Annotated in this window: 49 protein-coding genes and 1 riboswitch (2 of these 50 running past the window's edge); of the genes, 19 read left to right on the top strand and 30 right to left on the bottom strand. The window is 71.8% G+C overall.

Translation table 11 applies throughout. The features are described 5' to 3' along the window. The 4 genes from BJ993_RS04000 to BJ993_RS04015 form a co-directional block, all read left to right on the top strand. Nucleotides 1-720: the 3' portion of a BMP family lipoprotein gene (locus tag BJ993_RS04000; RefSeq protein WP_036541798.1), read on the top strand. The gene continues 378 nt to the left of window position 1, outside the view; the window shows 720 of its 1,098 coding nt (coding positions 379-1,098); its start codon lies off the left edge, out of view; it ends in the stop codon at nt 718-720. 113 nt (nt 721-833) lie between these two features. Further along, entirely contained in the window at nt 834-2,348 is a 1,515-nt protein-coding gene (locus tag BJ993_RS04005; RefSeq protein ID WP_036541800.1) for an ABC transporter ATP-binding protein, read from the top strand. Further along, on the top strand, nt 2,345-3,568 hold the full coding sequence (locus BJ993_RS04010) for an ABC transporter permease (protein ID WP_308645467.1): 1,224 nt from the start codon (nt 2,345-2,347) through the stop codon (nt 3,566-3,568). The genes BJ993_RS04005 and BJ993_RS04010 overlap by 4 nt, the downstream gene beginning before the upstream one ends. Continuing rightward, complete coding sequence (locus BJ993_RS04015) at nt 3,565-4,854, top strand: ABC transporter permease (protein ID WP_242530311.1); 1,290 nt, start codon at nt 3,565-3,567, stop codon at nt 4,852-4,854. Before BJ993_RS04010 ends, BJ993_RS04015 begins: the two co-directional genes overlap by 4 nt. A gap of 8 nt (nt 4,855-4,862) precedes the next feature. On the opposite strand, the gene BJ993_RS04020 is transcribed toward BJ993_RS04015, so the two are convergent. From BJ993_RS04020 to BJ993_RS04035, 4 genes are read right to left on the bottom strand one after another with little or no spacing between them, the layout of a single operon-like run. Beyond that, nucleotides 4,863-6,059, bottom strand: coding sequence for an amidohydrolase (locus BJ993_RS04020; protein ID WP_308645468.1), 1,197 nt, complete (start codon nt 6,057-6,059; stop codon nt 4,863-4,865). Between the two features lie 19 nt (nt 6,060-6,078). Beyond that, entirely contained in the window at nt 6,079-7,059 is a 981-nt protein-coding gene (gene meaB / locus BJ993_RS04025; RefSeq protein ID WP_179647821.1) for a methylmalonyl Co-A mutase-associated GTPase MeaB, read from the bottom strand. A gap of 9 nt (nt 7,060-7,068) precedes the next feature. Next, on the bottom strand, nt 7,069-9,216 hold the full coding sequence (scpA, locus tag BJ993_RS04030) for a methylmalonyl-CoA mutase (protein WP_179647822.1): 2,148 nt from the start codon (nt 9,214-9,216) through the stop codon (nt 7,069-7,071). Next, complete coding sequence (locus tag BJ993_RS04035; RefSeq protein ID WP_308645469.1) at nt 9,213-10,943, bottom strand: methylmalonyl-CoA mutase family protein; 1,731 nt, start codon at nt 10,941-10,943, stop codon at nt 9,213-9,215. The genes scpA and BJ993_RS04035 overlap by 4 nt, the downstream gene beginning before the upstream one ends. A 183-nt stretch (nt 10,944-11,126) precedes the next feature. Between BJ993_RS04035 and BJ993_RS04040 the strand changes: the two genes are divergently transcribed. Continuing rightward, nucleotides 11,127-12,173 carry a glycosyltransferase gene (locus BJ993_RS04040; RefSeq protein ID WP_179647824.1) on the top strand — a complete coding sequence of 349 codons (1,047 nt, stop codon included), beginning with the start codon at nt 11,127-11,129 and terminating at the stop codon, nt 12,171-12,173. A gap of 27 nt (nt 12,174-12,200) precedes the next feature. Here the strand turns inward: BJ993_RS04040 and BJ993_RS04045 are convergent, their stop codons facing one another. Next, nucleotides 12,201-12,848, bottom strand: coding sequence for a DUF1345 domain-containing protein (locus BJ993_RS04045; RefSeq protein ID WP_308645470.1), 648 nt, complete (start codon nt 12,846-12,848; stop codon nt 12,201-12,203). A gap of 41 nt (nt 12,849-12,889) precedes the next feature. Between BJ993_RS04045 and BJ993_RS04050 the strand changes: the two genes are divergently transcribed. Beyond that, nucleotides 12,890-13,831 carry a LysR family transcriptional regulator gene (locus BJ993_RS04050; protein ID WP_179651958.1) on the top strand — a complete coding sequence of 314 codons (942 nt, stop codon included), beginning with the start codon at nt 12,890-12,892 and terminating at the stop codon, nt 13,829-13,831. On the opposite strand, the gene fdhD is transcribed toward BJ993_RS04050, so the two are convergent. The 3 genes from fdhD to BJ993_RS04065 are packed head-to-tail and all read right to left on the bottom strand — an operon-like array spanning nt 13,795 to nt 17,901. Further along, a complete protein-coding gene (fdhD, locus tag BJ993_RS04055) occupies nt 13,795-14,625 on the bottom strand; it encodes a formate dehydrogenase accessory sulfurtransferase FdhD (RefSeq protein WP_179647825.1) in 831 nt (276 codons plus the stop codon). The two genes, BJ993_RS04050 and fdhD, sit on opposite strands and share 37 nt — an antisense overlap. After that, nucleotides 14,613-15,632 (bottom strand): FUSC family protein, encoded by a 1,020-nt coding sequence (locus tag BJ993_RS04060; RefSeq protein ID WP_179647826.1) that lies wholly within the window; start codon nt 15,630-15,632, stop codon nt 14,613-14,615. The genes fdhD and BJ993_RS04060 overlap by 13 nt, the downstream gene beginning before the upstream one ends. After that, nucleotides 15,616-17,901, bottom strand: a complete 2,286-nt coding sequence (locus tag BJ993_RS04065; RefSeq protein ID WP_036541815.1) for an FdhF/YdeP family oxidoreductase — start codon at nt 17,899-17,901, stop codon at nt 15,616-15,618. The genes BJ993_RS04060 and BJ993_RS04065 overlap by 17 nt, the downstream gene beginning before the upstream one ends. 163 nt (nt 17,902-18,064) lie before the next feature. Here BJ993_RS04065 and BJ993_RS04070 point away from each other — a divergent pair, with 163 nt between their 5' ends. The 5 genes from BJ993_RS04070 (at nt 18,065) to BJ993_RS26480 (ending at nt 24,444) form a co-directional block, all read left to right on the top strand. Beyond that, nucleotides 18,065-19,447, top strand: a complete 1,383-nt coding sequence (locus BJ993_RS04070) for an FAD-binding oxidoreductase (protein WP_179647827.1) — start codon at nt 18,065-18,067, stop codon at nt 19,445-19,447. 94 nt (nt 19,448-19,541) lie between these two features. Beyond that, complete coding sequence (locus BJ993_RS04075; protein WP_036541819.1) at nt 19,542-20,258, top strand: succinate dehydrogenase cytochrome b subunit; 717 nt, start codon at nt 19,542-19,544, stop codon at nt 20,256-20,258. 13 nt (nt 20,259-20,271) lie between these two features. After that, a complete protein-coding gene (locus BJ993_RS04080) occupies nt 20,272-22,335 on the top strand; it encodes a fumarate reductase/succinate dehydrogenase flavoprotein subunit (RefSeq protein WP_036541821.1) in 2,064 nt (687 codons plus the stop codon). After that, on the top strand, nt 22,332-23,075 hold the full coding sequence (locus tag BJ993_RS04085) for a succinate dehydrogenase/fumarate reductase iron-sulfur subunit (protein ID WP_036541823.1): 744 nt from the start codon (nt 22,332-22,334) through the stop codon (nt 23,073-23,075). The genes BJ993_RS04080 and BJ993_RS04085 overlap by 4 nt, the downstream gene beginning before the upstream one ends. Nucleotides 23,076-23,160: 85 nt before the next feature. Continuing rightward, nucleotides 23,161-24,444, top strand: coding sequence for an adenylate/guanylate cyclase domain-containing protein (locus tag BJ993_RS26480; protein WP_179647829.1), 1,284 nt, complete (start codon nt 23,161-23,163; stop codon nt 24,442-24,444). Nucleotides 24,445-24,448: 4 nt separating this feature from the next. On the opposite strand, the gene BJ993_RS04095 is transcribed toward BJ993_RS26480, so the two are convergent. The 11 genes from BJ993_RS04095 to BJ993_RS04145 all read right to left on the bottom strand — a co-directional run bounded on the left by BJ993_RS04095 (nt 24,449) and on the right by BJ993_RS04145 (nt 34,311). Next, complete coding sequence (locus BJ993_RS04095; protein ID WP_179647830.1) at nt 24,449-25,099, bottom strand: hypothetical protein; 651 nt, start codon at nt 25,097-25,099, stop codon at nt 24,449-24,451. Nucleotides 25,100-25,155: 56 nt separating this feature from the next. Next, complete coding sequence (locus BJ993_RS04100; RefSeq protein WP_179647831.1) at nt 25,156-25,374, bottom strand: hypothetical protein; 219 nt, start codon at nt 25,372-25,374, stop codon at nt 25,156-25,158. Nucleotides 25,375-25,530: 156 nt separating this feature from the next. Next, a complete protein-coding gene (locus BJ993_RS04105; protein WP_179647832.1) occupies nt 25,531-25,986 on the bottom strand; it encodes a hypothetical protein in 456 nt (151 codons plus the stop codon). Between the two features lie 21 nt (nt 25,987-26,007). Continuing rightward, nucleotides 26,008-27,315, bottom strand: a complete 1,308-nt coding sequence (locus BJ993_RS04110; protein ID WP_179647833.1) for an HNH endonuclease signature motif containing protein — start codon at nt 27,313-27,315, stop codon at nt 26,008-26,010. 578 nt (nt 27,316-27,893) lie between these two features. Continuing rightward, nucleotides 27,894-28,130, bottom strand: coding sequence for an SCO4848 family membrane protein (locus tag BJ993_RS04115; RefSeq protein ID WP_179647834.1), 237 nt, complete (start codon nt 28,128-28,130; stop codon nt 27,894-27,896). Further along, nucleotides 28,127-29,191 carry a YihY/virulence factor BrkB family protein gene (locus BJ993_RS04120; RefSeq protein ID WP_218864597.1) on the bottom strand — a complete coding sequence of 355 codons (1,065 nt, stop codon included), beginning with the start codon at nt 29,189-29,191 and terminating at the stop codon, nt 28,127-28,129. The genes BJ993_RS04115 and BJ993_RS04120 overlap by 4 nt, the downstream gene beginning before the upstream one ends. Before the next feature lie 6 nt (nt 29,192-29,197). Beyond that, nucleotides 29,198-29,713, bottom strand: a complete 516-nt coding sequence (locus BJ993_RS04125; RefSeq protein ID WP_179647835.1) for a 2'-5' RNA ligase family protein — start codon at nt 29,711-29,713, stop codon at nt 29,198-29,200. Continuing rightward, a complete protein-coding gene (gene trpS / locus BJ993_RS04130) occupies nt 29,713-30,801 on the bottom strand; it encodes a tryptophan--tRNA ligase (protein WP_179647836.1) in 1,089 nt (362 codons plus the stop codon). The genes BJ993_RS04125 and trpS overlap by 1 nt, the downstream gene beginning before the upstream one ends. Before the next feature lie 33 nt (nt 30,802-30,834). Then, nucleotides 30,835-32,067, bottom strand: coding sequence for an MFS transporter (locus BJ993_RS04135; RefSeq protein WP_308645471.1), 1,233 nt, complete (start codon nt 32,065-32,067; stop codon nt 30,835-30,837). A 29-nt stretch (nt 32,068-32,096) separates the two neighbouring features. Next, on the bottom strand, nt 32,097-32,945 hold the full coding sequence (locus tag BJ993_RS04140; protein WP_179647837.1) for an SDR family oxidoreductase: 849 nt from the start codon (nt 32,943-32,945) through the stop codon (nt 32,097-32,099). Between the two features lie 25 nt (nt 32,946-32,970). Continuing rightward, the gene (locus BJ993_RS04145) at nt 32,971-34,311 is read right to left on the bottom strand and encodes a cytochrome P450 (protein ID WP_179647838.1); all 1,341 of its coding nucleotides are present in this window, start codon (nt 34,309-34,311) and stop codon (nt 32,971-32,973) included. Between the two features lie 73 nt (nt 34,312-34,384). Here BJ993_RS04145 and BJ993_RS04150 point away from each other — a divergent pair, with 73 nt between their 5' ends. After that, a complete protein-coding gene (locus BJ993_RS04150; RefSeq protein ID WP_036541832.1) occupies nt 34,385-34,987 on the top strand; it encodes a TetR/AcrR family transcriptional regulator in 603 nt (200 codons plus the stop codon). A gap of 3 nt (nt 34,988-34,990) precedes the next feature. Here BJ993_RS04150 and BJ993_RS04155 read toward each other — a convergent pair whose 3' ends face one another. The 3 genes from BJ993_RS04155 to BJ993_RS04165 are packed head-to-tail and all read right to left on the bottom strand — an operon-like array spanning nt 34,991 to nt 41,427. After that, the gene (locus BJ993_RS04155) at nt 34,991-38,497 is read right to left on the bottom strand and encodes an ATP-binding cassette domain-containing protein (protein WP_308645472.1); all 3,507 of its coding nucleotides are present in this window, start codon (nt 38,495-38,497) and stop codon (nt 34,991-34,993) included. Between the two features lie 58 nt (nt 38,498-38,555). Continuing rightward, entirely contained in the window at nt 38,556-39,218 is a 663-nt protein-coding gene (locus BJ993_RS04160; protein ID WP_179647839.1) for a DNA alkylation repair protein, read from the bottom strand. Nucleotides 39,219-39,237: 19 nt separating this feature from the next. Beyond that, complete coding sequence (locus tag BJ993_RS04165) at nt 39,238-41,427, bottom strand: NADP-dependent isocitrate dehydrogenase (protein ID WP_036551412.1); 2,190 nt, start codon at nt 41,425-41,427, stop codon at nt 39,238-39,240. 155 nt (nt 41,428-41,582) lie between these two features. On the opposite strand from BJ993_RS04165, the gene BJ993_RS04170 reads away from it, so the two are divergent. Then, nucleotides 41,583-42,596: an aquaporin gene (locus tag BJ993_RS04170; RefSeq protein WP_218864598.1), complete on the top strand. Its 1,014-nt coding sequence runs from the start codon at nt 41,583-41,585 to the stop codon at nt 42,594-42,596. Between the two features lie 107 nt (nt 42,597-42,703). On the opposite strand, the gene BJ993_RS04175 is transcribed toward BJ993_RS04170, so the two are convergent. Beyond that, complete coding sequence (locus tag BJ993_RS04175) at nt 42,704-43,435, bottom strand: hypothetical protein (protein ID WP_179647840.1); 732 nt, start codon at nt 43,433-43,435, stop codon at nt 42,704-42,706. 100 nt (nt 43,436-43,535) lie between these two features. Between BJ993_RS04175 and BJ993_RS04180 the strand changes: the two genes are divergently transcribed. Next, complete coding sequence (locus tag BJ993_RS04180; protein WP_036551407.1) at nt 43,536-44,522, top strand: malate dehydrogenase; 987 nt, start codon at nt 43,536-43,538, stop codon at nt 44,520-44,522. Nucleotides 44,523-44,586: 64 nt separating this feature from the next. On the opposite strand, the gene BJ993_RS04185 is transcribed toward BJ993_RS04180, so the two are convergent. The 5 genes from BJ993_RS04185 to BJ993_RS04205 all read right to left on the bottom strand — a co-directional run bounded on the left by BJ993_RS04185 (nt 44,587) and on the right by BJ993_RS04205 (nt 49,597). After that, complete coding sequence (locus BJ993_RS04185) at nt 44,587-44,820, bottom strand: DUF3017 domain-containing protein (protein WP_308645473.1); 234 nt, start codon at nt 44,818-44,820, stop codon at nt 44,587-44,589. A gap of 98 nt (nt 44,821-44,918) precedes the next feature. Next, nucleotides 44,919-45,773: a bifunctional methylenetetrahydrofolate dehydrogenase/methenyltetrahydrofolate cyclohydrolase gene (locus BJ993_RS04190; protein ID WP_179647841.1), complete on the bottom strand. Its 855-nt coding sequence runs from the start codon at nt 45,771-45,773 to the stop codon at nt 44,919-44,921. 141 nt (nt 45,774-45,914) lie between these two features. Beyond that, nucleotides 45,915-47,519 (bottom strand): bifunctional phosphoribosylaminoimidazolecarboxamide formyltransferase/IMP cyclohydrolase, encoded by a 1,605-nt coding sequence (gene purH, locus BJ993_RS04195; RefSeq protein WP_179647842.1) that lies wholly within the window; start codon nt 47,517-47,519, stop codon nt 45,915-45,917. 31 nt (nt 47,520-47,550) lie between these two features. Then, nucleotides 47,551-47,626: riboswitch (ZMP/ZTP riboswitch) on the bottom strand. A 12-nt stretch (nt 47,627-47,638) separates the two neighbouring features. Beyond that, a complete protein-coding gene (gene purN / locus BJ993_RS04200) occupies nt 47,639-48,247 on the bottom strand; it encodes a phosphoribosylglycinamide formyltransferase (protein ID WP_036551403.1) in 609 nt (202 codons plus the stop codon). Between the two features lie 30 nt (nt 48,248-48,277). Beyond that, nucleotides 48,278-49,597 (bottom strand): cell division protein PerM, encoded by a 1,320-nt coding sequence (locus tag BJ993_RS04205; protein ID WP_179647843.1) that lies wholly within the window; start codon nt 49,595-49,597, stop codon nt 48,278-48,280. A gap of 150 nt (nt 49,598-49,747) precedes the next feature. Between BJ993_RS04205 and BJ993_RS04210 the strand changes: the two genes are divergently transcribed. From BJ993_RS04210 to BJ993_RS04225, 4 genes are all read left to right on the top strand, one after another. Continuing rightward, on the top strand, nt 49,748-51,688 hold the full coding sequence (locus tag BJ993_RS04210; RefSeq protein WP_179647844.1) for a SigE family RNA polymerase sigma factor: 1,941 nt from the start codon (nt 49,748-49,750) through the stop codon (nt 51,686-51,688). A gap of 100 nt (nt 51,689-51,788) precedes the next feature. Continuing rightward, complete coding sequence (locus BJ993_RS04215) at nt 51,789-52,298, top strand: RNA polymerase sigma factor (RefSeq protein WP_036551399.1); 510 nt, start codon at nt 51,789-51,791, stop codon at nt 52,296-52,298. Then, nucleotides 52,291-53,826: a hypothetical protein gene (locus tag BJ993_RS04220; RefSeq protein ID WP_179647845.1), complete on the top strand. Its 1,536-nt coding sequence runs from the start codon at nt 52,291-52,293 to the stop codon at nt 53,824-53,826. The genes BJ993_RS04215 and BJ993_RS04220 overlap by 8 nt, the downstream gene beginning before the upstream one ends. Before the next feature lie 155 nt (nt 53,827-53,981). Then, the gene (locus tag BJ993_RS04225; RefSeq protein ID WP_179647846.1) at nt 53,982-54,716 is read left to right on the top strand and encodes a hypothetical protein; all 735 of its coding nucleotides are present in this window, start codon (nt 53,982-53,984) and stop codon (nt 54,714-54,716) included. 106 nt (nt 54,717-54,822) lie between these two features. Here BJ993_RS04225 and sucD read toward each other — a convergent pair whose 3' ends face one another. Beyond that, nucleotides 54,823-55,719: a succinate--CoA ligase subunit alpha gene (sucD, locus tag BJ993_RS04230; RefSeq protein WP_179647847.1), complete on the bottom strand. Its 897-nt coding sequence runs from the start codon at nt 55,717-55,719 to the stop codon at nt 54,823-54,825. A gap of 17 nt (nt 55,720-55,736) precedes the next feature. Continuing rightward, on the bottom strand, nt 55,737-56,903 hold the full coding sequence (gene sucC / locus BJ993_RS04235; protein ID WP_179647848.1) for an ADP-forming succinate--CoA ligase subunit beta: 1,167 nt from the start codon (nt 56,901-56,903) through the stop codon (nt 55,737-55,739). Nucleotides 56,904-57,235: 332 nt separating this feature from the next. On the opposite strand from sucC, the gene BJ993_RS25315 reads away from it, so the two are divergent. Further along, nucleotides 57,236-57,671 carry the 5' portion of a M23 family metallopeptidase gene (locus tag BJ993_RS25315; protein ID WP_218864601.1) on the top strand. 641 nt of this gene lie beyond the right edge of the window, so only the first 436 of its 1,077 coding nucleotides appear in the window; it begins with the start codon at nt 57,236-57,238; its stop codon lies beyond the right edge, outside the window.

The following is a 57,671-nucleotide window of genomic DNA, read 5'->3' on the forward strand; positions in this document are numbered from 1 at the left end:
GACGCGGCCGACGGCGGCGACGACGGCAAGACCTTCGACGGCAAGGCCGACGAGGCCAACATCAAGCCGATCCTCTACGACACCGCACAGGCCGCCTTCCTCGCCGGCTACGCCGCCGCGGACTACACGAAGACCAAGGTCGTCGGCACCTACGGCGGCCAGCCGTTCCCGACCGTCACGATCTTCATGGACGGCTTCAAGCAGGGTGTCGACTACTACAACAAGGAGAAGGGCACCAAGGTCAAGCTCGTCGGCTGGGAGGGCAACGACAAGGGCGTCTTCACCGGTGGCTTCGACGCCAACGAGAAGGCGACCAACACCGCCAAGCAGATCCTCGACCAGAACGCCGACGTGATCCTGCCGGTCGGTGGCCCGATCTACCAGGGCGCGCTCACCGCGATCAAGGACTCCGGCAAGGACGTCGCGCTGGTCGGTGTGGACGCCGACTTCTTCGAGACCGACCCGAACACGCAGGCGATCGTGTTCACGTCGATCCTCAAGAACATGAAGACGTCGACCTACGAGGCCATCCTCGCCGCCGGTGAGGACAAGCTCGACATGGCGCCGTACGTCGGCACCCTCGAGAACGACGGCGTCGGCCTTGCTCCGTTCCACAACTTCGAGAGCAAGATCTCCGACACCCTCGTGTCCGAGCTCGACACGGTGAAGGCCGGCATCATCGACGGCTCGATCCCGGTCACCTCGTACCTCAACCAGTAACACCTCCGGTTCCGGGGGAGGTCGGTCTGCGCCGGCCTCCCCCGGACTGTGTTTCACCCCTGTTCCACCCCCGGGGATGGCATCCATCCCGTCACTCGGAGAGGATCGCCTCCATGACGCTCGAACTCAGGGGCATCACCAAGCGCTTCGGAGCGCTGGTCGCCAACGACCGCATCTCGCTGACCGTCAACGAGGGCGAGATCCACGCGCTCCTCGGTGAGAACGGTGCCGGGAAGTCGACGCTGATGAACGTCCTCTACGGCCTCTACCAGGCCGACGAGGGCGAGATCCTCCTCGATGGTGCCGAGCTGAAGATGTCGGGCCCCGGCGACGCCATGGCGGCCGGCATCGGGATGGTCCACCAGCACTTCATGCTGATCCCCGTGTTCACGGTCGCCGAGAACGTCATGCTCGGCAACGAGGCGACCGGGTTCGCCGGCACCCTCGACATCGACGCCGCGCGGCAGCGGGTGCGCGAGATCTCCGAGCGGTTCGGGTTCGACGTCGACCCTGACGCCCTCGTCGAGACCCTGCCCGTCGGCGTCCAGCAGCGCGTCGAGATCATCAAGGCCCTCTCCCGCGACGCCCGCGTCCTCGTCTTCGACGAGCCGACCGCGGTGCTGACCCCGCAGGAGACCGACGAGCTCATGGAGATCATGCGCCAGCTCCGCGAGTCGGGAACGGCGATCGTCTTCATCAGCCACAAGCTGCGCGAGGTGCGCGCGATCGCCGACCGGATCACGGTCATCCGCCGCGGCGCCGTCGTCGGCGAGGCGAGCCCCACCGCGACCAACGCCGAGCTGGCCGCCCTCATGGTGGGCCGGCCGGTCGAGCTGACCGTGCACAAGGACCCCGCCAAGCCGGGGGCCGACGCGCTCGTCGTCCGCGACCTGCGGGTCAGCGACGACACCGGCCACGTGCACCTCGACGGCATCAGCTTCTCGATCGCGGCCGGCGAGGTCCTCGGCGTCGCCGGCGTCCAGGGCAACGGCCAGACCGAGCTCACCGAGGCCGTGCTCGGCCTCCAGGCGCACGTGAAGGGCTCGATCGAGCTCGACGGCCACCAGCTCGTCGGCAAGTCCGTGCGCAAGGTGCTCGACTCCGGCGTCGGCTTCGTGCCCGAGGACCGCCAGGTCGACGGCCTGGTCAGCAACTTCACCATCGCCGAGAACCTCATGCTCAACCGCTCCCATGGCGGCCCGTTCGTCGGGCTCGGCACCGTCCGCACCAAGGTGCTGGAGGAGTTCGCCGAGCAGAAGCTCGTCGAGTACGACGTCCGAGCGTCCGGCATCCAGGCGACCGCCGGGCAGCTCTCCGGCGGCAACCAGCAGAAGGTCGTCGTGGCCCGCGAGCTGTCCCGCGACCTGCGGCTGCTCGTGGCCGCGCAGCCGACCCGCGGCGTCGACGTCGGCTCGATCGAGTTCATCCACAAGCAGATCGTCGCGACCCGCGACAGCGGCGTACCCGTGCTCCTGGTGTCCACCGAGCTCGACGAGATCGTCGCGCTCTCGGACCGGATCATGGTGCTCTACCGCGGACAGGTGGTCGGCATCGTCCCGGCCGACACACCGAGGGAGACGCTCGGCCTGATGATGGCCGGCGAGCGGCCGGAAGGAGTCGTCGCGTGAACAACGAGCCCGGAGCCGTCCAGACCCCCGAGGTCGAGGAGAAGCCCGCCGGCCAGAGCCCGTGGCGCGGCGTCGCCCGCGAGATCGTCGGCGGCAACGCGATGGTCTCGCTGCTGTCGGTGCTGCTCGCCTTCCTCGTCGGCTCGCTGATGATCCTGCTGACCGACGAGAACGTCCGCTCCGCAGCCGGCTACATCGGCGCCCGCCCGAGCGACTTCTTCAGCGCGGTCGGTGACGCGATCACGGGCGCCTACTCGGCGCTCTTCCGCGGCGCGATCTACAACAGCGAGGTCGACGCCTTCGAGACCCGGATCCGGCCGCTGACGGAGACCCTCAAGTTCTCCGGACCGCTGATCCTGGCCGGCCTCGGCGTCGGCCTCGCGTTCCGCGCCGGGCTCTTCAACATCGGTGGCCGCGGGCAGATGCTGCTCGCCGGCGCCGCGGCCGGCTGGGTCGGCGTCTCGCTCGACCTGCCCACGATCGTGCACCTGCCGCTGGCCATCCTGGCCGGCGCCGTGGCGGGAGCCCTCTGGGCCGGGATCGCCGGGCTCCTCAAGGCGCGCACCGGCGCGCACGAGGTGATCGTGACGATCATGCTGAACTACGTCGGCTACTACCTCGTCTTCTACGCCCTCTCCCGCCAGGGCTGGCTGCAGGCGCCGGGATCGGGCAACCCGAAGTCCGAGGCGATGCCGGAGTCGGTGATCCTGCCGAAGCTGCTCGGCGACAAGTTCAACCTCCACTTCGGCTTCATCCTCGCGCTGCTGGCCGTCGGCTTCGTGTGGTGGCTGCTCAACAAGTCCGCGATGGGCTTCCGCTTCCGCGCCGTCGGCGAGAACCCCGACGCCGCCCGCGCCTCCGGCATCGACGTCGGCCGCACCTATGTCGTCGTGATGCTGATCGCGGGCGGCCTGGTCGGCCTCGCGGGCGTCAACCAGATCCTCGGTACGACGACCAGCGGCGTCACCGTCGACCTCGACGCCGGCATCGGCTTCGACGCCATCACGGTCGCCCTGCTCGGGCGGTCGCGCCCGCTCGGCATCCTCGCGGCCGGCCTGCTGTTCGGCGCGTTGAAGGCCGGCGGCTTCGCGATGTCCGCGTCCGAGGGCATCCCGATCGAGATCGTCCTCGTCGTGCAGTCCCTGATCGTGCTCTTCATCGCCGCACCACCACTCGTGCGTGCGATCTTCCGCCTGCCCAGCAAGGAGGTGACGGCGTGACCACCACCGCCAAGACCCCGATGCCCGTCGTCCCCGACGAGACGCCGGTCGTCGCCACGCGCGGCGCCCTCAAGGCGCCGATCGTGCTCGGGATCGTGACCTTCCTGCTGGCCCTGCTGCTCGGGTTCAAGGGCGCCGAGGGCGACACCACCTTCCGGCTCGCGACCGACACCGACTTCTTCGAGCTGCCCGAGGTCGTCGTCCCGTCGAGCGCCGCCTTCGCGACCATGGTGGTGCTGCTGGCGATCATCACCGCGGCGTCCGCGCTGCTGGTGAGCCGCGGGCGTCGTACCCCCCTCTGGCTGGTGGCGGTCTTCGCCGTGCTGGCCATGACCGGCTTCCTGTGCTGGGCCGCGGCCGGCGAGACGCTGCCGGTCATCGGCCTGCTGGGCGGCTCCATCGCCCTCGCCGTGCCGCTCGTGTTCGGCGCGCTGGGCGGCGTCCTGGGCGAGCGTGCCGGCGTCGTCAACATCGCCATCGACGGCCAGCTGCTGTTCGGCGCCTTCGCGGCCGCCATGTTCGGCACGATCACCGGATCGCCGTGGGGCGGCCTCGTCGCGGCCATGCTGGCCGGCGCCCTCGTGGCGCTGGTGCTCGGCTTCTTCGCGATCACCTACTTCGTCGACCAGGTCATCGTCGGTGTCGTCCTCAACGTGCTCGTCATCGGCATCACCAGCTTCCTCTACGGCCAGGTGATGACGGAGAACCCCGAGGGCCTCAACGCGCCGGCGCAGTTCGAGCGGATCGCGATCCCCGGCCTCGGCGACATCCCCGTCATCGGCCCGGTGCTCTTCCGCCAGACGATCCTCGTCTACCTGATGTACGCCGCCGTCGCGCTCGTCGCCTGGGCCCTCTACCGCACCCGCTGGGGCCTGCGCGTCCGCGCGGTCGGCGAGCACCCGAAGGCCGCCGACACGGTGGGCATCAAGGTCAACCGCACCCGCTACACGACGCTCCTCATCGCCGGCCTGGTCGCCGGCATCGGCGGGGCGACGTACACCCTGGTCTCGGTGCCGCAGTTCGGCGAGGAGATGACCGACGGCGCGGGCTATATCGCCCTCGCGGCCGTCATCTTCGGGCGCTGGGACCCGGTCCGGGCCACCCTGGCGGCGCTGCTCTTCGGCTTCGCGACCAACCTGTCGGGCGTGCTGTCGGTGCTCGGCTCGGCCGTGCCCAGCCAGTTCATGCTGATGCTGCCGTACGTCGTCACCATCATCGCCGTCGCCGGACTGGTCGGGGCCTCGCGGGCGCCGGCGGCCGACGGGGTGCCGTACCGGAAGGGCTAGCGGACGCCTCAGCCGGCGGCGAGGGCGACCACGGCGACACCGGCGAGCATCTTGGCGCCGTAGCCGATCGCCTGCTCGTCGACCTCGAAGTCGCCCTGGTGCAGGTCGAAGCGCGCTCCCCCGGGGGTGCGCGTGCCGAGCCGGAACATCGAGCCGGGGACGTCCTCGAGGTACCACCCGAAGTCCTCGCCGCCGAGGCTCTGCTCGACCTCGGTACGGTGGTGCGGGCCGAGCAGCTCGTCGGCCGCGGTGGTGACCATGGCGGTGCAGACGCCGTCGTTGACGACCGGCGGGACGCCCTGGAGGTAGTCGACGGTCGCGGTGATGCCGTAGGGCCGGACGATGTCGAGCACCGCCTCGCGCACCACCGGCTCGCACGCAGCCCAGGCGCCCGCCTCGAGGATCCGGACCGTGCCACTCGCGATGCCGCGGTCGGGGATCACGTTGGGGGCCGAGCCCGCGCGGAGCATGCCCCACACGACGCTGACGCCGGCGCGGGGATCCATCCGCCGGCTCAGCACGGCCGGCAGCTCGCTGGTGATCTTCGCCAGCGCGAAGGTCAAGTCGCCGGTCAGGTGGGGGCGCGAGGTGTGCCCGCCGTTGCCCTCGAGGCGTACGTCGATGCGGTCGGCCGCGCTCGTGATCGGACCGGTGCGCACTCCGATCGCCCCCACGTCGACCGAGGGGTCGCAGTGCAGCGCGAAGATCCGCTGCACGCCCTCGAGCGCGCCGTGGCTGATCAGGTGCTTCGCGCCGCCGGGCATGACCTCCTCGGCGGGCTGGAAGAGCAGGCGCACCCGTCCCGCGAGCTGCCCCTGCTGGTGCAGCTCGGCCAGCGCGTGGGCAGCGCCGACGAGCGAGGCGACGTGCACGTCGTGGCCGCACGCGTGCGCGACGCCCTCGTTCGTGCTGCGCCACGGGTCGGTGGTCAGGTCGTCGACGGGCAGCGCGTCGAGGTCCGCCCGGAGCGCGACGATCGGGCCGCTGTCGCCGAGGTCGGCGACCAGCCCGCTGCGGGGCGTGCGGGTGAGCCGCCAGCCGGTGCCGTCGAGGCGCTCGGCGACGCGGTCGACGCTCCGCCGCTCCGCCCAGGACAGCTCGGGGTGCTGGTGGAGGTCCCGGCGGAACGCGACCAGCTCGTCGTCGTACTTGTCGACGACGGCGGCGACGAGCGCCAGCAGGTCGGAGGTCTCACGCAGGTCCACCAAGCCAGCCTATCCGGGGTCAGGCGTCGTAGGCGGCGAGGATCCGGTCGGCGGCCAGCGGCGCGCTCAGGTCGCCCGAGAGCACGGCGGCGCGAACCTCGTCCTGGACGGCGCGCACGCCGGCGTGGTGGCGCAGCCGCTGGTCCAGCTCGTCGCGGACCAGCGCCCACGTGAAGTCGAGCTGCTGCTCGGCGCGCTTGCGGGCGAGACCGTCGGCGCCGAGGCGCTCGCGATGGCGCAGCACCTCGCCCCAGACGATGTCGAGGTCCTTGTTGTACAGGCCCGAGTAGGTGACGACCGGCGGCGCGGCGGCCGAGCCGCGCACCAGCTTGAGCGCCCCGAAGAGCTCCCGGGCAGCCACCCGCGCAGCCATCTCCTGCTCCCCGTCATCGGCCTTGTTCACCGCGATCACGTCGGTGATCTCGAGGATGCCCTTCTTGATGCCCTGGAGCTGGTCGCCGGTGCGGGCGATCGTCAGGAACAGGAAGGTGTCGACCATCCCCGCGACCGTGACCTCGGACTGGCCGACGCCGACGGTCTCGACCAGCACGACGTCGTACCCGGCGGCCTCGACGATGGTCATCGCCTGCGCGGTCGCGCGTGCGACACCGCCGAGCGTGCCCTCGCTGGGGCTGGGCCGGATGTAGGCGTTCGGGTCGACCGAGAGCCGCGCCATCCGGGTCTTGTCGCCGAGGACCGATCCCCCCGTGCGGACCGAGCTCGGGTCCACCGCGAGGACCGCGACCTTGTGCCCCTCGGCGGTCAGGTTGGTGCCCAGCGCCTCGATCGTCGTCGACTTCCCGACGCCGGGCACGCCGGAGATGCCGACCCGGATCGCGTTGCCGGCATGGGGCGCCAGCTGGGCGAGCAGGTCGCGGGCGAGCTCGCGGTGGGCGGGCTTGCGGGACTCGACGAGCGTGATCGCCCGCGAGACCTGGGCGCGCTTGCCCGCGAGCACTCCCTCGACGAGTGCCGCCACCTGCTCCGCTCCACTGACCACGGCGCGAGCTCAGTGACCGAGCTGCTGCGAGAGGTCCTCGAGGAGCTCCAGCGCGGACTCGGCGATGACCGTGCCCGGCAGGAACACCGCAGCCGCGCCCATCTCCTTGAGCGTCGGCACGTCGTCGGGCGGGATCACGCCGCCGATGACGATCATGATGTCGCCGCGGCCCTGCTCCTCCAGCGCCTTCCTCAGCGCCGGGAGGAGGGTCAGGTGGCCGGCCGCCAGCGACGAGACGCCGACGATGTGGACGTCCGCGTCGACGGCCTGCTGGGCGACCTCCTCCGGCGTGGAGAACAGCGGCCCCACGTCGACGTTGAAGCCGAGGTCGGCGAAGGCCGAGACGACGACCTTCTGGCCGCGGTCGTGACCGTCCTGGCCCATCTTGGCGACGAGGATGCGCGGGCGACGGCCCTCGTCCTCCTCGAACTTCGCCGTCGCGGCCAGCACGGCCGCGGCGGCATCGTCGTTGCCGACCTCGCTCTTGTACACGCCCGAGATCGTACGGATCACCGCCTGGTGGCGGCCGTAGACCTTCTCCAGCGCGTCGGAGATCTCGCCGACCGTGGCCTTGTTGCGGGCCGCGGCGACCGCGAGGTCGAGCAGGTTGCCGTCGCCGGTGTCGGCGGATCGGGTGAGCGCCTCGAGGGCCGCCTCGACGTCGCCCTGGTCGCGCTCGGCGCGCAGCCGCTCGAGCTTGGCGACCTGCTGGCGGTAGACCTCGTCGTTGTCGACCTTGAGGACCTCGAGCGGGTCCTCGGCCGGCAGCCGGAAGGTGTTGACGCCGATGACCTTCTGGGCGCCCGAGTCGATCCGCGCCTGGGTGCGGGCGGCGGCCTCCTCGATGCGCATCTTCGGGATGCCCTGCTCGATCGCGGCGGCCATGCCGCCGGCGGCCTCGGCCTCCTGGATGTGCGCCCAGGCGCGCTCCGCGAGGTCGTGGGTCAGCTTCTCCACGTAGTAGGAGCCGGCCCACGGGTCGATCGAGAAGGTGGTGCCGCTCTCCTGCTGCAGCAGCAGCTGGGTGTTGCGCGCGATCCGGGCCGAGAAGTCGGTCGGCAGCGCGATCGCCTCGTCGAGGGCGTTGGTGTGCAGCGACTGGGTGTGGCCCTGGGTCGCGGCCATCGCCTCGATGGCCGTGCGGCCGACGTTGTTGAAGACGTCCTGCGCGGTGAGCGACCAGCCCGAGGTCTGCGAGTGCGTGCGCAGCGACAGCGACTTCGGGTTCTGCGGGTCGAACTGGCGGACCAGGCGCGACCAGAGGGCCCGGGCCGCGCGCATCTTCGCGACCTCCATGTAGAAGTTCATGCCGATCGCCCAGAAGAAGGACAGGCGCGGCGCGAACTGGTCGATGGTCAGGCCCGACTCGAGGCCGGCGCGGATGTACTCGACACCGTCGGCGAGCGTGTAGGCGAGCTCGAGGTCGGCGGTCGCCCCGGCCTCCTGCATGTGATAGCCGGAGATCGAGATCGAGTTGAAGCGCGGCATCCGCTGGCTGGTGAACGCGAAGATGTCGGAGATGATCCGCATCGACGGCGTCGGCGGGTAGATGTAGGTGTTGCGGACCATGAACTCCTTGAGGATGTCGTTCTGGATGGTCCCGCTGAGCTGCTCCGGCTTCACCCCCTGCTCCTCGGCCGCGGCGATGTAGAGCGCGAGCACCGGCAGGACCGCGCCGTTCATCGTCATCGACACCGACATCTGGTCGAGCGGGATGCCGTCGAACAGGGTCCGGGTGTCGTAGATCGAGTCGATCGCCACGCCGGCCATGCCGACGTCGCCGCGCACGCGCGGGTGGTCGGAGTCGTAGCCGCGGTGGGTCGCGAGGTCGAAGGCGACCGAGAGGCCCTTCTGGCCGGCCGCGAGGTTGCGGCGGTAGAAGGCGTTGGACTCCTCGGCGGTGGAGAAGCCGGCGTACTGCCGGATCGTCCACGGCTGCGTGGTGTACATCGTCGGGTAGGGCCCGCGCAGGAACGGGCTCAGGCCCGGGAAGGTGTCGAGCGCGTCGAGGCCGGCGAGGTCGTCGGGGCCGTAGGACGGCTTGATCTCGATGCCCTCGGGGCTCTTCCAGCCCTCGGCGACCGGCAGGTCGGGCGCGGCGGCCGCGGCCCGGTCGGAGGCCAGCGGGAGGCCCGCGAAGCTCTTGGGGATGGTCATGCCAGCTTCTCCCTCGTGGCGGTCAGGAACGCCAGGGCGTCCACGCCCATGGCAGCGGCGTCGTCGACCTCCGCGTCCACGGCGTCGGGCTTGCCGGCGATGATCACGTGCTGGGCGCCCGCCTCGCGGAGCGCCGCGACGGCCGCCGCGCCCCACTCACCGTAGGCGGCGTCGGTGCCGGCGAGGCACACCACCGCCTGCCCGGTGTACGACGCCAGCAGGTCCTCGACACCGGACGTCGGCCCCGCGGCCTCGACCGCGATGCCACCGGCGGCGAACAGGTTGCTGATGAAGGTCGCCCGGGCGGTGTGCTGGGCGATGGAGCCCAGCGTCGCCAGGAAGACCGGCTGCGCGGCCGGCTCGTCGCGCAGCGCCTCGAAGGAGGCGCCGTAGCGGCGGACCCGGTCGTTGAGCGGGTCGGCGGCGCGCTCGGGCAGCGTCTCGGCGAGGTTCGGGAACTCGCTGACGCCGGTCAGCGGGCGCTTGCGGCGGGCGATGTCGGCCTCGCGCTTCGCGACCACCGCGGCGATGCGCTCGCGGAACGGGTCGAAGTCGTGACCGCTCTCCCACTCCTGCTCGAGCCGCTGGAACTCCGCCCAGCCCGCCTCGGCGAGGTCGGTCGTCAGCTGCTCGACGGCGTAGGCGCCGCCGGCCGGGTCGGCGACCGCGGCCACGTGGGACTCGTCGATGAGCAGGTGGTTGACGTTGCGGGCGATGCGGCGACCGAAGCCGTCCGGCAGGCCGTTGGCGCTGTCGAAGGGCAGCACGGTGACGGCGTCCGCGCCACCGACGCCGGCGGCGAAGGCCGCGACGGTGCCGCGCAGCATGTTGACGTAGGGGTCGTACTTGCTGAGCATCGGCCGGCTGGTCACGGCGTGCTGGCGCTGGCCGGTCGCGGTCGCGCCGCTGAGCTCGAGCACCCGCGCCCACAGCACCCGGGCGGCACGCAGCTTGGCGATCGTCGGGAACTGCTCGTCGGTGGCGGCGTACCGGAACTCGACCTGGGCGGCGGCCTGGTCGACCGTGAGGCCGTGGTCGGTCAGCCAGCGCAGGTAGGCGACGCCGGCGGCGAGCGACCAGCCCAGCTCCTGTGCGTCGCTGGCGCCGAGGTCGTGGGCAGCCGTGGCGTCGACGACGATGGCGCGGATGTCGTGCTGGTCGGCCTTGCGGGCCAGCGTCTGCAGCTCGGCGACGGCCTCGTCGACGGCGATCGGGATGTCGCGCAGCATGACGCCGAGCGGGTCGATCCCGAGGTTGCTGTCCGGGTGCTTCGCACCGGGCAGCGCGAGGAAGGCCTCGGCCACCTGCGTGGTCGCCGACGGGGCGTCGAGCACGACGGGCGCGAGGTCGAGAAGGACGTTGGCCAGCGTGGCGGCGACGTCGGTGGACTCGTCCGCGGCCAGCCACAGGCTGGTGACGCCGCCGTCGAGATCGACCAGTGCGGCCTCGTTGGCGAGCTTGGCGTCGGGGCCGCTCACCAGGCTCCGGATGTCCCACGCACCCTGGCGGGTGGGCCGGACCGGGCTGGTCGCGCCACCGGGCAGGCCGAGCGGGGTGATGCCGATGCCGTCGAGCGTGGTGCGGGTGAGCTTCTCCCACACCGCGCCGTCGGGGTCGTTGTCGCCGAGCTTGCGGGACTTGCGCAGCACGGCGGCGGTGGCGGCCTCCCAGTCGGCGCGCGTGTGCGCGTCCTCGGGTTGCGCCAGCGTCAGGGGCGAGTCAGTCACGAGCGACAAGACTATCCGTGACATGACCACTGTCACCGTGCGTGTGAGATATGTCCGACTACCGGGCAGTAGCGTCCCGGCGCTCGGACGGGCCCGGAGCGGGTCGCGACGAACGCCGAGCGTTCACCCGACCGCAACCCGCAGCCCGCGGTCCCGCAACGTCGCCGCCCCACCGTGGTGGACATGAGGATCCTCCTGGCCACCGAGAGCTTCTACCCGGCCGTCGACAGCACGACCACCACGCTCAAGGCGACGGTGGACCGCCTCGTCGACCTCGGCCACGCGGTGCGGATCGTCGCCCCCGGCCCGGGCCTGGGCAGCTACCGCGGCTGCGACGTCGTCCGCGTGCGCCCGCTCGAGCCGACCGGCGCGCAGGTGCGCGAGGCGATCGAGTCCTTCGGCGCCGACGTCGTCCAGGCCCACTCGCCCCGCAACGTGGGCCGCAAGGCGCTCAAGCACGCAGCGCGCCTCGGCGTGCCGAGCGTCGCCGTCGAGCAGTCCGCGGTCCTCGACCTCGCCGCCGACTACTGGCGGGCCAGGATCGCCGACCGCGCCGACCGCGTGCTGGTCACGTCGCGCTGGATGGTCGAGCGCGCCGCCGAGCTCGGCGTCGAGGCGTCGCTGTGGGAGCCCGGCGTCGACAGCCGGGCCTTCAACCCGACGCTGCGCGACCCGTGGCTGCACGCCTCGTGGTCGAAGGCCGGCTCCCGCGAGGGCGGGCGCGTGGTCGTCGGCTTCGTGGGCGGCCTCCACAAGCCCGCAGGCGTACGACGCCTCGCCGACGTCGCGCGGATCCCCGGCACCCGCCTCGTGGTGATCGGGGACGGGCCCGAGCGCGAGTGGCTGGCCCGCCGCGTACCCGGTGCCCGGTTCACCGGCCCGCTGTCGATCGGCGACCTGACGGTCGCGATGCCGACCCTCGACGTCCTGGTCCACCCCGGCGAGCACGAGACCGACTGCCACGCGCTGCGCGAGGCCGCCGCGTCCGGCGTCCCGGTGGTCGCGCCGCGCGCCGGTGGGGCCCGCGACGTCGTCGCCCACCTCGAGACCGGGGTGCTGCACGAGCCCGGCGACGGGCGCGACCTGGTCCGCGCGGTGAGCGCCGTCGTCGCCGACCCGCACCGCCACCTGATGGGCGCGGCGGGCCGCGAGCGCGTGCTGCGTCGTACGTGGGCGGACGCGGTCGACGAGCTGGTCGCCGAGCACCTGCCGGTCGCCGCCGGCGTCTGAGCGGGCTCGTGTCTGGGCGGGCTGGCGTCAGGTCGCGACGATCCCGACCACGAGGTTGATCGTGGTGGCGAGGATCGCGGCGCCGAAGACGTACGAGATCAGGCAGTGCCGCAGCACGACCGCGCGGATCGCCGCGCTCTGCACGCTCGTGTCGGAGACCTGGTAGGTCATGCCGAGGTTGTAGCTGAAGTAGAGGAAGTCGCGGAACGCGGGCGGCTCGGACCCGTCCGCCGGGGCGTTGAAGTCGATGCCGCCCGGCGTGCCGGAGTAGTACAGGTGCGCGTAGCGGGTCGCGTACATCAGGTGCAGCGACGCCCACGCCACGAAGACCCCACCCAGCGCCACGGCCGCGTCGGCGCGCCCGGCGACGTCGGACCCGACGAGCAGCAGCGCGACCACGCCGCCGAGGCCGCCCAGGGCCGCCGCCCCGACGACGACCTCGTCCACGCCGGGACTCAGGTCCTCGTGGGTCGCGTTGACGCGGGTGGCATCGGCGTCCATCGGCCAGAGCACGGTCCAGCCGAAGACCACGTAGACCGTGCCGGCGACCGCGATCGCCAGGAGCACCCCGAGCTGGACCTCGACGAGGGAGCCGAGCACCGCGGCCGTCGTACCGGCGAGGACGGCGGAGAGCAGGCGCGGCCAGGCCGTCGCGGCCAACGGAGGACGCTTCACGCTGCCGAGCCTAGGCGCCGGGGAGCCTTAGGGTGAGCGCCATGCTGCTGCGCCGGCTGGAGTACCTCGCCGCCCTGTCCCGCGAGGGCCACTTCGGGCGCGCGGCGCAGGCCTGCCACGTGACGCAGCCGGCGCTGTCCGCCGGCATCCGCAAGCTCGAGCGCGAGCTCGGCGTGCAGATCGTGCGGCGCGGCCAGCGCTTCGAGGGCTTCACGCCCGAGGGGGTGCAGGTGCTGCACTGGGCCCAGCGGATCCTCGCCGAGCGCGACGCGCTGGACCAGACCCTCGCGGAGATGCGCGGCGGCCTCTCCGGCACGCTCCGGATCGGCGCGATCCCGACCGCCCTCGGCGTCGCGTCCCTGCTGACGGCGCCGATGCGCCAGCGCCACCCGCTCGTCCGCTACCGGCTCGAGTCGATGTCGTCGCGCGACATCGTCGGCCGCCTCAACGACTTCGAGGTCGACGTCGGGATGACGTACGTCGACGGCGAGCCGCTCGGCAAGGTCCGCGTCGTACCGCTCTACCGCGAGCGCTACCTGTTCCTGACCCCGGCGGACGGCGACCTCGGGCAGCTCGACGCCCTGACCTGGGCGGAGGCCGCGGGGGCGCCCCTGTGCCTGCTCACGCCGGACATGCAGAACCGCCGGATCATCGACGGCCACCTCACCGACACGGGCGTCGAGCCCAGCGTCGTCGTCGAGACCGACACGGTCTCCGCGATCTACGCCCACGTGGCCGCGCTGGGCCTGTCCAGCATCGTCCCGCACACGTGGCTGCCTGCCTTCGGCGTACCCGACGGCATCCGGGCGCTCCCGCTGCCGAAGCCGCGGCGCACCCCCCAGGTCGGGCTCGTGCTGGCCGGGCACGGCCCGGAGTCGCTGCTCGCCCGTGCACTCGTCGAGACGGCCCGCGGCGTCGACCTCGAGGCCCTGCTCGGGGGCGAGGCTCAGTCGTCCAGCAGGACCCGGTCGGCCCCGGCGTAGACGTTCATCGACGCGCCGCGCAGGAAGCCGACCAGGGTCATCCCGTTCTCCTCGGCCAGGTCGGCGGCCAGGGAGGACGGCGCCGAGACCGCCGCCAAAGCGGGGATCCCGGCCATCACGGCCTTCTGCACCAGCTCGAAGGACGCCCGGCCGCTGACCATCAGGATCGACTCGCGCAGCGGGAGCAGCCCGTTGCGCACGGCGTGGCCGACCACCTTGTCGACGGCGTTGTGCCGCCCCACGTCCTCCCGTACGACGACCAGCTCGCCGGTCGCGGAGAAGAGCGCCGCGGCGTGGAGGCCACCGGTGCGGTCGAACACCCGCTGCGCCTCACGCAGCCGCTCGGGCAGGGCGGACAGCAGGGCCGGCGTCAGCCGGAGCGGGTCGTCGGCGACGGACCAGGTGGAGGCCGTCCGCACGGCGTCGAGGCTGGCCTTGCCGCACAGGCCGCACGACGAGGTCGTGTAGAAGTTGCGCTCCAGCGAGACGTCGAGCGGCGGCAGCGACGGGTCGAGCGCCACGTCGACGACGTTGTAGGTGTTGCTGCCGTCGTCGGTGGCGCCGGCGCAGTAGCGCGCGGCGACGACGTCGCCTGCGGCCCGGACCACGCCCTCGCTGACGAGGAAGCCGACGGCGAGGTCGAAATCGTCGCCGGGGGTGCGCATCGTGATGGTGAGCGCCCGGCCGCCGACCCGGATCTCCATCGGCTCCTCGGCGGCGAGCGTGTCGGGACGCTGGTCCACGACGCCGTCGCGGATCCGGAGCACCTTGCGTCGTGCGGTCACGCGGCCCATGTCTCGGTCCTCTCCTGGTGCCGGTCCGGTCGTCCACCGATCACGGCGGCGGCCGCGACCCCGGCGACCACGCCGATCAGGGTGTCCACTCCCCTGGCGAGGAGCATTCCCGACGGGTCGGCCGGCACGGCCAGCTCCGTCATGATCATGATGAGGGGGGTGAAGAAGCCGAGCGCCAGCCCGTAGTGCCGGCTGAGGAAGAGCTCGGTCGGGAACAGCAGCACCATCACCACCACCGCCAGCACCTCCGGGCGCGGCCCGGGCAGCAGCACCGCGGCGCTGACGACCAGACCGGCCAGGGTGCCGGTGACCCGGTGCCTCGCGCGGTGGACGACGGCGCCGAGGTCGAGCCGCTCGCCGACGACCACGACCGCGAGCGGGACGGCCGCCGAGGCCATCGCCCAGTTGGCGTGCTCGATGCCCAGCGCGAGACCTGCGAGCCCGGCGGCGGCGATCGCCACGGCGTAGCGCAGGGCATGGACGCTGGTGCCCGCCGGGAGCCCGCGAGCCGGCGGCGCGGCCGGCTCGGTCGGGCCCGCGTTGAACACCCGGGCGAGGCCGAGGGCGAGGCACCAGGTCGCCGTGCCCGCGCAGATGAGGACGGCGCCGTACGGGCTGACCAGGCCGGGGCCGACCGTCGCGGTCGCACCGAAGGCGAAGATGCCGAAGAACGGGCCGCCCGGCTGCAGGCGCAGCCAGTCCGCCAGCACGGAGCCGACGACGGCGTACGCCGTGACGCCGAGCACCACGAGCACCGCCGGGACGCGCAGCTCCGAGAACGCGACGCCCAGCGCCACCCCGGTCACCAGCATGCCGGCGCCGTGGAACTGGTGCCGCTGCCGCTCGGGAGTCGGCTCGGTCCGGCCGTACATCCCGGTGAAGGAGCCGAAGACGGCGTACAGGATCAGCTCGGGGCGTCCGGCCAGCAGGAGCAGCGTGCCCGGCACGAGCAGGCCGAGCCCCACGCGGACGACGTGGCGGCCCTCCGGGTCAGCGTGCAGCGACAACGGGCTCCAACCGGACGATCACGCCCTTGGAGGTCGGCGTGTTGCTGATCTCGGCGACGCTGTCGAGCGGCACCAGGACGTTGGTCTCCGGGTAGTACGACGCCGCCGAGCCGCGCGCCGCCGGGTAGCCGACCACGGTGAAGCCCTTCGCCCGTCGCTCCACGCCGTCGTCCCAGATGCTGACGATGTCGACCTCGGCACGGTCGGCGATGCCGAGCTCCGCGAGGTCGTCGGGGTTGACCATCACGATCCGGCGGGCGTCGTGGATGCCGCGGTAGCGATCGTTCATGGCGTACGGGATGGTGTTCCACTGGTCGTGGGAGCGCAGGCTCTGGAGCACCAGGTGGCCGGCCGGAGCGGTGATCCGGTCGAAGGCGTTGGCGGTGAAGACCGCCTTGCCGCTCGGCGTCGGGTAGACACCGGAGTTGACCGGGTTGGGCAGCCGGAAGCCGCCCGGGTGCGCGACCCGCTCGTTGAAGTCCTCGAAGCCCGGGACGACGCGCGCGATCCGGTCGCGGACCAGCGCGTAGTCGGCCTCGAAGTCCTCCCACGGCACGGGGTTGTCGGGACCGAGCGTCGCGCGCGCCATCCGCCCGATGATCGCCACCTCGCTGAGCAGGTCGGGCGAGGCCGGGTCGAGGCGGCCGCGGGACTGGTGCACCTCGCTCATCGAGTCCTCGACGGTGACGAACTGCTCCCCCGTCGCCTGCACGTCGCGGTCGCTGCGACCCAGCGTCGGCAGGATCAGCGCGGTGTCGCCGCACACGGTGTGCGAGCGGTTGAGCTTCGTCGAGATCTGCACGGTGAGCCGACAGCTGCGCAGCGCCTGCTCGGTGACGTCGCTGTCGGACATCGCGCGCACGAAGTTGCCCGCCGCTGCGATGAACACCGACGCCTTGCCGTCCCGCATCGCGCGGACGCCGGCGACCGAGTCGTAGCCGTGGGCCCGCGGCGGCTCGAAGCCGAACTCCTCGCCGAGGCGGTCGAGGAAGGAGTCGGGCACCCTCTCCCAGATGCCCATCGTCCGGTCGCCCTGCACGTTGCTGTGGCCGCGCACGGGACACACACCGGCACCGGGCCGGCCGAGGTTGCCGCGCAGCAGCAGGAAGTTCACGATCTCGCGGATGGTCGGTACGCCGTGGCGGTGCTGCGTGAGCCCCATCGCCCAGCAGACGATGACGCTCTTCGCCGCGAGCACGCGGTCACGGACCTCCTCGATCTCCGCGCGGGTCAGGCCGGTCGCCTCGAGCACGTGCTCCCAGGTCACCTGGCGGACGTGGGCCGCGAAGTCGTCGTACCCGATGCAGTTGGCGGCGATGAAGTCGTGGTCGACGACCGTGCCGGGAGCGGCGTCCTCCGCCTCCAGCAGCAGCTTGTTGAGCATCTGGAAGAGGGCGAGGTCGCCGCCCGGGCGGATCTTGAGGAACTGGTCGGCGATGGCGGTGCCGTTGCCGATGACGCCGCGCGGCTTCTGCGGGTTCTTGAAGCGGAACAGGCCGGCCTCGGGCAGCGGGTTGACCGCCACGACGTGGCCACCGTTGCGCTTGGTCTCCTCGAGTGCCGACAGCATCCGCGGGTGGTTGGTGCCGGGGTTCTGGCCCACGACGAAGACGAGGTCGGACTCGTGGATGTCGTCGAGGGAGACGCTGCCCTTGCCGATGCCGAGGGTCTCGCCGAGGCCGGAGCCGCTCGACTCGTGGCACATGTTCGAGCAGTCGGGGAGGTTGTTGGTGCCGAAGGACCGCGAGAAGAGCTGGAGCAGGAAGGCGGCCTCGTTGTTGAGCCGGCCCGAGGTGTAGAACATCGCCTCGTCCGGCGAGCCGAGCCCGTTGAGCTCGTCGGCGACCAGCGCGAACGCCTCGTCCCAGCCGATCGGCTCGTAGTGGGTCCCGCCCGGGCGCTTCACCATCGGCTCGGTGAGCCGGCCGCGGTGGTTGAGCCACATGTCGGACTTCTGGTCCAGCTCGGCGATGGAGTGCTGGGCGAAGAACTCGCGGGTGACCCGCCGCGTGGTCGCCTCGTCGTTGACGTGCTTGGCGCCGTTCTCGCAGTACTCGTTCTTGTGGCGGTGCTTCGGGTCGGGCCAGGCGCAGCCGGGGCAGTCGATGCCCTCGGCCTGGTTGAGGCTGAGCAGGGTCAGCAGGGTCCGCTTCGGTCCGGCCTGGGCCAGGGAGTACTCCATGGCGTGGGCGACCGCGGGTACCCCGGCGGCGTACTTCTTCGGCGGGCTGACCTTCAGGTCGTCCCGCGGATCCTCGTCCGACCGCATCTGGGCTCCTCCTCCGCGGCACGGCGCCGCCGCTCCCAGCGTCCCCCGCGGGGCGTCCGTCGTCAAAGACCGGTCTTCCATCGCGCGATAAGCATCGGTGATGATGAAGGTGCTCCGGGACAACCAACCGCGAAGGGTCCGGGCGCACTGGCAGACTGCGTCCATGGAGGCCGACAACGCCGTCGTGGCTGCCGTGCGCGAGCTGGTCGACACCCTGCCTGCCGGCGTGGTGGTGACCGGTGCCGCCGAGATGGAGAAGTACCGCGAGGACTTCGCCCGCGACGGGTCGGCGGGGTCGCCGCTCGCCGTGGTCCGCGCCGAGGACGCCGCGCAGGTGCAGGAGGCGGTGCGGTGGGCGGCCCGGCACCGCATCCCCGTCGTCCCGCGCGGCGCCGGGACCGGGCTGTCCGGCGGCTCGTCCGCCGTGGACGGCGGCATCACGATCTCGCTCGACCGGATGCGGTCGATCACGGTCGACCCCGCGAGCCAGGTCGCCGTCGTCGAGCCGGGCGCCCTCAACGCCGAGGTCAAGCACGCCGCCGCGGAGCACGGCCTGTGGTACCCACCCGACCCGTCGTCGTACGAGATCTGTTCGATCGGCGGCAACCTCGCCACCAACGCTGGCGGCCTGTGCTGCGTGAAGTACGGCGTCACCACCGACTACGTCCTGGGCATGGACGTCGTGCTCGCCGACGGCACCCTGGTCCGGATGGGCGGCAAGCAGATCAAGGACGTCGCCGGCCTCTCGCTGATGAAGCTCTTCGTCGGGAGCGAGGGCACGCTCGGCGTGATCACCCGGGCGGTGCTGCGGCTGATCCCCGCCCAGCTCGCGGGCGCGACCCTGGTGGCGAGCTTCCCGTCGATGACCGACGCGTCGCGGGCCGTGGTCGCGATCCGCGGCCGGATCCGCTGCTCGATGCTCGAGCTGATGGACGGCGTCACCATCAACGCCGTCGAGGACTGGCGCTCCCACGGGCTCGACCGGTCGGCCGGAGCGCTCCTCATCGCCCAGTCCGACGCGCCGGGCCAGGCCTGCGCCGGCGAGGTCGAGGTGATCCGCGCGTGCTGCGAGGCCGCCGGGGCCGCGGAGGTCTTCACCACCACCGACCAGGAGGAGGCCGCCCTCTTCGTGGCCGCGCGCCGCAACGCCTTCCTCGCCGTGGAGCAGCGCGGCAGCGTGCTCTTCGAGGACGTCGGCGTCCCGATCCCCCAGCTGCCCGACCTGGTCGACGGGATCGCGCGGATCGCCGAGGACTGCGGTGTCGAGATCGCCCTCGTGGCCCACGCCGGCGACGGCAACACCCACCCCCTCGTCGTGTACGACGCCAGCGACCCGGCCTCGGTCGCCGGCGCCCGACGGGCGTTCGACGGGGTGATGTCCCTCGCCATCGGGCTCGGCGGCACGATCACCGGCGAGCACGGCGTGGGCCGGGCCAAGAAGGCCTCGCTCCCCGACCAGCTCGGGCCCGACCTGATGGCGCTGAACCGGCGGATCAAGCACGCCCTCGACCCGGACGGCATCCTCAACCCCGGCGCCGTGCTCTGAACCCTCCGTCGATACGAGTAAGGCTTGCCTTACGTGCATATCTCACATGATCCGCGTCACCTACCGGCCGGTAGCGGGAGTAGCGTGGCCCCCCGTGGCAACGACGACGCGACCTGAACTGGTCAAGGGCTCCCGTGCAGCCCGCACGACCATCGCCCTCAAAATCCTGATGGCCGTGAGCGGCCTGCTGTTCATCGGCTTCGTGCTGGGGCACATGTACGGCAACCTCAAGGCCTTCTCCGGCGAGGAGTCCTTCAACGAGTACGCGCACCACCTGCGCGAGCTCGGGACGCCGATGCTCCCCTACGAGGGCTTCCTCTGGATCATGCGGGTCGGGCTGCTCGCCGCCCTCGTCGTCCACGTGGGCTCCGCCATCGCGCTCTGGCAGCGCGCGGCCAAGGCCCGGCCGGTGAAGTACGTCGCGAAGAAGAACCGCGGGTCCTCGATCTCCTCGCGCACGATGCGCTGGGGCGGCCTGACCCTGCTGCTGTTCATCGTCTGGCACCTGCTCAACTTCACGATCGTCAAGATCAACCCGAGCAACGGCGACACCGGCAGCGACAACCCCTACGCACTGGTCGTCGACACCTTCGACCTGTGGTGGATGACGATCATCTACCTGGTCGCGATGGTCGCCCTCGCGCTGCACCTGCACCACGGGACGTTCAGCTCGCTGCAGACGCTCGGCCTCACCAACTCCGCCACGTCCCGCGCCCGCGCGCGCGCCGCCGGCTGGGTCGTGGCGATCGTCGTCGCCGGCGGATTCTCGCTGGTCCCGCTGTCCGTGCTCGTCGGCATCATCGAGAAGTAAGGAGCCAACGAACATGGCTGCAGGAACCCACTACCTCCCTGGTCTGACCCCGACCAACGAGCCGTCGGTGCAGAAGTCCGACGACGCCGCCGGCTTCTACGAGCTCGGCGACAAGCTGGTCGACGCCAAGGCCCCCACCGGCCCGATCGAAGAGCGCTGGACGACGCGCAAGTTCGAGAACCGCCTGGTCAACCCGGCCAACCGCCGCAAGCTCGACATCATCATCGTCGGCACCGGCCTGGCCGGTGGCGCCGCCGCCGCCACGCTCGGCGAGGCCGGCTACAACGTGAAGTCGTTCTGCTACCAGGACTCCCCGCGCCGCGCGCACTCGATCGCCGCCCAGGGTGGCATCAACGCGGCCAAGAACTACAAGGAGGACGGCGACTCGACGTACCGCCTCTTCTACGACACGGTCAAGGGCGGCGACTACCGCGCCCGGGAGTCGAATGTCTACCGCCTCGCCGAGGAGTCGGCGAACATCATCGACCAGTGCGTCGCGCAGGGCGTCCCGTTCGCCCGTGAGTACGGCGGCCTGCTCGACAACCGCTCCTTCGGCGGTGTCCAGGTGTCGCGCACCTTCTACGCCCGCGGCCAGACGGGCCAGCAGCTGCTGCTCGGCGCCTACCAGGCCATGGAGCGCCAGGTCGCGGCCGGCACCGTCGAGGCGTTCACCCGCCACGAGATGCTCGAGCTGATCGTCGTCGACGGCAAGGCCCGCGGCATCGTCGCGCGCGACATGGTCACCGGTGACATCGAGACCCACCTCGCCGACGTCGTCGTCCTCGCCTCGGGCGGCTACGGCAACGTCTTCTACCTCTCGACCAACGCGATGGGCTCCAATGTCACCGCCGCGTGGCGTGCACACCGCAAGGGCGCCTACATGGCCAACCCCTGCTACACGCAGATCCACCCCACCTGCATCCCGGTCTCCGGGGGCCACCAGTCGAAGCTGACCCTGATGTCGGAGTCGCTGCGCAACGACGGCCGGATCTGGGTCCCGAAGAACGTCGCGGACTGCGAGAAGGACCCGCGCCAGATCCCCGAGGCCGACCGCGACTACTTCCTCGAGCGGATCTACCCGTCCTTCGGCAACCTGGTCCCCCGCGACATCGCCTCGCGCGCGGCGAAGTACATGTGCGACGAGGGCCGCGGCGTCGGACCCGAGATCGAGGAGCTGCAGCCCGACGGCACGACCAAGAAGGTCCGCCGCGGCGTCTACCTCGACTTCAAGGACGCCATCGAGCGCCTCGGCAAGCACGGCGTCGAGGAGAAGTACGACAACCTCCTCGACATGTACGAGCGGATCACGGGCGAGAACCCGTACGAGGTGCCGATGCGCATCTACCCCGCCGTGCACTACGTCATGGGCGGCCTGTGGGTCGACTACGAGCTGCAGTCCAACATCGAGGGCCTGTTCGTCACCGGTGAGGCCAACTTCTCCGACCACGGCGCCAACCGCCTCGGCGCCTCGGCGCTGATGCAGGGCCTGGCCGACGGCTACTTCGTCCTCCCGAACACCATCCGCGAGTACCTCGCCGACGGCCCCTTCGAGAAGGTCGACGAGAGCAACCCGGCCGTGGTCGAGGCGCTGCAGTCCGTCAAGGAGCGGGTCGAGAAGTTCCTGTCGATCAACGGCACCCGCTCGGTCGAGAGCTACCACAAGGAGCTCGGCTCCATCATGTGGGAGTACTGCGGCATGGAGCGCACCGAGGAGGGCCTCAAGCTGGCCATCCAGAAGATCCGCGACCTGCGCGCCGACTTCTGGACCAACGTCAAGGTGCTCGGCTCGGCCGACAACATCAACCAGGACCTCGAGAAGGCCGGCCGCGTCGCCGACTTCCTCGAGCTGGGCGAGCTCATGTGCATCGACGCGCTCAACCGGCGCGAGTCCTGCGGCGGCCACTTCCGGGCCGAGTCGCAGACCGAGGACGGCGAGGCGCTGCGCCACGACGACGAGTTCGCGTACGTCGCGGCCTGGGAGTGGGGCGGCGACTCGAACGACGGCGGCCAGCCGGTCCTGCACAAGGAAGACCTGATCTACACGGCCATCGAGATGAAGCAGAGGTCCTACAAGTGAAGCTCACTCTGAAGATCTGGCGGCAGGAGAACCCCACCGCCACGGGTGCGATCCACACGTACGAGCTCGACGGCGTCTCGAAGGACATGTCCTTCCTGGAGATGCTCGACCTGCTCAACGAGCAGCTCGTCACCAGCGGCGAGGAGCCGGTCGCGTTCGACTCCGACTGTCGCGAGGGCATCTGCGGCATGTGCTCGCTGATGATCAACGGCGAGGCGCACGGCCCGGAGGTCACCACGACCTGCCAGCTGCACATGCGCTCGTTCAACGACGGCGACACCATCACCATCGAGCCGTGGCGTGCCGAGCCCTTCCCGGTCCTCAAGGACCTGGTCGTGGACCGCTCCGCCTTCGACCGGATCATCCAGGCCGGCGGCTACATCTCCGCCAACACCGGCTCGGCCCCCGAGGCCAACTCGGTGCCGGCGCCGCGCGACAAGGCGATGCGGGCGTTCAACGTCGCGACCTGCATCGGCTGCGGCGCGTGCGTCGCGGCGTGCCCCAACGGCTCGGCCTCGCTGTTCATGGGTGCCAAGATCACCCACCTCGGTGAGCTGCCGCAGGGCCAGCCCGAGCGCTGGTCGCGCGTCGTCGACATGGTCGGCCAGCACGACCACGAGGGCTTCGGCGGCTGCACCAACATCGGTGAGTGCGCGGCCGCGTGCCCCAAGGAGATCCCGCTCGACGTGATCTCGCAGCTCAACAAGGACCTGCGCACCGCGCTGAAGAACGGTCACTGACCGCTCGCAGTCCCCGTCCGGCCCGGCTCGATCGAATCGAGCCGGGTCGGCGCCATTTCCGGGTCTGTTCTGCCACGATCAGCGCGTGGGGCTCAAGACGATCAGCAGTTGGCTGCAGGAGCAGCACGGACAGCTGCACATGGCCCGCTGGATGCTCGAGTTCGACGACCACGAGGCCGAGCGCGAGTTCGCCGGGTACGACGACGTCCGCGGCCTCAACGAGGGTCGCTTCGCCCTCGGCATCGGCATCCTCTTCACGACCGTGTACGGCGTCGTGGACGTGCTCGTGCTCGACCGGCTGGTGCCGGAGGTGGCCCTGGTCCGGCTCGCCGTCGTCCTGCTCTTCCTCGGCGCCCTCGTGGTCACCGGTCGCGCGATCTGGGTCGCCCGGCAGCTCCAGCTCGCCTCGGCGCTCCTGCTGACCGCGACGCTGCTCCTCCTCGGGACGGCGATGGGCCAGGTCGCGGACTTCCCCATCGAGTACCTCCGCACCTCCTGCACGGTCACCCTGCTCGGCGCCGTCGGGCTGCTCCGCCTGCGCATGCACGCCGTGATGGCGATGACGGCGGTCTACATCGCGGTGTGCCTGAGCCTGCCGGGCGCGCTGGGCGGTGTCGACACACTGGCCCGGAACGTGGCCCCCACCCTGGGCCTCGCGTCGATCGCGGTGCTGATCGGCTACTCCTTGGAGAAGCTGCGGCGTACCGACTACCTGCGCCAGCAGGAGGTCGAGATGGAGCAGGCCCGCTCCGACGAGCTGCTGCACAACGTGCTGCCGGCGACGATCGCCCAGCGCCTGCGCTCCGAGCCGGGCGCGATCGCCGACTCCGCGCCCGAGGTCAGCGTGCTCTTCTCCGACATCGTCGGCTTCACGCCGGTCTCGGAGTCACTGACACCCGAGGCGCTCGTCCAGCTGCTCGACACCATGTTCCGCGAGTTCGACGAGCTGTGCGAGCGACGCGGGATCGAGAAGATCAAGACCGTCGGCGACGCCTACATGGCGGTCGCCGGACTCCCCCTGCCCGACGCCGACCACGCCGCCTCCCTCGCCGAGCTCGCCCTCGACATGCAGCGCACGCTCACCCGCCTCTCCCCCGAGTGGCCGAGCCCGATCGCGATGCGGATCGGCATCGCCTCCGGTCCGGTCGTCGCGGGCGTGATCGGCCGCCGCAAGTTCACCTACGACCTGTGGGGCGACACGGTGAACACCGCCAGCCGGATGGAGTCGCACGGTCGCCCGCACCGCATCCAGGTCTCCGCGGCGACGCACGCGCTCCTCGAGAGCCGCTACGCCTTCAGCGAGCCGCAGACGATCGAGGTCAAGGGCAAGGGCCCGATGACGACGTACTTCCTGCTCGGGGCCTCCTGACGGCTCAGCCTCCGGGCGCGCTGGTGCCGTAGGGGTCGACCGGCGCGCCGTCGCCGGTCGTCGGCAGGTCGCCGCGCGTGACCGGCGACGACGGCGTGGCGGGCGTGATGTCCCCGCCGTCCTGGTGGCGCGCGCCGAGCGCCGCCGCGACCAGGTCGTCCCGGTCCACCCGCTCCGTCGGGCCGCTGAGGGCGAGGACGTGGCCGGCGTCGAGGACGACGTACTCCTGCCAGCCACCGCCGGTGCGGTACCAGCCGCCGGCATCGGGCTCGCACGACTCCACGGGCGCCGGGGACCCACCCGTCGGTCCCGGCAGCGGCTCGGTCGCGCACCGGCCGGCGTCGTACGTGCCGGCTCGGACGGTGAGGTGGACCTCGGTCGTGTACGGCGCCTCCACGGGCACGTACGTCGCCCCGTAGTCCGCGTCGCCGAACACCCCCGCCGACTGCTCCGCCAGCTCGAACCCGGCGAGCTCGATGGTGTGCACGAGGTCGGGGTCGACGCCCTGGGCCAGGACCCGGCGGTAAGTGTCGTCGGGCAGGGGCGCCGGTCCGTCATCCCGGCTCGAACTCTCGGTGCCGCAGGCGGTGGTCAGGAGGAGGACCAGGGCTGTTGCCGCAGTGGAGATGGGGCCGAGTCGTCGCGCACCGTGCATGGGTCGACCGTAGGGCGCAGGGGCTCACGTCGGCCTGAGGTCGGGTGCTCAGCTGGTCACACCGCGAAGCGGACGAGCGAGACCAGCCCCGTCACGAAGACGACTGCGAGCAGGACGAGCACAGCGAAGCATCCAGCCTTGCCCCACCACGTCCGTGGCCGTGGTTCGACTGCTTCGGCATCCCAGTCAGGCTCACCGCGACCCACCCACGCGGCGACGTGGTCCCACGAGCAGAAGTCCTTCCAGACCTCGTGGGGCGCATTCTCGAACTGCACGCTGACGTGAGTGTCGTGGACCAGCGCCGTACGGCCACACTCAGCGCAAGCGAGTCCTTCGTCACCACCACGGCAAGAGCGTAGGACGCGCTCAACGGCTTGACCTACTTGGTTGCGGATTGGCCGGCGCCGGCCTCAGGGTCTCTGCGGCCGTTCTCATTCGAATCCAATCGCCACGTACAGAACAACGAATCCAGCGATACAGAGCGGGACCATGAGCGCAACACCCCCGGCAACGCCGACCCACCACCTTCGCCACTCACTGGAGGCGGCAGCAGCGACAAGAGCGCCTGCGAACAGAATCGCCAAGGCCGGGATGACGAACACGTCCCAGAACAACCCGCCTGTGCCCCAACTCGCCTGAACGAAGTAGGCGCCCAAGACGAGCACACCCGCCGCGAATCCCAACAGCACCCCTGTGATTGCATGCGGCGCCCGATCAAGCTTGGACATTGGCATCAGCTCAGCTTTCGGCACGGTGCGATCTCCGCTCAGCAGGGACGCTCCGACTGCGGTCGCGATCCAGGCCCGCAACTCTAACTGCCAAGCCCCGAGAAGGTGGTCCAGATCAGATGAGAGGACTCGACATGCTCTTCCGTCGAACCCGAGCATTCCACGGCAACCTTCGAAGGCTCATGCAGCCCAGTCGAGGGCGATCCTCATCAGCGATGCCTCAAGGCGTGTGGGTGTCTGGTCAGCCGTGGCGGCGGTGACCTTGCGTGTTCCGGTCTGGTCGACCAGGTAGTGGGCCCCGTGTGGGTCTCGCCAGATGACGATCCCGGGGAAGGGTTGTCGTACTTGCCAGCCGGCGTGGGTCTTGATCCGGTGGTGGGTGCGGGTCATTGGGCCGAGGTTGTCGGTGGAGGTCTTGCCGCCCTCGGCGTAGGGGACCTGGTGGTCCAGATCGACCTTCCGGGACAGGTTCGCCGCAAACGGGAACGTGTCGCCGGGGTGGATCAGGTGCACGGCCTCGCGGAGCTTGGCCGGGATCTCGTAGGCGTCGACCGCGGCTCCCTGGTTGAGGTCGATCACGGGTTGCACCTTCACCTGGGAGGCGAAGTGGGCGACCAGGTGGCGGACGTAGGCAATGGTGACGGGGCCGTGGCCCTCCATTCGCGCGATCGGTGAGTCGGGGGTGCAGTGCAGGACGATCTCGACCTTCGGCTTCACCGGACCCACCGTGAGGTCGACGTGGGCCTGAGGATTGGTCAGGAGGGCAAGGGCGGCGACGCGGCGTTCGTTCTTGGTGGCGTCGGGCATCTGGTCCTCAAGTGCCTTGGCCACGGCTGTGACGCCGGCGTTGGAGCCGAGGATGAGGGCCGCGTCGGTGTGGAACGTCAGGGTGGCCTTGCCGTGCTTGTTGATCCGCGAGACCCGGACGTAGTTGTCCTTCGCGGCGGCCTCTTCCTTGGCTCGGGCGAGCTCGGGGGACGCTGCGGCGACCTTGCCCTCCACGATGGCTTCGAAGCGGGTCCAGGCGAGGCGGCCGTCGGCGATCTCGACCACCTCGGCGTCGACCCAGGCGGCCTCGTCCGCCGACAGTTCGCGGGTGGCGTCGGCGACATGCCGGGCGTGGGTGGAGCGCACCTGGCCGGCTTTCACACCGGCCCAGAGCTTCGGGAGCCGGTGCACGAGGTCGACCGCGTCGGCGATCAGCTTCTTCGCGCCGTACGGGCTGGTCTGGATCCGGGCGCCGAAGGTCGCGGCGGCGTGCTCGGTGATCCGCGGCGTACCGGCCGCACCCGCGGGCTTCGCGCGCTCGCGACCACGCTTGTCGCCAGGCGGCAGCGCGTCGGGTGAGTGGAGGACCGCCCACTGGTAGGCGGCTTCGAGGATCGCCCGCTCCGCGCTCTGGCGTGCTGCGTGCTGGTCCTCGACGAACGACAGCACGGCGTCGGCGGACATGTCCGCGAGCTGGTGGTGTCGGTCTCGAGTGGCCATACGTGTATTGGATCACGGGGGGCCGACACAACCGGCTGGCGCGGGACCTGCCTGTGCACAACGGCGCTCCCACCGGGCCTTGTGGAGGACAAGTGGCGCAAGAAGTGACTCGCGGAGCTGCCGGACCGCACCCGACCACCGGAACCCAGCCCCGCACCCACCGCCCTCGTCGCTGCGCTTGAGAACCCGACCACCCACCCAACCGCAGGGCACAGCGGGTGCATCGGAGCAAGAGGTCTCGTGACGGTCGCTGCGCGACCTCCTCGACCACCGGGTCGATGCGCGACCTCCTCGACCACCGGGTCGCTGCGCGACCTCCTCGACCACCGGGTCGCTGCGCGACCTCCTCGACCACCGGGTCGCTGCGCGACCTCCTCGACCACCGGGTCGCTGCGCGACCTCCTCGACCACCGGGTCGCTGCGCGACCTCCTCGACCACCGGGTCGCTGCGCGACCTCCTCGACCACCGGGTCGCTGCGCGACCTCCTCGACCACCGGGTCGCTGCGCGACCTCCTCGACCACCGGGTCGCTGCGCGACCTCCTAAACCACCGGCGACCTCCTCGACCAGCGGGGAGGTCAGGCGGAGGCGTCGACCTTCGACGCCTTCAGCGCCTTCCACCCCAGCGAGCCGAGCACGGCGGCGATCGCGAAGTTCACGACGATCAGCACGGTGTGCGCGATCCAGTAGCCGGCGGCACGGTCCTCGCCGGCGTCGTAGGCGTTGTAGAGGTTCTTGGCGAAATTGCCGAAGGTGATGACGTTCCAGGCCGCGACGGCGAGGAGCAGCAGGGCGTGCTTGCGCTCGAACTTCACCGTCCCATCCTCCCAGAGCCTCCACCACGACGGCCGATCAGGGCGCCGACCAGGGTGCCGACCGCGGCGCCCACGGCCAGCGGGAGGGCCCACGGGCCACGTCCGGCGGATGCCGCGACGCCCGCGGGGTCGACGAGGGTCACCTGCGCCACCGACACGGGGACGACCGCGTCCGCCGCGGCCTCCGCACGCGCGACGGGGGCGGTCTGGGCCCAAGCGGCGGCGTACAGGATGACGCGGGAGAAGTAGTTGATCCAGACCAGCAGGATCAGCGCGATGCCGAACGCCTGGAAGGCGGGCTGGCCCTTCGTGCTGACCAGGAGGAGGCCGGAGAGCTGCTTGAGGATCTCGAAGCCGATCGCGCCGAGCCAGGCGCCCGACCACAGGGCCCGAGAGGGGGTCGGCGGCTTCGCGAGGATCCGGAACATCAGGAAGAACAGCAGCGCCGACGCGGCGAGGCCGAAGGCCAGCGCCAGGATCGTGACCAGCCACCCGAGGCCGGCGCCGAGGCCGATCCAGTCGAGCACCTGGCGCGACATCCGAGTGAGCACGCTCGAGGCGCTCACGCTCACCATCAGTACGACGCCGAGCACGACCAGCGAGGCCAGGTCACGCAGCTTGCCGGCGATGAAGTTGGGCTGCAGGCGGTCCGGCATGCCGAAGACGACGATCAGCGCCGTCTGCAGCGAGGACAGCCACCCCAGGCCGGCGTAGAGGACACCGACGAGGCCGATCAGGCCGACGGCACCGGCGGCGCCCTGGATGTCCTCCAGCGGGACCTGGTTGGCGCCGTCGCCCACCAGCCCCGGCAGGACCTCGCCGATCGCCTTGATCAGGGCGTCCTGGGCGTCGGGGAAGACCTTGGCGACGTACCCGACGGCGAAGAAGGCGAGCGCCAGGACCGGGAAGACCGAGAGGAAGCCGAAGTAGGTGACGCCGGCGGCCTGCTGGTTGCCCTTGACCTCCGAGAAGTGCTCCTGGGTGCGGAAGGCGTGGTCGGCCAGCGGGGACCGGGCGCGCAACCGTGCGATCCGGGCCTTCACACGGTCGACAGCACTCATGGCAGCTCAGACGGGCTCGGACAGGGCGAAGGTGCGCGTCGCCCTCCAGCCCTCCTCCTCGTGGTGGACGTAGAGATGGAAGTCCGTTACCCCGAAGCGGCAGTCGAATCCCGCGAGCTCGTCGAAGGCGCGGTCCAGCGTCGGGTCGTCGAGGTGGTGCGCGACCGTGACGTGCGGGTGGTAGGGGTAGTCGAGCTCGACGGCGAGCGGTCCGCGGCGGACGGCGTCGGCGAGCTGCTCGCACTGCGAGATCCCCTCGACCAGGCCGACGAACACCACGGGCGAGACCGGCCGGAAGGTCGCCGTGCCGCGCAGGTGCACCGTGAACGGGGCGACCTTCGTCGCCGCCTCGGCCAGGTGCGCCTCGATCGCTGAGAGGTCGCCCTCGACCTCCATCGGCGGAATCAGCGTGATGTGGCTGGGGACGCCCTCAGCGGTGGGGTCGCCGATGGAGAGCCGGTAGTCGTAGAGCTCGGTGGCCCACGGCTCGGGTACGGCGACGGCGACGCCGATCACCGGCATCAGGACTCCGTTGCCCGCAGCGCGGCCGGGGCGACGAAGCCCACCCGCTGGTAGACGTCGCGCAGCGTGGCCTCCGCGACCGCGCCGGCGGTCTCGGCGCCCTTCGCCAGCACCTGCATGAGGTGGTCCTGGTCGTCGAGCAGCTCGAGGGTCCGGTCGCGGAACGGGGTGACGAAGTCGACCACCACGTCGGCGAGGTCCTTCTTGAGGTCGCCGTACATCTTGCCGGCGTACTGCGCCTCGAGGGCCGAGATCGGCTCACCGGTGAGCGCGGAGTAGATCGTGAGCAGGTTGCTCACACCCGGCTTCTCCTCCTGGTCGAACCGGATCTCCGTGCCGGAGTCGGTCACCGCGGAGCGGATCTTCTTCGCCGTGACCTTCGGGTCGTCGAGCATCTCGATGATGCCGCTGGGCGCGGAGCTCGACTTCGACATCTTCCGGGTCGGGTCCTGGAGGTCGTAGAGCTTGGCCGTCGCCTTGAGGATGTAGGGCTCCGGCAGCCGGAAGGTCTTCTTGAACCGGCTGTTGAACCGCTGCGCGAGGTCGCGGGTCAGCTCGAGGTGCTGGCGCTGGTCCTCGCCGACCGGTACGTAGTGCGGGCGGTAGAGCAGGATGTCGGCCGCCATCAGCACCGGGTAGGCGAAGAGGCCGACGCTCGCGGCTCCCTCGCCGCCCTTGGCCGACTTGTCCTTGAACTGGGTCATCCGGCGGGCCTCGCCGAAGCCGGTCAGGCCGTTGAGGACCCAGGCCAGCTGGGCGTGCGCGGGCACGTGGCTCTGCACGAAGATCGCCGACTTCGCAGGGTCGACGCCGGCGGCGATCAGCTGGGCCGCGCCCCGCAGGGTCCGCTCGCGCAGGAGCTTCGGGTCCCACTCGACCGTGAGCGCGTGCATGTCGGCGATGAAGAAGAAGGGCTGGTGGTCACGCTGCAGGTCCACCCACTGACGGACCGCACCCACGTAGTTGCCGAGGTGGAAGGAGTCCGAGGTCGGCTGGATCCCGGAGAGGACGCGCGGACGCGCCACCCCCTCGGGCACGGCCGGCTGGGCGGTCTCCGGCACGGGCGTGTGCTCGGTCGTGGCGGACATGGGAGCGATTGTCTCAGGCGCCCGCGCGCCGGGTCACGCGGGTGCGGCCGCCACGGACGCCCGGCGGTGGGTCACCGCCGAGACGAGGAGGATCGCGACGCCGATGGCGGCCAGCCCGGCGCCGACGAGCGCCGGCGCGCGGTAGCCGTGGCCGGCCGCGATGACGAGCCCGCCGAGCCAGGCGCCGAGGGCGTTGGCGATGTTGAGGGCGGCGTGGTTCATCGCGGCGCCCAGGGTCACCGCTCCCCCGGCGACGTCCATCAGCCGCAGCTGGAGGTTGACCACGAGCACCGAGCCGGTCGCGGTGACGAGGAACGCGACGGGGAGCAGCAGCCACCCATGCGGCGCGGCGGCGTAGTAGACGAGCATCAGCACGATGCCGGTCGCGCCGGACAGGATCAGGCTGCGGAAGACCGACCAGGCGGCCAGCTCGCCGGCGAGCCAGGTGCCGACGACCATGCCGAGGCCGAGCGCCAGCACGAAGAAGGGCACGGTGCCCCGCTCGAGGCCGCCGACCTCGGTGACGGTCTTCGCGATGTAGGAGTAGACGGCGAACATGCCGCCGAAGCCGACCGCGCCGACGGCCATCGTCAGCCAGACCTGCAGGCTGCCGAAGAACTCCCGCGCCTCCTTGCGACCGCTCGCCTCCGGGTCGCCGGGCACGGACGGGACGACGGCGAGCACCATCGCGACGGTGGCGAGCGCGAGCAGGCCGCCCAGGAGGTACGTCGAGCGCCAGCCCACCTGCTGGCCGAGGAAGGTGGCCAGGGGCACGCCGACGACATTGGCCACCGACAGCCCGAGCATCACGCTGGCGACCGCCCGGCCGCGGCGCTCGGGCGTGACCAGGCTGGCCGCGACGAGGCTGGCGACGCCGAAGTAGGCGCCGTGCGGCAGTCCGTCGAGGAACCTGGCCGCGGTGAGCACCTCGTAGCTCGGAGCCGCGGCGCTGAGGATGTTGAAGACGGCGTACACGCCCATCAGGCCGACGAGCATGCCGCGGCGCGGCAGGGCGGCGCCGAAGAAGGCGAGGATCGGCACACCGACCACGACGCCCAGCGCGTACGCCGAGATGATGTGGCCGGCCGTGGGGACGGACACGTCCACGCCCTCGGCGACCTCGGGCAGCACGCCCATCGTCATGAACTCGGTCGTGCCGATGGTGAAGCCACCGACCGCGAGCGCCAGGATCGCCAGCACCGGCCGGGCGTGGGCCAGCTCGGGCTCGGACAGGGCCTCGGTCGAGGTCGCGGGCGCAGAGGTCACGTGGGATGGTAACCGGCCCGAGCGGCTTCCTATTCCGAGAGGTCGGATGTCTCCGCGGCCCGCCGGGCGCGCTCCTCGTACGCCGCCCGCGCGGCGGGGTCCGCCGAGCTGAGCACGTCGCCGGCGCGCGTCGCCCGGCTCATCGCGTCCTGCACGAAGCGCGGCAGCGCCAGGCTCCCCTTGCCGAGCCCCTGGGTCCAGCGCGGGACCCACAGCTCCGGCCTCGGCCGGCGTACGGCGGCCTCGATCACCTCGGCGACGTCGTCGGCGGTCACCGGCTTGATCCCCCGCGCCGCGGGCACCCCGGCGGCCAGCTCGGTCTGCACGACGGTCGGCAGCACGACGGTCACGTCGATCCCGTCGGGCGCGAGCTCCTGGCGGATGGCCTCGCTGAACCCGACCACCGCGAACTTCGACGCGGAGTAGGTCGCACCGTGGGGCACGGCCACCCGGCCCACGGCCGAGGCGACGTTGACGATGTGGCCACGACCGCGGTCGACCATCCCCGGCGCGACCGCCTTCACGCCGTTGATGACGCCGTGCACGTTGACGTCGAGGATGGTGCGGGCGACGCCGACGGGCTCCTTCAGCACCGGGCCCAGCGGCATGATCCCGGCGTTGTTGACCAGCACGTCGAACGGGCCGAGGTGGGCCACCTCGGCGAGGAACGCGGTCCAGGAGTCCGGGTCGGTGACGTCGAGGTGGGCGGTGGCCACGCGGTCGTCGTACCCGCTCGCGACCTGGGCGGCGAGGCCCGCGTCGAGGTCCCCGACCGCAACCCGGGCGCCCTGGCGTGCGAAGCGCTCGACCGTGGCGCGGCCGATGCCGCGGGCGCCTCCGGTGACGATGACGGACAGGTCGGCGAGGGGGCGGCTCATGGTTGCCTCCGGGTCGGGCGGTTGGTCAGGGTCGGACGAGGTCGATGGGCTGGCCGTCCTTCGGGAACGGCAGCGAGTGGTTGTCGAGCGGCGCGACGTACGACGGGTCGACGCTCCACCGGTGGGTGCGCAGCAGCCGGTGCAGGATCGCCTTCACCTCGGCGCCGGCGAAGTGGAGGCCGATGCACTTGTGCACCCCGCCGCCGAACGGCGACCAGGCGTAGCGGTGCGACTTGTCCTCGCGCCGCTCGGGCCCGAACCGGTCCGGGTCGAAGCGGTCCGGCTCGGTCCACAGGTCGTCCATCAGGTGCGAGAACTGGACGCCCACGGCGACATGGGAGCCCGCCGGCACCCGGACGCCCTGCACCACGGTGTCCTTGACCGCGCGCCGCGCGAGCATCGGGACGGGAGCGCGGAGCCGGAGGCTCTCCTTCATGACCAGGTCGAGCGAGGTCAGCTGCTCCAGCTCGGCCAGCGACGGGGCCTCCCCGAGCGCGAGCGACTCCGCGCGACAGCGCTCCTGCCACTCCGGGTGCTGGCCGAGGTGCTGGAGCATCGTCGACGTCGTGATCGTCGACGTGTCGTGCGCGGCCATCATCAGGAAGATCATGTGGTTGACGACGTCGTCGTCGGAGAAGCGCTCGCCGCCCTCGCCCTCGATGTGGCACAGCACGGAGAAGAGGTCGTCGGTGCGCTCGGCCCGCTTGGCCGGCAGGTAGTGGCGCAGGAACTCCTCGAGCACCCTGCGGCCGCGGTGCGCGCGCCCCCAGCGGGTGAACGGGACGTCGGCGCGCACCACGCCGGACGCCGCCTGGACGCAGGCGATGAACGCCTCGTTGACCCGCTGCATCTCCTCCGGCGAGGTGTCCGCCGCACCGCCCATGAAGATGTCGGCTGCGATGTCGAGGGTCAGCTGCTTCAGGGCCGGGTAGCAGCGGAAGCCGTCACCCGCCGGCCACGTGTCGAGGCCACGGGCGATGGCGGGATGCATCGCCTCGACGTACGACGCCAGGCGGTCGCGCGTGAAGGCCTCCTGCATGATCCGGCGGTGCAGGTGGTGCTCCTCGCCGTCGAGCAGCATCAGCCCGCGGTGGAAGAAGGGCCCGACCAGGCGGCCCCAGGCGGGGCCGTTGGCGAAGGCCTTGTCCCCGTTGCGGAGCGCCTCCTCGCAGGCGTCCGGCCCGAGGAGCATCACGAAGGTCTGGCCGAGGAAGGGGAACGGCGAGACCGGGCCGTAGGTCTCCCACTGGTGGCGCATCAGCGCGACGGGGTCCTTCGCGTAGGCCGTCACCCGCCCGAGCAGGGGCAGGCCGTGGTCGCCACGCCGCACCGCGGGGAGGTCGCGGGTCACCTGGTCGGTGGTCATGGAGCACAGCCTCATTCAGGAAGGACATCCTGTCAACCTTCTCTCCCGGCCGTCTCCGTGACAGGGTGGAGGGGTGGCGGTGCAGTCGGGGACCTACAAGGGCGTGAGCGCGGCGGACCGTGCGGCGGACCGCCGCCGTCGCCTGCTCGACGCGGCGCTGTCCGTGTGGGCCGACCCCGACCAACGGACGACGATGACCGCGGTGTGCCGTGCGGCCGGACTGACCGAGCGCTACTTCTACGAGAGCTTCGGTGGACTCGACGAGGTGCTGAGCGCCGTGGTGGAGGAGGTCGGGACCGAGATCGAGAGCACCACGCTCGCGGCGGCCGACGCCGCCGGAGCCGATCCCGCGGCCCGGATCACGGCGGCCGTCGCGGCGTTCGTCGACCTCCTGGTCGCCGACCCCCGCAAGGGCCGGGTCGCGATCATCGAGGCCGCCGCGCTGCCGGGGCTCCGGGCCCGTCGTACCCAGCTCCTGCGGCACTTCGCGCACCTCGCCGCCGAGGAGGCGCAGCACCACGCCGCCCGCCGTCACGAGGACGAGCTCGCCGGCCTGCTCTTCATCGGCGGCATGGCCGAGGTCGTCACCGCATGGCTCGACGGGGCCCTCGACGTCGCTCCCGAGGAGGTCGTCGCGACCGCCTCCCGGGCCTACCTCGGCCTCTACCCGACCTGACGCTCAGCCGGCGAGGTGGCCCCACTCGCCGGCGAGCTCGGTCCACGGCCCCACGGCGGCCACCTCCCCGTCCGCGAGTACGACGACCCGGTCGGCCTGCGCCAGCGCCGCCCGCTTGGACGTGGCGCCCACGACGGTGGTGTGGCGCTCGCGCAGGGCCGCCCACAGCTCGATCTCGGTGGCCGCGTCGAGCGCGCTCGAGACGTCGTCGGCGAGCAGGAGCTCGGCGTCGGCGGCGAGCGCCCGGGCGAGCGCCAGGCGCTGGACCTGTCCGCCGGACAGGCGCACGCCCCGGTGGCCGACGAGCGCGTCCGGACCGCCGGCCTCGGCGACGTCGGCGCCCAGGCGGGCGGCCGCGATCGGCTCCTCGAACCGGCGCTCGTGGCCGAGCTGGACGTTGTCGGCGAAGGTGCCCGACAGCACGCGCGGGACCTGCGCGACGTGGGCGACCTGACCCGGCCGCAGGAAGGCCTCGGCGTCCTGCACCTGCTGGTCGTTCCAGCGCACGGCACCGGTGTGGTCGATCAGGCCGGCGAGCGCGGAGAGCAGGCTGGACTTGCCCGAGCCGACTTGGCCGACGAGCAGCACCAGCTCGCCGCGGGCGATGGTGAGGTCGACGCCGGCGACGCCGATCGTGCCGTCGTCGTGGACAGCGGTGAAGTCGCGCAGGTGGAGCTGGTCGAGCGGGACCCGGCCGGGCGCCGCGGGCGCAGGAGCCGCGCCGGTGACGAGGTCGATGCCGTCGGGGAGCTCGACCAGGTCGACCCCGCCGGCGAAGCGCGAGGTCGCCCGTTGCCAGGAACGCACCCCGGGCGCCTCGGTGACGACGGCGCCGGCGACCCGGCCGAACCAGTCGAACCCGTTGACGGCCGTGGCGACCAGCAGCGCGGTGGCCAGGCCCCAGACGTCCCAGAGGTAGAAGGCCCACGCGGCCACGACGCCGACCTGGACCATCACCATCGGCACGCCGTCGAGGACGGCCTGCACCCGGTGCTCGAACACCGCGGCCTCGACCCGCCCGCCGTCGACGCGGCGCAGGTGGGCGTGCACCTGCGGCGTACGGCCGGCGAGCTTGACCGTGCGCGCGGACTCGACGGCGGAGACCAGCGCGCGGCCGAAGCCCGCCCGCGCCGCCGAGGACCGCGCGGCCGAGCGGCCGGCGATCGGGCGACCGATCGACGAGGCGAGGGCGCTCGACGTCATCACGACGAGCAGCACCGCACCGGCGAGCCAGGTGCCGCCGACGAGCATGGTGAACAGCGCAATGAGCAGGCCGTTGACGAAGTCGATCCAGCGGTCGGAGTAGCGGGCGTAGCGGTCGGCGTCCATCGACCGCGCGACCACCTCGCCCGGAGGCGTGCGAGGCAGGCGGTGCCCGGCGACCTGGCCGATCAGCACCGACATCCGCACCCTCAGCATGACCTCGATCCACCAGCGCGGGTAGCGGCGGATCGCGTCGGCGAGCAGCAGCGGGCCGGTCACCAGCAGCACCGCGAGCGCGGCCGTCAGCGGACCGACCGGTTCGCCGGCGTCGAGCCGGGCGACGATGTGGCCCCACACGAAGCCGGTGAGCGCGCCGAGCGGCGCGAAGATGCTGGCGAGCAGGAAGAGCACCACGGAGTAGAGGCCCCACCACGGCCGGACCCGCATCGCGTGCCACGTGCCCCGCGCCAGGGAGGGGCCGGTGCCGACGACGGGGCGTGCCGGCGGCTCGCCGGTACGACGGCGCCCACCCACGTGGCCCGACGCGTCCAGCGGGTCGGTGAGGTCCTGCTCGTCGTCGGCCGCGCTCGCGACGAGGAGCCGCTGGAACGGCCCGTCGACCACGGCCAGCTCCTCGCGCAGGCCCTGCTGGATGACGCGGCCGTGGTCGAGGACGGCGACCATCTCGGCACGCTCGATGGTGCTCAGCCGGTGGGCGACCAGGACGCCGGTGCGTCCGCTGATCAGCCGGTCGGCCGCGGCCACGACCCGGCTCTCGGTGACCGGGTCCATCCGCGCGGTGGCCTCGTCGAGCACGACGACCTGGACGTGACGGACCAGCAGCCGGGCGAACGCCACCAGCTGCTCCTCCCCCGCGGACAGCGTCGTCCCGCCCGGGCCGAGCAGCGTGTCCAGGCCCTGGGGCAGGCCGTCGACCCACTCGGTCAACCCGAGCTCGTCGACCGCCGCCTCGATCTCCTCGCGCGGCACGGAGGCGAAGAGGGCGATGTTCTCGGCGAGCGTCCCGGCGAGGATCTCGGTGCGCTGGGTGACCACGCCGACGCGGCGGCGCAGCTCGTGCAGGTCGAGCGTGGTGATGTCGGAGCCGCCGAGGAAGATCGTGCCGGCGGGCGGCTCGACGGCGCGCGAGAGCAGCGACGCGAGGGTCGACTTGCCCGAGCCGGTGCGGCCGACGAGCGCGACGGTGTGCCCCGCCTCGACGTACATCTCGACGTCCTGGAGCGCGAACGCACCCTCGGCGTAGGAGAAGTCGAGGTGGCGGATGCGCAGGTCGAGGGCTCCGGCCGGGACGTCCTCTCCCCCGACCGGCTCGGCCTCCACGGCGAGCAGCTGGCGCAGGCGCAGCACGGCGCCGAGCCCGGCCTGGATGTCGGGCAGCTGGTGGGCGAGGTTGTTGATCTGGCCGACGAAGATCGTGGTGACCAGGAAGAGCGTGACCAGCCGGTCGACCGGCAGCGAGCCGTGGCCGGCGAGCAGGACGCCCGCGAGGGCGACGGACAGCAGCAGGCCGTGCAGGACGAGGCCGACGCGCGCGGCGACGCGGCCCTCGATCCGCACCACGGCGCCGAACCGCTCGTGCACGAGGGCGGACAGCTTCGCCAGCCGTTGGACGGCGAACGCCTGGCCGAGGCTGGTGCGGAGGTCGTCGCGGCCCGCGATGCCCTCCTCGAGCGCGGCGGCATGGTCGGTCCAGGCCATCTCCTCGATGACCTTGAGCCGGGCGATCTCGACGAGCGCCGGGCGCATGACCCACACGGTCACCGCGCCGACGACCGGGAAGAGCACGAACGCCGGCCACCAGGTGAAGCCCGCGACCAGCCACATCGGCACGGCGCCGAAGCCCGTGCGCATCGCCATCCAGATCTGCTGGCGCAGCAGCGTGCCGACCTCGTGGGTGTCGTCGTCCACCCGGTCGAGGACCTCGCCGACGGCCTGCTCGGTCAGGTGCTCGAGCGGCTGGTGGAGCGCCGCGCTGAGCAGGTCACCGCGCAGGCGGCCCTCCGCGCGGTCGACGACCCCGGCCCACACGACGCGGCCGGTGGTGTCGATCGTGGCGGCGCCGACGACGCAGAGCGCGAGCCAGCCCACGAGGGCGCCCGTGGGGTGGTCGGCGACCCGGCCGGCGAGGACCGTGCCGAGCGCCGTGCCCAGTGAGCTGATCGCGACCGCGACCACCGCGAAGAGTGCGGTGCGGCCCTTGAGGCGGCGCCAGTCGACGCGGCGGGCGGGGTCGTCGGCGACGTGCTCCGGGGCCGGAGCGGGGGCCCGGGTCAACGTCGTCGTCACTGGATCGAGAATAGTTGCCGCCGCCGACAACTTCCTCCGGATTATCTGCTGGCGAAGGTCACAGGTGCTTGAGGGCCTCGCGCCGGCTCAGCGGGCTCAGCTCGTGGCCCGCCACGTAGGAGCGCACCCAGTCGGGGTGCACCTTCGCCGCCTCGCGCAGCGACCACCCGACGGCCTTGCGGACGAAGAACTCGGGGTCGGCGAGGTTCGGCCCGATGACCTCGGCGAGCAGGTCGAGGTCGACCCGGTCGCGGCGGCCGAGCTGGCTGATGATCGCCAGGCGTCGTACCCACAGGAAGTCGTCGGTCGACCAGCGGCGCACGACCGCGGCCGTCTCGGCGGGGTGGGCGTCGTGGAGGTCGGCGACCCGGTGGGCGGCCTCGTCGACGTGGTCCCACCAGGCACCGGTCCGCGCGACGTGCTCGTGGAAGGGGACGAGGGAGAGGTCGCCGCGCAGCGGCCGCAGGCCGAGCAGGACGGCGGCGGCGTAGCGCTCCTCGCGGTGGGTGGCGTCGTCCCACAGCTCGCGGGCCGTGGGGACCAGCTCGTCCGGGGAGCTCACGCCGAGGTCCCGGACGAGCGCGCGGACGAGCCGGCGGACCTCGGGGACGCGGACGCCGAGGAAGGGCATCGCGGACTTCATGTACGCCTGCTGCCCGGGCGCCAGGGACGCGTCAGCCGCGGCCCGCAACGTGCTGCGGACCGCGGCTGACAGCGACATGGTCGTGCTCAGGCGGCGATCAGAACGCGGCGAGGGCCTCGTTCAGCGTGGTGCTCGGCCGCATCACGGCCGAGGTCTTCTCGGCGTCCGGGTAGTAGTAGCCACCGATGTCGGCGGGCTTGCCCTGGACGGCGATCAGCTCGGCGGCGATCGTCTCCTCGTTGGCGCGCAGCGTCTCGGCCAGCGGCTTGAACGCGGCGGCGAGGTCCGCGTCCTCGGCCTGGTTCGCCAGCTCCTCGGCCCAGTAGAGCGCGAGGTAGAAGTGCGAGCCGCGGTTGTCGGTCGTGCCGAGCTTGCGGCCGGGCGAGCGGTCCTCGTTGAGGAAGGTGCCGGTGGCCCGGTCGAGCGCGTCGGCGAGCACCTGCGCCGCGGGGGCACCGGCCTGCTCGGCGTACTTCTCCAGCGACGGGACGAGCGCGAAGAACTCACCCAGGCTGTCCCAGCGCAGGTAGTTCTCCTCGACGAGCTGCTGCACGTGCTTCGGGGCGGAGCCGCCCGCGCCGGTCTCGAAGAGGCCACCGCCGGCGATCAGCGGGACGACGGAGAGCATCTTCGCCGACGTGCCGAGCTCGAGGATCGGGAACAGGTCGGTGTTGTAGTCGCGCAGCACGTTGCCGGTCACCGAGATGGTGTCCTCGCCCTTGCGCATCCGCTCGAGGGAGTACGACGTCGCCAGGGTCGGCGCCAGGATCTCGATGGTGAGCCCGTCGGTGTCGTGCTCGGGCAGGTAGGCGTTGACCTTCTTGATCAGCTCGGCGTCGTGCGCGCGCGACTCGTTGAGCCAGAAGATCGCCGGCGTCTGGGACGCACGGGCACGGGTCACGGCGAGCTTCACCCAGTCCTGGACGGGGATGTCCTTGGTCTGGCAGGCGCGCCAGATGTCGCCGGCCTCGACGTCGTGCTCGATCAGCACGTCGCCGTTGGAGGCGAGGACCCGGACGGTGCCGGCCTCGGCGATCTCGAAGGTCTTGTCGTGCGAGCCGTACTCCTCGGCCGCCTGCGCCATCAGGCCCACGTTGGGGACGGTGCCGATGGTGGCCGGGTCGAGCGGGCCGTTCTTCTTCACGTCGTCGATGACGGCCTGGTAGACGCCGGCGTACGACGAGTCCGGGATCACCGCGAGGGTGTCGTCCTCGCCGCCGTCGACGCCCCAGAGGCGGCCGCCGTTGCGGACCAGGGCGGGCATCGACGCGTCGACGATGACGTCGGACGGGACGTGCAGGTTGGTGATGCCCTTGTCGGAGTTGACGTAGGACAGGCGCGGGCCGGCGGCGAGGGCGGCGTCGAACGCGGCCTTGATCTCCGCGCCGTTCTCGAGCTTGTCGAGGCCGGCGAGGATGGCGCCGAGGCCGTCGTTGGCCGAGAGGCCCGCGGCGGCCAGCTGGTCGCCGTACTGGGCGAAGACGTCGGAGAAGTAGGCCTTCACGACGTGGCCGAAGATGATCGGGTCGGAGACCTTCATCATCGTCGCCTTGAGGTGGACCGAGAAGAGGACGTCCTGGGCCTTGGCCTCGGCGAGCGCGTTCTTCAGGAACGCCTGCAGGTGGGCGGCCGACATCTTGGTGCCGTCGACGATCTCGCCGGCGAGGACCTTCAGGCCCTCCTTGAGCACGACGGTCTCGCCGGCCTCGGTCTCGAGGACGATCGACAGCACGTCGTCCTGCGCCAGGGTCACGGACTTCTCGTTGCTGGCGAAGTCGTTGGCGCCCATCGTGGCGACATTGGTCTTCGAGCCGTCGGCGAAGGGCTTGTTGGTGTGCGGGTGCGTCTTGGCGTAGTTCTTCACCGACGCGGGCGCACGGCGGTCGGAGTTGCCCTCGCGCAGGACCGGGTTGACCGCGGAGCCCTTGACCTTGTCGTACTTGGCCCGGATCTCCTTCTCCTCGTCGGTGGCGGGCGCCTCGGGGTAGTCCGGGACGGCGAAGCCCTGCTCCTGCAGCTCCTTGATCGCGGCCTTGAGCTGCGGGATGGAGGCGGAGATGTTGGGGAGCTTGATGATGTTGGCGTCCGGCGTCTTGGCCAACTCGCCGAGCTCGGTCAGCGCGTCGTCGGCGAGGCCGAACTGCGCGAGGATGCGCGCGGCGACGGAGATGTCACGCGTCTCGAAGGCGACGCCGGCCTTGGCGGCGAAGGCCTCGACGATCGGCAGGAAGGAGTACGTCGCGAGCAGCGGCGCCTCGTCGGTGTGGGTGTAGATGATGCTCGACATGTCCGGGCGTCACTCCTGAGCCGTGGTTGGGATTCTTGACGTCAAGATACCTGATGACGGGGCGCAGGTCCCCCTCGGTGGCCACCCTAGTGACTAGGGTTGCCGATGTAACCCGGCTGGTTTTCGGGAGCCGGACCGAGGAGAGGTAGACCCCCATGACGCAAGAAGCGATGGCCGACCAGTCGGCCGACACCCCACCCACCATCGTCCAGAAGCTGCTCGCCGAGTTCCTCGGCACGTTCGTGCTGGTCTTCATCGGCTGCGGCGCCGCCGTCATCAGCGGCGTCGACCTGGTCGCGACCGGCTTCTCCTTCGGCATCGCGATCGTGATCATGGCCTACTCGTTCGGCCGGATCTCGGGCGGCCACTTCAACCCCGCCGTCTCGGTCGGCGCAGCGCTCGCCGGGCGGATCTCGTGGAAGGACGTGGGCCTCTACTCCGCCGCCCAGACCGTCGGCGCGCTCGTCGGCGGCTTCGTCCTGGCGATCACGCTGCTCGCCTCCGACGCCGGCTGGGAGTTCGGCGACCCGCTGGCCAGCAACGGCTACGGCGACTTCGGCAATGCCGACCTGTTCGGCGCGCTGATCATCGAGATCGTGCTGACCTTCATCTTCCTGCTCGTGATCCTCTCGGTGACCGATGACCGCAACCGCGCGATCGCGGCGCAGGCACCGCTGGCCATCGGCCTCGCCCTCGCGGCGATCCACTTCGTCGGCATCGGCGCCACCGGCACGTCCGTCAACCCGGCGCGCTCCATCGGCGTCGCGTTCTACTCGGGCGGTGACGCCATCGCCGACCTCTGGCTATTCATCGTCGCCCCGCTCATCGGCGCGGCGATCGCCGGCGTGATCTACCCGCTGACCTTCGGCCGCGACAAGGACCCCGTCCCCGGCTCCGGCCTCAACTTCGGCAGCGGCGGGTCGTCCGACCCGGGCTTCACGCAGCAGTGGAACCAGGGCTACGGCCAGCAGGTCTTCGGCCAGCAGCAGCCGGACCAGCCGATCATCCAGGACGGCTGGCAGTGGGACCCGGCCAGCCAGCAGTGGGTGCCCGCCCAGCAGCCGGGCGGTGCTCCGGCTCCGGCTCCGGCACCCGCGCCCGACCAGGGCCAGCAGGGTGGCTGGGCGCCGCCCGCAGGCGACCAGACCCAGGTCCGCCCGCCGCAGTGACCTGATCCAGACCCCTCAGGAGCGGGGCCCATTCTTCGGAGTGGGCCCCGCTTCGCTCTTCGCGGTCGGCTGAGCCCGGGTGCCGACAGGTGGGCCGCCAGACAGCCTCAGCCGTCCACGGAAGCCAACCGCGTGCGCGGCAGCGCGGCGGAGCGGAGCGATGACGCGCTCGCGCCATCGAACACAGTGAGCCCCGCTTCGCCTGTGCGGACGAGGCCGATGCCGCGGGCGTAGACGTCGCGGCGGGTGAACCCGCTGTCGACCACCTCCAGGGTGACCGTGTCGTCGTACTCCCCCAGCGGTACGTCGACCGCGTCGCCGACCGCGACGACGGACGCGACCTCGTCCTCCCCACCGGCCCGGCCGCTCACGAAGCCGTCGCCCCGGCGCGGCTCGGCCGGCATGGCCAGCCCGGCCTCGGCGCCGTCCACGCCGGCCTCCCACGCGCCGGTGTCGGCCTCGCGGCCGAACCACCACACGTTGCCCTCGGTGTCCTGCGCGTAGTGGTCGCGGACCACGGCGCCGTCGGACGAGGTCCGCACCAGGACCGTCGTCGACACGCCGGCGATCTCGCCGCCGGGCTCCACCTCGAGCACCAACTCCTCGGTCGTGGCCCGCGCGACGTCGTACTCCCAGCGGGCGCCGGGCAGGAGCGGGAACCACGGGTTGTCGATCGCGTCGACGAAGTCGGAGGGGCGCGGGTCGGGCGTCGGGACGACGAGTCCGTCGACCCCCGTCGGGGCGCTCGGCGCCGAGGCGGAGCCGCACCCGCTGAGGGCCGCGAGCGCCACGAGCGCGGCGGCAGCGAGCCGAATCTTCGACCTGGCCGGGGTCCGCATGCGGGCCATCGTCTCGCACCCGTGCCCGGGTGCCCGCGGCGGGCCGGGCGCTGCTAGCGTCGCCAGAGTCCACCGCGTTCTTCTCCATAGGAGTGTCCCTGTGAGCACCACCCCGCTCAAGGTGGCCGTGACCGGCGCAGCCGGCCAGATCGGCTACAGCCTGCTCTTCCGCATCGCCAGCGGCGCCATCGCCGGCGACCGGCCCGTCGAGCTCCGCCTGCTCGAGATCGAGCCCGCGCTCAAGGCCCTCGAGGGCGTCGTCATGGAGCTCGACGACTGCGCGTTCCCGAACCTCGCCGGCGTCGAGATCGGCTCGGACCCGGAGAAGATCTTCGACGGCGTCAACCTCGCGCTGCTCGTCGGCGCCCGCCCGCGCGGCCCGGGCATGGAGCGCGGCGACCTGCTCTCCGCCAACGGTGCGATCTTCACCGCCCAGGGCAAGGCGCTCAACGCCGTCGCCGCCGACGACGTCCGCATCGGCGTCACCGGCAACCCGGCCAACACCAACGCGCTGATCGCCGCGAGCAACGCCCCCGACATCCCCAAGGAGCGCTTCTCGGCGCTCACCCGCCTCGACCACAACCGGGCGATCTCGCAGCTGGCCGCCAAGACCGGCTCGGCCGTCACCGACATCAAGAAGATCACGATCTGGGGCAACCACTCGGCCACCCAGTACCCCGACATCTTCCACGCCGAGATCGCCGGCAAGAACGCCGCCGAGGTCGTGAACGACCAGGCCTGGATCGCCGACACCTTCATCCCGACCGTCGCCAAGCGCGGCGCCGCGATCATCGACGCCCGGGGCGCCTCCTCGGCCGCCTCGGCCGCGTCCGCGACCTGCGACGCCGCCCGCGACTGGCTGAACGGCACCCCCGCGGGCGACTGGGTCTCCATGGCGGTCGTCTCCGACGGCTCCTACGGCGTGCCCGAGGGCCTCGTGTCGTCCTTCCCGGTCACCACCTCCGGCGGCAACTGGGAGATCGTCCAGGGCCTCGAGATCGACGACTTCTCGCGCGGCAAGATCGACGCGTCCGTCGCCGAGCTGGCCGACGAGAAGGCCGCGGTCACCGAGCTCGGCCTGATCTGAGCCACCCGCACCAACGACGAAGCCCCGGCCGCGTTGCGGCCGGGGCTTCGTCGTGTCGGCAAGGTCAGACGGGCTGGTCCGGGATGCTCGCGGCGAGCACGAAGAGGGTGACCGCGATGACCACCAGGATGGCCACGTCGAGCGCCCGGTGGCGTACGGCGAGCATGCCGGCGTCGCGGTCGCGGAGCACCAGCCGCAGCACCGCCGCGAAGGCCAGCGCGCCGGCGATCATCCGGACGCCGGTGCGCCAGTCCGAGGCGGCCGCGACGACGACGCCGCCGATCGTCAGCAGCAGCACGACGATGTAGAAGCCCCCGCCGATGGTCGACGGGTACCGGCGTGGCCCCTCTTCCTCGGCGACCTGCGGCTCCTCGTTCAGCGCACTGCCCTTCCCGTTCAGGCCCGGGCCTGCTTCTCGGCCATGGAGACGACGTTGGCGAGCAGCATGGCGCGGGTCATCGGCCCGACGCCACCCGGGTTGGGCGAGACCCACCCAGCGGTCTCCCACACGTCGGCGGCCACGTCGCCGGCGATCTTGCCGTCGACCCGGCTCACGCCCACGTCGAGGACCGCCGCACCCGGCTTCACCATGTCGCCGGTGATGATGTCCGGGACGCCGGCCGCCGCGACGACGATGTCGGCCTTGCGCACGTGCGCGGCGAGGTCGACCGTGCCGGTGTGGCACAGCGTGACGGTGGCGTTCTCGCTGCGGCGGGTCAGCAGGAGGCCGAGCGGACGGCCCACCGTGATGCCGCGACCGACCACGACCACCTCGGCGCCCGCGATCGGGACGTCGTGGCGGCGCAGCAGCTCGACGATGCCGTACGGCGTGCACGGCAGCGGCGCCTCGTTGCCGAGGACCAGCCAGCCCAGGTTGGTGGGGTGCAGGCCGTCGGCGTCCTTGGCCGGGTCGATCAGGCCCAGGACGCGGTTCTCGTCGCGGCCGCGCGGCAGCGGCAGCTGGACGATGTAGCCGGTGCAGGCGGGGTCGGCGTTGAGGCCGGCGACGGCCTCCTCGATCTCCTCCTGCGTGGCGACCTCGGGCAGGTCGACCCGGATCGAGGCGATGCCCACCTCGGCACAGTCCTTGTGCTTGCCGTTGACGTACCACCGCGAGCCGGGGTCGTCGCCGACCAGCACGGTGCCCAGGCCGGGGGTGATCCCCTGCTCGCGCAGCTTGTCGATGCGGACCCGGAGCTCGTCCTTGATGGTCGCCGCGGTGGCGTTGCCGTCGAGCTTCTGTGCAGTCACGTGATCCATCCTCTCAGTTCTGGTTCGTGGGGGCGGCAGCGTGGCGCCCGCGGCGACGCCGCGTCGGCGTGGGCCCGCGGGCCGAGCGCAGCGAGCGCGCGTGCCGCCCGCGTCGACCGGCGACACGCTCGCGCAATCCACTCAGTGGAAGAAGTGGCGCGTGTTGGTGAAGTACATCGTCACGCCGGCCGCCTTGCACGCTGCGATGGTCTCCTCGTCGCGGACCGAGCCGCCCGGCTGGACGATCGCCTTCACGCCGGCATCGATGAGGATCTGCGGGCCGTCGGCGAACGGGAAGAAGGCGTCGGACGCCGCGACCGAGCCGCGGGCCCGCTCCTGCCCCTCGAGGAGGGTGTTGGCCCGCTCGACGGCGAGCTTGCAGGAGTCGACCCGGTTGACCTGGCCCATGCCGATGCCGACGGCGCCGCCGTCCTTGGCCAGCAGGATGGCGTTCGACTTGGCCGCACGCACCGCGTGCCACGCGAAGGCGAGGTCGGCGAGGGTCTGCTCGTCGGCGGCCTCGCCGGTCGCCAGCGTCCAGCTCGCCGGGTCGTCGCCCTCGGCCTGGAAGCGGTCGACGTGCTGCATCAGCAGGCCGCCGCTGATCGGGCGGGTCTCGACGCCGCCGGCCGCCAGCGGCTCCGCGACGAGGATCCGGATGTTCTTCTTGCCCTGGAGCACCTCGACCGCGCCCTCGTCGTACCCGGGGGCGACGATGACCTCGGTGAAGATCTCCGCGACCTGCTCGGCCATCTGCTTCGAGACCGGGACGTTCGTGGCGATGACGCCACCGAACGCGGAGACCGGGTCGCACTCGTGGGCCCGGCGGTGGGCCTCGGCCACGTCGGCGCCGACCGCGATGCCGCACGGGTTGGCGTGCTTGATGATCGCCACCGTCGGCTGGTCGCCGTGGTCGTACGCCGCCCGGCGGGCCGCGTCGGTGTCGACGTAGTTGTTGTAGGACATCTCCTTGCCGTGCAGCTGCTCGGCGGCCGCGAGACCGCCCGGGCCGTAGCCCGAGCGGTAGAGCGCGGCGGGCTGGTGCGGGTTCTCGCCGTAGCGGAGCACCGCCGACTTGTCCCAGGTCGCGCCGACCCACGCGGGGAAGCCGGTGCCCTCGGAGGAGTCGGTGAGGACGTTGCCCATCCAGGAGGCGACCTGGACGTCGTAGGTCGCGGTGTGGACGAACGCCTTGGCGGCGAGGGCCTTGCGCTCGTCGTACGTGAAGCCCTCACCCTGGGCGGCCTCGAGGGCCCTGGCGTAGTCGGCGCCGTCGGTCACGATCGCGACGGAGGGGTGGTTCTTGGCGGCGGCGCGCACCATCGAGGGACCACCGATGTCGATCTTCTCGATGCAGTCGTCCACGCCCGCGCCGGAGGCGACGGTCGCGGCGAACGGGTAGAGGTTGACCACGACGAGGTCGAAGGGCGCGACGTCGAGCTGCTCGAGCTGCGCGACGTGGTCGGGCAGGCGGCGGTCGGCGAGGATGCCGGCGTGGACGCGCGGGTGCAGCGTCTTCACGCGGCCGTCGAGGCACTCGGGGAAGCCGGTGAGGTCCTCGACCTTGGTGACGGGCAGGCCCAGCGACTCGATGAGGGCGGCCGAGCCCCCGGTCGACACGAGCTCGACGCCGGCGGCGGCGAGGCCCTTGACCAGGTCGTCGAGGCCGGTCTTGTCGAAGACGGAGACCAGCGCGCGCTTGATCTTGACTGCGCCGATTTCGGGGGTGTCAGGGGTGGCGGACATCGAGGGGCTCCTCATCGGTCGGTGGTCTCGATGAGGGCACCCAGGCGATCGATGCCGACTCGTCACTCCCTGGTGGTGGCCCACCTGCGCCAGTCGTGTGACGCAGATTCTACGGCGGCTCAGCCTCCGAGGCGAACCCGCCGGCCGTCGACCGTGAAGCCCTCCCGGGCCATCCGCCCGACCGACTCGACCAGCATCGCCCGCTCCGCGACCTTGATCCGCTCGTGCAGGGTCTCGACCGTGTCGTCGTCCTCCACCGGGACCGCGCTCTGGGCGACGATCGCGCCCGTGTCGACCCCGGCGTCGACCACGAACAGCGTCGCGCCGGTGACCTTGACGCCGTACTCGAGGGCGTCCCGGGGGCCGTGCATGCCCGGGAACGAGGGCGAGAGCGCCGGGTGGGTGTTGACCGTCATGCCCCCGAAGCGGGCCAGGAACTTCTCCCCCACCAGCTTCATGAACCCCGCGAGCACGACCAGGTCGGGCTCGAAGGCGGCGACCTTGTCGGTCAGCGCGCGGTCCCAGTACGGGCGGCTGGTGTGGTCGGAGAGCCGGGCGACGAAGGTGGGGACGCCGGCCCGCTCGGCCCTGGCGAGGCCCTCGATGCCGTCGCGGTCGGCGCCGACGGCGACCACCCGGGCGCCGTAGGCGGGATCCGCGCTGGCGTCCAGGATGGCCTGGAGGTTGGTGCCCGATCCGGACACGAGGACGACGATGCGGGCGGTCACGGCCCGGAGTCTAGGCCGTGGCGGGCCCGCTCAGCGGCGCGGGAGCCGGTCCCGGACGGCGCTCAGGCGGGTGCGGACCCAGCCGTCACCGTCGCGCTGCCACCAGCAGACCAGCAGGGCCCCGACCACGCCGCCGATCCCGAACGACGTGATCGCGTGCAGGAGCACCTCGAACGTGTACGGACCCACGTGGGCCATCCGGCCGGGGCCCACGGCGCCACCCGCGAGCACGGTGAGCGCGGCCAGGCCGACGCCGGCGAGGATGCCTCCCGCGCAGCCGCGCAGGGCCGCCTGGTCCCAGCCGAGGACCGGCCGGTCGCGCTGGACCCGCCCGGCGACGTACGCCGCCAGCAGGACGGGCGTCACCATCAGCCACTCGGTCCACCACGGCTGGACGCCTTGGTCGGGCAGCGCTGCCAGCAGGGGGAACATCGGGAGCGGGCCGAGCACGACCACGCTCGTGGAGACGGTGGTGCCGGTGCCGACGGTGAAGCCGGGACCGAGCAGGTAGGAGCTCGAGAACAGCACCGCGTTGGGCAGCACCCCGAGCGTGATCAGCAGCATCAGGGTCACCGCGCCCGCGTCGGCGTGCAGCTGGGACACGACGTTGGCGGCGGTGGAGAAGTCGAGCACGAACGCGACGGCGAGCGCCACCAGGCTGATCGCGAACCAGAGCCCGAGGATCCGGCGCGCCACGAGCGCGGCGTCGCGCACGGCCGGCGGGACGACCGGCAGCCAGATCGCGGCGCGACCCGAGCCGAAGGCGATCGCGGCGCCACCGACGCCACCGCCGATGAGGAGCGACCACAGGACCACGGGAGCCGGGGCCGGGGAGGACGCCGGGGTCGCGGCGACCGCGCAGGCGACGACGCCGACGACGGCGTAGCCGACCGCGAACAGGGCCGAGGCGAGCGGGACCGTCCAGTCGCGGGCCCCGTCGGAGATCCGGTCGGCGTCGGGGCCGTGCCCGGAGATCGACTCGCCGACGCGGTGACCGACCCGCCAGGTGGCCCACGCACAGGCCAGGGTGAGGCCGAGCGGGATCGCGGTGATCCGGATGCCCTCCACGGCGACCGTCGAGCCGTGCGCGACCAGCCAGCCGTGCGCCCCGACACGCAGGGCGCCGCTCGGGCTGCCGTCGGCGCCCGCGTCGGTCAGGAACCAGCCGACCACCGCCAGGGCCATGCACACGAGCAGCGGGCCGCCGGCCGCGATCGCGCCGCCGAGGGTCGCGGCCGGCACCAGCGGCCGGCTCGTCGCCAGCTCGTGGCGCAGCTCGGCGTCGCTGCGGGCCGTGCCCTTGGCACGTCCGGCGGTACGGCGCAGCGGCGGATCCTGGAGCGACGTCATGGTCCCTCCATCTTCACGCCGTCGCCCGGCAGGGCCGGGCCGCCACGCCGACGGTGCCGGGGTTGAGGGCTGAGAATCCGCTGAGGTGACGGGAGAAACGGCCGGTCTGGTTGGGGTCCGGTCGCCCGGACGTCGTACGGTGGTCCGGCCATGACCGAGCCGCGCGACCGCACGTCCACCCCGGAGCACGGGTACGTCAGCCACGCGGACCTCACCACGGGCTTCGACGCGTTCTACAAGGACGCCCGCGACCGGCTGCTGCTGCAGACGTTCGCGCTCACCGGCGACCTCGCCGTCGCGCGCAGCGCCGTCCGGGAGGCCTTCGTCGTCGCCTGGCACCACTGGCGCAAGACCTCGCGCCTCGACGACCCCGAGATGTCGGTGCGGCCGAACGCCTGGCGCAAGGCGCTGCGCCGCAGCAGCCACCGTCCGTGGCACCGCAAGAAGGACCTCGAGCCCGAGGTGCGCGCGGTGCTCGACGGCCTGGCCACGCTCACCCTCCCGCAGCGCAAGGCGCTGCTGCTGACCCAGCTCGCCGCGGTCTCGATGGAGGAGATGGCGCAGGAGGTCGGCCTGCCGCTCGAGGCCGCCGAGCGCGAGCTCCAGCTCGGCGCCGCCCAGCTCGCGATGCAGCTGGAGATCCCCACGTCGGCGATCCCGCTCTCGCTCAGCTCGCTCTCCACCGTCACCCGCACCGTCACCTGGCCGCGCGTGACCATCATCCGGCGGGCCGGTAGCGCCCGTCGGCGCGCCCACACCGTCGTCGGCGCCACCGCCGCCGTGGTCGCGCTCGTCGCCGGCGGCGCCGTCGCCACCGACGCGACCGGCGCCCGCCCCTCGCTCGACCGGGCTCCCCTGCCGTCCTCCTCCGCCCCGCCGACCGCCGGTGGCCCGGCCGTCAACACGCTGCCCGACACCGCCCTGCTGCCCCTCATCGGCGTGCAGGAGGTCCTCGGTGGCAAGGGTTGGCGCGAGGGTGCGACGTCGGACAACTCGACGGGCAACGGCCGGGTGCTGCCCTGCCAGCCGGAGCGGTACGCCGACCCGCGCGGCACCGCCGCCTGGGTCCGCACGTTCCGGACGACCAGCACGAAGCCGCCACGGACGATGGTCCAGTTCGCCGAGGCCTCGATGTCGGAGAAGCACGCCGTGCGCACCTACCGTCGCGCGCTGAGCTGGTTCACCGGCTGCCCGACGCCCGACGACGACGCGTCGGCCGTGCCTCGGATCCAGCTCGTCAGCACCGCCGACCTGCCCGGCGTCGGCGACCAGGCCTCGCTCATGGTGCTGCGCTCGCGCGCCGACCGGGTCGTGTACGTCGTCGGGCTGGCCCGCAGCGGCCAGTTCACCACGACGACGTCGTTGGCCAGCCGGATCCCCGCCGGCAAGGCCGACCGCAAGAACGTGGCCCGCCTGCTCGCCAGCGCGGTCGACCGGCTCTGCCCGCTCGCCGACGGTGGCGCGTGCGCGGACCCGAAGGTGAAGGTGGCCGACCGGGCGTCGTACCCGGTGGGCAAGGTGCCGTGGATGCTGTCCGAGGTCGACCTGCCGCCCCTCAACGCCGACCAGGGCCCGTGGGTGGGCACTCCCCCGGCGGCGCTCGCCGAGGACCGGATCGACTCGGGCGCGATCGGCTGCGACACGGTGCACCTGTTCGGCTCGTTCCGCGACCAGAAGCTGCAGGGCAACCGGTTCCGCACGTTCGTGCTGAGCGCGGCCGACCTGCCGCCGGAGGTCGGCCTCACCCAGACCGTCGGCGCGCTCCCGGCCAACGCCGCCCGCGCCTTCGTCGACCGCTTCCGCGAGCAGATGCGGGCCTGCCCGCAGTCCGACGCGACGGCGGGCACCGAGGTCGACGAGCTGGCCTCCAGCGGCACGTCCGCCAGCGCGCTCTCGGCCTGGCACCTCAGCACCGCCCTGCCCGGCGACCGCACCGTCGAGTACGACGTGGCCGTGGTCCGCCGCGGCACCTCGATCGCCGTCCTCGCCTACGTCGCCGCGCCCAAGGCCCGCATCGCCGACGACGACTTCGTGGCCCTCGCCTACCGCGCCCTCGACCGGTTGCGCTCGATGGCGGCCTACGGCGGGTAGAGAATTCCTCCGACGGGGTGCAACCGCATCCCCTGGCCGGGCGTATGCCTCCTGAAAGCCCCGGACGAGGGGCTCGAGGACGGTCCGAGAGGAGGTCGGCGTGGAAGCCAGTGAGTTCGACGAGTTCTACACCGCGTCGTTCCGCAGGGTGACCGGGCAGGTCTACGCGATGATCGGTGACTTCGAGGAGGCCACCGAGTGCACGCAGGAGGCGTTCGCCCGCGCCTGGGCGCACCGTCGCAAGCTGGACCGCGCCGAGTACCCGGAGGCGTGGGTGCGCACGACCGCCTACCGCCTCGCCGTGAGCCGCTGGCGCCGCCGCAAGCGCGGTGAGCGCTCCCCCGACCGGGCCCTGCAGGGCGCCGGCTCGGTGGCGGCGGTCGACGAGTCGCACGTGGCGCTCGTGGCGGCGTTGAAGAAGCTCCCCGAGGCCCAGCGCCAAGCGCTGGTCCTCCACCACATCGCCGACCTCCCCGTGCAGCAGGTGGCTGCCGAGGTCGGCGTACCCGAAGGAACCATCAAGGCGCGGCTGAGCCGCGGCCGTGCGGCTCTCGCCGAGCTGCTGGCCGACGAGTCCGGCCTGGCGGGAGGAGGGGTCACCCATGCCTGAGCAGCACGACCCGATCGATGAGCTGGCCCGTTTCGGGGCAGGGTTCGGCTCCGCGACACCTGGAGGCGACATGCCCCTGTCCGCAGCCGACGTACGACGCCGGGGCGACCAGATCCGCCGTCGGCGCACCGCCCTCGTGGCCGGTGGCGCGGCGCTCGCCGTGGCGGCCGTCGCCGTGCCGGTCTTCGCGGTGATCGGCAACGGCGACCCGCGCGGCGACAAGCAGAACATCGCGGTCGAGAACCCACCGCTGTCCCGGGCCAACCTGCTCCGCGACGCCGACACCGAGTACGACCGCGAGGGCTACAGCCTGTTCACGATCACGGAGACCTTCGAGGGCGACGGCCAGGCGGTCTACCTGCCGTGCCAGCGGGAGGCGACCAGCGCCCTCGGCGCGAGCGACAGCCTCACCCGGGTCTTCAACCTGGCTCCCGACCCGGAGAAGATGTCGCCCGGCGACACCTTCGACGACCAGACGGACGACGACATGGTCGAGCTGGTCGCCCAGTTCGACTCACCCGACGCGGCGCGGACGGCCTACGACCGCTTCGCCGAGTGGATCGTCGACTGCGAGATCCCCGGCGCGGACACGGTCAGGGTCGGGGCCCAGGGCCGGTCGGTCGACGTCGCCGACGGCGACGCGGTCGTCTACGACATCAACTGGGGGCCGGTGCCGCAGGAGCTCGACCCGACCGGCGACTCCGCCTACATCGGGGAGATCGGGCTCGTCGTGCAGGACGACCGGATCGCGGTGCTCAAGGTGACCGCCATCGGCCAGGACTACAACTGGCTGCCGGAGGACGGCGGCAGCCCGCTGGAGCGGATGCTCCCGAAGGCCGCCGAGCGGCTGGCGCTGGACGGCGCGCCGAACCAGCCGACCGAGACGACGGAGCCGACGGACACCGTGACGGCCGACGACGGCCGGACGACCGGGGCCGGCGAGCCCGACCCGGGTCCCGGTGGTCCCGACGCCATCCCGGACGACTTCCCGATCTTCGCCGGCTGGCCGGAGGAGGCCGGGGACGGCGAGGGCCGGATCGGCCCGGAGCGCCCCGGCGAGCCGCTCGCCTCGGAGGCCTGCGGCGAGAAGGCCGCCGACCCCGAGTTCGTCGACCGCCTGCGCGCCGAATACCACAACGCGGAGGACTACCGCAGCCGCGTGGTGACCACCTACGCCAACGCCGACGAGGCGGTCGCCGCCGTCGCGGCGATCCGGCAGGTGTACGCCGACTGCCCCACCGGCGAGGTCCGCGACGACGGCTACACGCCGCACTGGGCCGTGGTCGACACCCAGATCGGCGGCGACTCCTTCGCCGTCCTCGGGTGGGACACCCTCGGCGACCAGCCCACGCCGTACGGCGACACGCTGCTCGTCGTCCGGCTCGGCAGCTCCGTGCTCGTGGTCGCCCACGGCGGAGAGTCGGGTGCACCGAGCGGCGGGGACGACCAGCGGGCCGTCGACCAGATCGTCCAGGAGTCGGCGCCGGTCGTCGACGCGATGTGCACCTGGACGGCCGCCGGCTGCTGACCGGGCCGTCCTGGCCACGACGGGCCGCCACCGAGCAACGGTGGCGGCCCGTCCGCGTTCCCGCTCAAGAAAGTCCGCGCAGCGTTGCAACCGACCGCCCGGTTGCAGCGTCTCCACTTCCGAATCAACGAACCGATCACCTGAAGGAGACCGCCATGCAGCAGCACCGGCTCACCCTCGCCGTGGCCGCCGTCGCGGCCGCCACCCTGCTCGGCGCCTGTGGCACCGACCCCTCGACCGACCGCTCCGCCGACGACGGCGCGGGCACCACCCCGACCGGGACGTCGTCGACCACGCCGGCCACGGGCCTGACCACCGCCAACCTGCTGACCGACGACGACACGGTCTACAGCGACGGCGCCGACTGGTTCCGCACCGACGCCGCCGAGGGCGACGGCCAGTCCGTCTTCAACCCGTGCGCCCGGGAGAGCCTGCAGGGCACCGGCGCCACCAGCGTCGTGCGGGCCGACTTCGAGCTGCGCAACAGCGCGGCCGACGCCCCCGACACGGCCGGCGACTACTTGATCCAGGTCGTCGGCGAGTACGACGACGAGGCGGCCGCCACGAAGGCATGGAGCACGGTCAACGGCTGGCTCGAGGAGTGCAGCACGCTGCCCGACGACCTGCCCGACTACCGCGCGCTCCAGACCCGCAAGGTCGACGTCGACGGCGCCGACGCGGTGATCACGGACTCGCACTTCGGACCGGTCCCGAAGGAGGCCGACCCGACCGGCGACGCCGCCTACATCATGGAGACCGGCGTCCTGCGCCAGGGCAACCGCGTCGTCGTACTGACCTCGGTGATCATCGGCCAGGACTACGACTTCCTCGACGAGGACGGCGGTACGCCGGTCAACCGGATGCTCCCGAAGGCGGCCGCCCGGCTGTGACCCGGCCCTGACCCCGGGGACGACGAAGGCCCGCCACCTGTGGGGGTGGCGGGCCTTCGTGCGACCGGTGGTCGAGGAGGTCGCGCAGCGACCGTCTCGAGACCCGTCAGAGCGACTGCAGGATCTCCCGCGCGAGCGCCGCGGTCGCGGACGGCGTCTTGCCGACCTTGACGCCGACGGCCTCGAGGGCCTCCTGCTTGGCGGCCGCGGTGCCGGCGGAGCCCGAGACGATGGCGCCGGCGTGGCCCATCGTCTTGCCCTCCGGGGCGGTGAAGCCCGCGACGTAGCCGACGACCGGCTTGGTGATGTTCTCCTTGATGTACGCCGCGGCACGCTCCTCGGCGTCGCCACCGATCTCACCGATCATCACGATGAGCTTGGTCTCCGGGTCGTCCTCGAAGGCCTGGAGGGCGTCGATGTGCGTGGTGCCGACGATCGGGTCGCCGCCGATGCCGATGGCGGTCGAGAAGCCGAAGTCACGCAGCTCGTACATCATCTGGTAGGTCAGCGTGCCCGACTTCGAGACGAGACCGACCGGGCCCTTGCCCGCGATGGTGTGCGGCGTGATGCCGGCGAGCGACTCGCCCGGCGTGATGATGCCGGGGCAGTTCGGGCCGATCATCCGGGTGGACTTGCCCTGCAGGTAGGACCACACCTCGGCGGTGTCCTGGACCGGCACGCCCTCGGTGATCACGACGATCAGCGGCATCTCGGCATCGATCGCCTCGATCGCGGCGTCCTTCGTGAAGGCCGGCGGGACGAAGAGGACCGACACGTTGGCGCCGGTCTCCTTCATGGCCTCGGCGACCGTGCCGAAGACGGGGAGCTCGACGTCGTTGCCGTCGTGGTCCTTGTGGGTCACGGTGGTGCCGGCCTTGCGGGAGTTCACACCGCCGACGATCGTGGCGCCCGAGTCGAGCATGAGGGCGGTGTGCTTGGCACCCATGCCGCCCGTGATGCCCTGGACGATGATCTTGCTGTCCTTGTTGAGGTAGATGCTCATGTTCTCTGCTCTCTATCTCAGGCGTTCGCCAGCTCGGCGGCCTTGTCGGCCGCGCCGTCCATGGTGTCGACCTGGGTGACGAGCGGGTGGTTCAGCTCGTTCAGGATCGCGCGACCGGCCTCGACGGCGTTGCCGTCCAGGCGCACGACGAGCGGCTTGGTGGCCTTGTCACCGAGGAGCTCGAGGGCGCCCTTGATGCCGTTGGCGACCTCGTCGCACGCGGTGATGCCACCGAAGACGTTCACGAAGACCGACTTGACCTGCTCGTCGTTGAGGATGACGTCGAGGCCGTTGGCCATCACCTGGGCGTTGGCGCCACCGCCGATGTCCAGGAAGTTGGCCGGCTTCACGCCGCCGTGGTTCTCGCCGGCGTACGCGACGACGTCGAGGGTGCTCATGACCAGGCCCGCGCCGTTGCCGATGATGCCGACCTGGCCGTCGAGCTTGACGTAGTTGAGGCCGAGGTCCTTGGCCTTCGCCTCGAGCGGGTCGGCCTCCTCGCGGATCTCGAACTGCTCGTGGTCGGGGTGCCGGACCTCGGAGGCGTTGTCGTCGAGCGACACCTTGCCGTCGAGGGCCTCGAGCTTGTCGCCGGCGAGCCGCGCGAGCGGGTTCACCTCGACGAGGGTGGCGTCCTCCTCGACGAAGACCTTGTAGAGGTCCTCGATCATCTTCACGGCCTGCTCGAACACCGGCTCCGGGAAGCCCGCCCCGGTCGCGATCTCGCGCGCCTTGGCCGCGTCGACGCCCTTGCCCGGGTCGATCGCGATCTGCTTGACGGCGTCGGGGTTGGTCTTCGCGACCTCCTCGATCTCGACACCACCCTCGACGGACGCGATGCAGAGGTACTGGCGGTTCGACCGGTCCAGCAGGAAGGAGAAGTAGTACTCCTCCTCCGGCGGGGTCGCCGGGGTGACGAGGACCCGGTTGACCGGGAGGTCCTTGATCGTCAGGTTCAGGATGTCCGTGGCGTACTGGAAGGCCTCGTCAGGGGTCTTCGCGATCTTGACGCCACCCGCCTTGCCGCGGCCGCCGGCCTTGACCTGCGCCTTGATGACGGTGACGCCGCCGATCTGCTCGGCAGCGGCCTTGGCCTCCTCAGCGGTCTCGACGACCACTCCGAGGGTGGTGGCCACTCCGTGCTTCGCGAAGAGCTCCTTCGCTTGGTACTCCATCAGGTCCACTGATACGTCCTCACATCTGGGTCAGAGGTTCGGTGCGCACACCTGCCGCACCCCCCGGGCACACTAGTCCTGACCCACGAGTAGGACGAGTCCGGGAGCCACGACGTGACACGGCTCACGGCGACGCCCTCCCGGTCGCACCGCCTCACAGCCCTCCACAGGGGCGGACGCCCGATTTCGAGGGCGTCGGGGTATCGGATATGGTCGGCACGCATGTTTCACCCGGCTGTCACCCGACAGCCACTTCGTGTCGGAGCCACTCGGGCGCCTCGGACGAGAAGGTGCGGGTCGAAACCGGCCTGCACGATCGTCCCCCAAGGAGTCAGCAGTCGATGGGTAGCCACCGAGCGGATCACCGCGCGCCGCAGCCCTCCTCTGCCTCCGGGTACGTCGGGAAGCGAGTCGCCCAGCGGGCGGTCAGCGAGGCCCCCTCGACGTACGTCGGCAAGCGCGTCGCCCGCCCGGTCGACACCCCTGCGCCGGTGGCCCCGGTCGAGGCCGCCGCTCCGGTGGTACCCGCCGAGCCGGTCCTCATCCGCGGCCTGGAGCGCACCCCGACGGTCGAGCTCCCCGCGCTGCGCGACATCCCGCTGCTCGACCCGCTGACCGACTCCTCGACGCAGCTGCGCGCGGTCGGCTCGGTCGGCAAGCGCCGCGCCACCCGCCATTCGGGCCCCCGCGGTCCCCTCTTCAAGGGACTGCCCACCCTCCCCGTCGCCGTCGGCGTCGCGACCCTCGCGGTCGCGGTCGGCGGCGCTGTCGTTTCCG

This window comes from Nocardioides aromaticivorans, from assembly GCF_013408525.1.
Lineage (GTDB): Bacteria > Actinomycetota > Actinomycetes > Propionibacteriales > Nocardioidaceae > Nocardioides > Nocardioides aromaticivorans.

What these genes read in the sequence shown, in the direction of transcription:
- BJ993_RS04005 (WP_036541800.1), top strand. Translation starts at nt 834, where the DNA reads ATGACGCTCGAACTCAGGGGCATCACCAAGCGCTTCGGAGCGCTGGTC.
- scpA (WP_179647822.1), bottom strand. Translation starts at nt 9,216, where the DNA reads ATGACCATCCCCAAGAGCTTCGCGGGCCTCCCGCTGGCCTCCGACCGG.
- BJ993_RS04040 (WP_179647824.1), top strand. Translation starts at nt 11,127, where the DNA reads ATGAGGATCCTCCTGGCCACCGAGAGCTTCTACCCGGCCGTCGACAGC.
- BJ993_RS04050 (WP_179651958.1), top strand. Translation starts at nt 12,890, where the DNA reads ATGCTGCTGCGCCGGCTGGAGTACCTCGCCGCCCTGTCCCGCGAGGGC.
- fdhD (WP_179647825.1), bottom strand. Translation starts at nt 14,625, where the DNA reads ATGGGCCGCGTGACCGCACGACGCAAGGTGCTCCGGATCCGCGACGGC.
- BJ993_RS04065 (WP_036541815.1), bottom strand. Translation starts at nt 17,901, where the DNA reads ATGCGGTCGGACGAGGATCCGCGGGACGACCTGAAGGTCAGCCCGCCG.
- BJ993_RS04070 (WP_179647827.1), top strand. Translation starts at nt 18,065, where the DNA reads ATGGAGGCCGACAACGCCGTCGTGGCTGCCGTGCGCGAGCTGGTCGAC.
- BJ993_RS04080 (WP_036541821.1), top strand. Translation starts at nt 20,272, where the DNA reads ATGGCTGCAGGAACCCACTACCTCCCTGGTCTGACCCCGACCAACGAG.
- BJ993_RS04095 (WP_179647830.1), bottom strand. Translation starts at nt 25,099, where the DNA reads ATGCACGGTGCGCGACGACTCGGCCCCATCTCCACTGCGGCAACAGCC.
- BJ993_RS04105 (WP_179647832.1), bottom strand. Translation starts at nt 25,986, where the DNA reads ATGCTCGGGTTCGACGGAAGAGCATGTCGAGTCCTCTCATCTGATCTG.
- BJ993_RS04110 (WP_179647833.1), bottom strand. Translation starts at nt 27,315, where the DNA reads ATGGCCACTCGAGACCGACACCACCAGCTCGCGGACATGTCCGCCGAC.
- BJ993_RS04120 (WP_218864597.1), bottom strand. Translation starts at nt 29,191, where the DNA reads ATGAGTGCTGTCGACCGTGTGAAGGCCCGGATCGCACGGTTGCGCGCC.
- BJ993_RS04125 (WP_179647835.1), bottom strand. Translation starts at nt 29,713, where the DNA reads ATGCCGGTGATCGGCGTCGCCGTCGCCGTACCCGAGCCGTGGGCCACC.
- trpS (WP_179647836.1), bottom strand. Translation starts at nt 30,801, where the DNA reads ATGTCCGCCACGACCGAGCACACGCCCGTGCCGGAGACCGCCCAGCCG.
- BJ993_RS04140 (WP_179647837.1), bottom strand. Translation starts at nt 32,945, where the DNA reads ATGAGCCGCCCCCTCGCCGACCTGTCCGTCATCGTCACCGGAGGCGCC.
- BJ993_RS04145 (WP_179647838.1), bottom strand. Translation starts at nt 34,311, where the DNA reads ATGACCACCGACCAGGTGACCCGCGACCTCCCCGCGGTGCGGCGTGGC.
- BJ993_RS04160 (WP_179647839.1), bottom strand. Translation starts at nt 39,218, where the DNA reads ATGTCGCTGTCAGCCGCGGTCCGCAGCACGTTGCGGGCCGCGGCTGAC.
- BJ993_RS04165 (WP_036551412.1), bottom strand. Translation starts at nt 41,427, where the DNA reads ATGTCGAGCATCATCTACACCCACACCGACGAGGCGCCGCTGCTCGCG.
- BJ993_RS04170 (WP_218864598.1), top strand. Translation starts at nt 41,583, where the DNA reads ATGACGCAAGAAGCGATGGCCGACCAGTCGGCCGACACCCCACCCACC.
- BJ993_RS04175 (WP_179647840.1), bottom strand. Translation starts at nt 43,435, where the DNA reads ATGCGGACCCCGGCCAGGTCGAAGATTCGGCTCGCTGCCGCCGCGCTC.
- purH (WP_179647842.1), bottom strand. Translation starts at nt 47,519, where the DNA reads ATGTCCGCCACCCCTGACACCCCCGAAATCGGCGCAGTCAAGATCAAG.
- BJ993_RS04205 (WP_179647843.1), bottom strand. Translation starts at nt 49,597, where the DNA reads ATGACGTCGCTCCAGGATCCGCCGCTGCGCCGTACCGCCGGACGTGCC.
- BJ993_RS04210 (WP_179647844.1), top strand. Translation starts at nt 49,748, where the DNA reads ATGACCGAGCCGCGCGACCGCACGTCCACCCCGGAGCACGGGTACGTC.
- BJ993_RS04220 (WP_179647845.1), top strand. Translation starts at nt 52,291, where the DNA reads ATGCCTGAGCAGCACGACCCGATCGATGAGCTGGCCCGTTTCGGGGCA.
- BJ993_RS04225 (WP_179647846.1), top strand. Translation starts at nt 53,982, where the DNA reads ATGCAGCAGCACCGGCTCACCCTCGCCGTGGCCGCCGTCGCGGCCGCC.
- sucD (WP_179647847.1), bottom strand. Translation starts at nt 55,719, where the DNA reads ATGAGCATCTACCTCAACAAGGACAGCAAGATCATCGTCCAGGGCATC.